Annotated in this window: 58 protein-coding genes, 2 pseudogenes and 2 riboswitches (2 of these 62 running past the window's edge); of the genes and pseudogenes, 51 read left to right on the forward strand and 9 right to left on the reverse strand. The window is 46.5% G+C overall.

What is annotated here, in order from left to right; all coding sequences use genetic code 11:
- The 11 genes from iolC to VP97_RS02740 form a co-directional block, all read left to right on the forward strand.
- A protein-coding gene (gene iolC / locus VP97_RS02690) for a 5-dehydro-2-deoxygluconokinase (protein WP_050180117.1) crosses the window boundary here: on the forward strand, nucleotides 1–947 show its 3' portion. It extends 37 nt beyond the left edge of the window; only the last 947 of its 984 coding nucleotides appear in the window; its start codon lies off the left edge, out of view; its stop codon occupies nucleotides 945–947.
- A gap of 28 nt (nucleotides 948–975) precedes the next feature.
- Nucleotides 976–2,886: a 3D-(3,5/4)-trihydroxycyclohexane-1,2-dione acylhydrolase (decyclizing) gene (gene iolD / locus VP97_RS02695; RefSeq protein ID WP_050180118.1), complete on the forward strand. Its 1,911-nt coding sequence runs from the start codon at nucleotides 976–978 to the stop codon at nucleotides 2,884–2,886.
- Between the two features lie 16 nt (nucleotides 2,887–2,902).
- Entirely contained in the window at nucleotides 2,903–3,796 is an 894-nt protein-coding gene (gene iolE, locus VP97_RS02700) for a myo-inosose-2 dehydratase (RefSeq protein ID WP_050180119.1), read from the forward strand.
- Between the two features lie 18 nt (nucleotides 3,797–3,814).
- Nucleotides 3,815–5,230, forward strand: a complete 1,416-nt coding sequence (locus tag VP97_RS02705; RefSeq protein ID WP_050180120.1) for a sugar porter family MFS transporter — start codon at nucleotides 3,815–3,817, stop codon at nucleotides 5,228–5,230.
- A gap of 46 nt (nucleotides 5,231–5,276) precedes the next feature.
- Complete coding sequence (gene iolG, locus VP97_RS02710) at nucleotides 5,277–6,311, forward strand: bifunctional inositol 2-dehydrogenase/D-chiro-inositol 1-dehydrogenase (RefSeq protein WP_050180121.1); 1,035 nt, start codon at nucleotides 5,277–5,279, stop codon at nucleotides 6,309–6,311.
- 59 nt (nucleotides 6,312–6,370) lie between these two features.
- Nucleotides 6,371–7,249 (forward strand): sugar phosphate isomerase/epimerase family protein, encoded by an 879-nt coding sequence (locus VP97_RS02715; protein WP_050180122.1) that lies wholly within the window; start codon nucleotides 6,371–6,373, stop codon nucleotides 7,247–7,249.
- 4 nt (nucleotides 7,250–7,253) lie between these two features.
- Nucleotides 7,254–8,099, forward strand: coding sequence for a 2-keto-myo-inositol isomerase (gene iolI / locus VP97_RS02720; protein WP_050180123.1), 846 nt, complete (start codon nucleotides 7,254–7,256; stop codon nucleotides 8,097–8,099).
- A 14-nt stretch (nucleotides 8,100–8,113) separates the two neighbouring features.
- Entirely contained in the window at nucleotides 8,114–8,968 is an 855-nt protein-coding gene (fba, locus tag VP97_RS02725) for a class II fructose-1,6-bisphosphate aldolase (protein WP_050180124.1), read from the forward strand.
- Nucleotides 8,969–9,058: 90 nt separating this feature from the next.
- Nucleotides 9,059–10,249: an MFS transporter gene (locus VP97_RS02730; RefSeq protein ID WP_050180125.1), complete on the forward strand. Its 1,191-nt coding sequence runs from the start codon at nucleotides 9,059–9,061 to the stop codon at nucleotides 10,247–10,249.
- A 43-nt stretch (nucleotides 10,250–10,292) separates the two neighbouring features.
- Nucleotides 10,293–11,324: a LacI family DNA-binding transcriptional regulator gene (locus tag VP97_RS02735; RefSeq protein WP_156153397.1), complete on the forward strand. Its 1,032-nt coding sequence runs from the start codon at nucleotides 10,293–10,295 to the stop codon at nucleotides 11,322–11,324.
- A 59-nt stretch (nucleotides 11,325–11,383) separates the two neighbouring features.
- Complete coding sequence (locus VP97_RS02740) at nucleotides 11,384–12,316, forward strand: aldo/keto reductase (RefSeq protein ID WP_050180127.1); 933 nt, start codon at nucleotides 11,384–11,386, stop codon at nucleotides 12,314–12,316.
- A 90-nt stretch (nucleotides 12,317–12,406) separates the two neighbouring features.
- Here VP97_RS02740 and VP97_RS02745 read toward each other — a convergent pair whose 3' ends face one another.
- The gene (locus VP97_RS02745; RefSeq protein ID WP_050180128.1) at nucleotides 12,407–13,210 is read right to left on the reverse strand and encodes a serine/threonine protein kinase; all 804 of its coding nucleotides are present in this window, start codon (nucleotides 13,208–13,210) and stop codon (nucleotides 12,407–12,409) included.
- Nucleotides 13,211–13,215: 5 nt separating this feature from the next.
- Nucleotides 13,216–13,383: a hypothetical protein gene (locus VP97_RS24175; RefSeq protein ID WP_172656727.1), complete on the reverse strand. Its 168-nt coding sequence runs from the start codon at nucleotides 13,381–13,383 to the stop codon at nucleotides 13,216–13,218.
- A 307-nt stretch (nucleotides 13,384–13,690) separates the two neighbouring features.
- Between VP97_RS24175 and VP97_RS02750 the strand changes: the two genes are divergently transcribed.
- The 3 genes from VP97_RS02750 to VP97_RS02755 all read left to right on the forward strand — a co-directional run bounded on the left by VP97_RS02750 (nucleotide 13,691) and on the right by VP97_RS02755 (nucleotide 17,018).
- Nucleotides 13,691–14,896: a Bcr/CflA family multidrug efflux MFS transporter gene (locus VP97_RS02750; protein WP_425388428.1), complete on the forward strand. Its 1,206-nt coding sequence runs from the start codon at nucleotides 13,691–13,693 to the stop codon at nucleotides 14,894–14,896.
- A gap of 192 nt (nucleotides 14,897–15,088) precedes the next feature.
- Nucleotides 15,089–15,179: riboswitch (cyclic di-GMP riboswitch) on the forward strand.
- A gap of 21 nt (nucleotides 15,180–15,200) precedes the next feature.
- On the forward strand, nucleotides 15,201–15,338 hold the full coding sequence (locus VP97_RS23125) for an anti-repressor SinI family protein (RefSeq protein ID WP_082220194.1): 138 nt from the start codon (nucleotides 15,201–15,203) through the stop codon (nucleotides 15,336–15,338).
- Nucleotides 15,339–15,530: 192 nt separating this feature from the next.
- Nucleotides 15,531–17,018, forward strand: a complete 1,488-nt coding sequence (locus tag VP97_RS02755; protein WP_050180129.1) for a flotillin family protein — start codon at nucleotides 15,531–15,533, stop codon at nucleotides 17,016–17,018.
- A gap of 313 nt (nucleotides 17,019–17,331) precedes the next feature.
- Here VP97_RS02755 and VP97_RS02760 read toward each other — a convergent pair whose 3' ends face one another.
- A complete protein-coding gene (locus VP97_RS02760) occupies nucleotides 17,332–17,826 on the reverse strand; it encodes a YceI family protein (protein ID WP_050180130.1) in 495 nt (164 codons plus the stop codon).
- Between the two features lie 106 nt (nucleotides 17,827–17,932).
- Between VP97_RS02760 and VP97_RS02765 the strand changes: the two genes are divergently transcribed.
- The 4 genes from VP97_RS02765 (at nucleotide 17,933) to VP97_RS02780 (ending at nucleotide 22,801) form a co-directional block, all read left to right on the forward strand.
- The gene (locus VP97_RS02765) at nucleotides 17,933–18,178 is read left to right on the forward strand and encodes a hypothetical protein (protein WP_050180131.1); all 246 of its coding nucleotides are present in this window, start codon (nucleotides 17,933–17,935) and stop codon (nucleotides 18,176–18,178) included.
- Nucleotides 18,179–18,387: 209 nt separating this feature from the next.
- Complete coding sequence (locus tag VP97_RS02770) at nucleotides 18,388–20,226, forward strand: assimilatory sulfite reductase (NADPH) flavoprotein subunit (RefSeq protein ID WP_050180132.1); 1,839 nt, start codon at nucleotides 18,388–18,390, stop codon at nucleotides 20,224–20,226.
- Nucleotides 20,227–20,255: 29 nt separating this feature from the next.
- Entirely contained in the window at nucleotides 20,256–21,989 is a 1,734-nt protein-coding gene (gene cysI / locus VP97_RS02775; RefSeq protein WP_050180133.1) for an assimilatory sulfite reductase (NADPH) hemoprotein subunit, read from the forward strand.
- A gap of 110 nt (nucleotides 21,990–22,099) precedes the next feature.
- Complete coding sequence (locus VP97_RS02780) at nucleotides 22,100–22,801, forward strand: hypothetical protein (RefSeq protein ID WP_050180134.1); 702 nt, start codon at nucleotides 22,100–22,102, stop codon at nucleotides 22,799–22,801.
- 92 nt (nucleotides 22,802–22,893) lie between these two features.
- Here VP97_RS02780 and VP97_RS02785 read toward each other — a convergent pair whose 3' ends face one another.
- Entirely contained in the window at nucleotides 22,894–23,085 is a 192-nt protein-coding gene (locus VP97_RS02785; protein ID WP_050180135.1) for an alpha/beta-type small acid-soluble spore protein, read from the reverse strand.
- A 183-nt stretch (nucleotides 23,086–23,268) separates the two neighbouring features.
- On the opposite strand from VP97_RS02785, the gene VP97_RS02795 reads away from it, so the two are divergent.
- Nucleotides 23,269–23,649, forward strand: a complete 381-nt coding sequence (locus VP97_RS02795; protein WP_050180137.1) for a hypothetical protein — start codon at nucleotides 23,269–23,271, stop codon at nucleotides 23,647–23,649.
- A gap of 61 nt (nucleotides 23,650–23,710) precedes the next feature.
- Nucleotides 23,711–24,382: a peptide-methionine (S)-S-oxide reductase MsrA gene (gene msrA, locus VP97_RS02800; RefSeq protein ID WP_050180138.1), complete on the forward strand. Its 672-nt coding sequence runs from the start codon at nucleotides 23,711–23,713 to the stop codon at nucleotides 24,380–24,382.
- 400 nt (nucleotides 24,383–24,782) lie between these two features.
- Here msrA and VP97_RS02805 read toward each other — a convergent pair whose 3' ends face one another.
- Nucleotides 24,783–25,043: an HPr family phosphocarrier protein gene (locus VP97_RS02805; protein ID WP_050180139.1), complete on the reverse strand. Its 261-nt coding sequence runs from the start codon at nucleotides 25,041–25,043 to the stop codon at nucleotides 24,783–24,785.
- 167 nt (nucleotides 25,044–25,210) lie between these two features.
- Between VP97_RS02805 and VP97_RS02810 the strand changes: the two genes are divergently transcribed.
- The 7 genes and pseudogenes from VP97_RS02810 (at nucleotide 25,211) to VP97_RS02840 (ending at nucleotide 31,305) form a co-directional block, all read left to right on the forward strand.
- Nucleotides 25,211–27,172 (forward strand): alkaline phosphatase family protein, encoded by a 1,962-nt coding sequence (locus VP97_RS02810; protein ID WP_050180140.1) that lies wholly within the window; start codon nucleotides 25,211–25,213, stop codon nucleotides 27,170–27,172.
- Between the two features lie 183 nt (nucleotides 27,173–27,355).
- Nucleotides 27,356–27,889, forward strand: a pseudogene (locus VP97_RS24870) (protoglobin family protein); the annotation flags it as partial.
- Nucleotides 27,890–28,126: 237 nt separating this feature from the next.
- Nucleotides 28,127–28,660, forward strand: coding sequence for a methyl-accepting chemotaxis protein (locus VP97_RS24875; protein WP_425388435.1), 534 nt, complete (start codon nucleotides 28,127–28,129; stop codon nucleotides 28,658–28,660).
- A gap of 270 nt (nucleotides 28,661–28,930) precedes the next feature.
- On the forward strand, nucleotides 28,931–29,152 hold the full coding sequence (locus VP97_RS24840) for a GNAT family N-acetyltransferase (RefSeq protein ID WP_342667309.1): 222 nt from the start codon (nucleotides 28,931–28,933) through the stop codon (nucleotides 29,150–29,152).
- Between the two features lie 26 nt (nucleotides 29,153–29,178).
- Nucleotides 29,179–29,643, forward strand: a complete 465-nt coding sequence (locus VP97_RS02825; protein ID WP_050180142.1) for a DinB family protein — start codon at nucleotides 29,179–29,181, stop codon at nucleotides 29,641–29,643.
- Between the two features lie 305 nt (nucleotides 29,644–29,948).
- On the forward strand, nucleotides 29,949–30,476 hold the full coding sequence (locus VP97_RS02835) for a GNAT family N-acetyltransferase (RefSeq protein WP_050180144.1): 528 nt from the start codon (nucleotides 29,949–29,951) through the stop codon (nucleotides 30,474–30,476).
- Between the two features lies 1 nt (nucleotide 30,477).
- Entirely contained in the window at nucleotides 30,478–31,305 is an 828-nt protein-coding gene (locus VP97_RS02840) for a metallophosphoesterase (RefSeq protein ID WP_050180145.1), read from the forward strand.
- Between the two features lie 26 nt (nucleotides 31,306–31,331).
- Here the strand turns inward: VP97_RS02840 and VP97_RS02845 are convergent, their stop codons facing one another.
- Nucleotides 31,332–31,655, reverse strand: a complete 324-nt coding sequence (locus tag VP97_RS02845) for an iron-sulfur cluster biosynthesis family protein (RefSeq protein ID WP_050180146.1) — start codon at nucleotides 31,653–31,655, stop codon at nucleotides 31,332–31,334.
- Between the two features lie 132 nt (nucleotides 31,656–31,787).
- Between VP97_RS02845 and VP97_RS02850 the strand changes: the two genes are divergently transcribed.
- Nucleotides 31,788–32,630 carry an STAS domain-containing protein gene (locus VP97_RS02850; protein WP_172656728.1) on the forward strand — a complete coding sequence of 281 codons (843 nt, stop codon included), beginning with the start codon at nucleotides 31,788–31,790 and terminating at the stop codon, nucleotides 32,628–32,630.
- 14 nt (nucleotides 32,631–32,644) lie between these two features.
- On the opposite strand, the gene VP97_RS23655 is transcribed toward VP97_RS02850, so the two are convergent.
- Nucleotides 32,645–32,785: a hypothetical protein gene (locus tag VP97_RS23655; protein WP_156153391.1), complete on the reverse strand. Its 141-nt coding sequence runs from the start codon at nucleotides 32,783–32,785 to the stop codon at nucleotides 32,645–32,647.
- Nucleotides 32,786–33,315: 530 nt separating this feature from the next.
- On the opposite strand from VP97_RS23655, the pseudogene VP97_RS24880 reads away from it, so the two are divergent.
- Nucleotides 33,316–33,573, forward strand: a pseudogene (locus VP97_RS24880) (DUF4181 domain-containing protein); the annotation flags it as partial.
- Nucleotides 33,574–33,583: 10 nt separating this feature from the next.
- Nucleotides 33,584–34,258, forward strand: coding sequence for a hypothetical protein (locus tag VP97_RS02865; RefSeq protein ID WP_050180150.1), 675 nt, complete (start codon nucleotides 33,584–33,586; stop codon nucleotides 34,256–34,258).
- A gap of 46 nt (nucleotides 34,259–34,304) precedes the next feature.
- Here the strand turns inward: VP97_RS02865 and VP97_RS23660 are convergent, their stop codons facing one another.
- Entirely contained in the window at nucleotides 34,305–34,469 is a 165-nt protein-coding gene (locus VP97_RS23660; RefSeq protein WP_156153392.1) for a hypothetical protein, read from the reverse strand.
- Between the two features lie 379 nt (nucleotides 34,470–34,848).
- Between VP97_RS23660 and VP97_RS02875 the strand changes: the two genes are divergently transcribed.
- The 12 genes from VP97_RS02875 (at nucleotide 34,849) to VP97_RS02925 (ending at nucleotide 46,880) form a co-directional block, all read left to right on the forward strand.
- A complete protein-coding gene (locus VP97_RS02875) occupies nucleotides 34,849–37,392 on the forward strand; it encodes a rhamnogalacturonan lyase (RefSeq protein ID WP_050180152.1) in 2,544 nt (847 codons plus the stop codon).
- 73 nt (nucleotides 37,393–37,465) lie between these two features.
- A complete protein-coding gene (locus tag VP97_RS02880) occupies nucleotides 37,466–37,960 on the forward strand; it encodes a PH domain-containing protein (RefSeq protein WP_050180153.1) in 495 nt (164 codons plus the stop codon).
- Entirely contained in the window at nucleotides 37,953–39,179 is a 1,227-nt protein-coding gene (locus VP97_RS02885; protein WP_050180154.1) for a PH domain-containing protein, read from the forward strand. Before VP97_RS02880 ends, VP97_RS02885 begins: the two co-directional genes overlap by 8 nt.
- A 3-nt stretch (nucleotides 39,180–39,182) precedes the next feature.
- Complete coding sequence (locus VP97_RS23130) at nucleotides 39,183–39,344, forward strand: PH domain-containing protein (protein ID WP_281175069.1); 162 nt, start codon at nucleotides 39,183–39,185, stop codon at nucleotides 39,342–39,344.
- Between the two features lie 88 nt (nucleotides 39,345–39,432).
- A complete protein-coding gene (locus VP97_RS02890) occupies nucleotides 39,433–40,149 on the forward strand; it encodes a FadR/GntR family transcriptional regulator (protein WP_050180155.1) in 717 nt (238 codons plus the stop codon).
- 147 nt (nucleotides 40,150–40,296) lie between these two features.
- Entirely contained in the window at nucleotides 40,297–41,013 is a 717-nt protein-coding gene (locus VP97_RS02895) for a (Fe-S)-binding protein (protein ID WP_050180156.1), read from the forward strand.
- A 13-nt stretch (nucleotides 41,014–41,026) separates the two neighbouring features.
- Nucleotides 41,027–42,457 (forward strand): LutB/LldF family L-lactate oxidation iron-sulfur protein, encoded by a 1,431-nt coding sequence (locus VP97_RS02900; RefSeq protein WP_050180157.1) that lies wholly within the window; start codon nucleotides 41,027–41,029, stop codon nucleotides 42,455–42,457.
- Nucleotides 42,454–43,164 (forward strand): LutC/YkgG family protein, encoded by a 711-nt coding sequence (locus tag VP97_RS02905; protein ID WP_050180158.1) that lies wholly within the window; start codon nucleotides 42,454–42,456, stop codon nucleotides 43,162–43,164. Before VP97_RS02900 ends, VP97_RS02905 begins: the two co-directional genes overlap by 4 nt.
- A gap of 188 nt (nucleotides 43,165–43,352) precedes the next feature.
- Nucleotides 43,353–44,270, forward strand: coding sequence for an aldose 1-epimerase (locus VP97_RS02910; RefSeq protein WP_050180159.1), 918 nt, complete (start codon nucleotides 43,353–43,355; stop codon nucleotides 44,268–44,270).
- Between the two features lie 70 nt (nucleotides 44,271–44,340).
- Nucleotides 44,341–44,556 (forward strand): hypothetical protein, encoded by a 216-nt coding sequence (locus tag VP97_RS23665; RefSeq protein ID WP_156153394.1) that lies wholly within the window; start codon nucleotides 44,341–44,343, stop codon nucleotides 44,554–44,556.
- Between the two features lie 11 nt (nucleotides 44,557–44,567).
- Complete coding sequence (locus VP97_RS02920) at nucleotides 44,568–45,779, forward strand: MFS transporter (RefSeq protein ID WP_050180161.1); 1,212 nt, start codon at nucleotides 44,568–44,570, stop codon at nucleotides 45,777–45,779.
- Between the two features lie 33 nt (nucleotides 45,780–45,812).
- Nucleotides 45,813–46,880 (forward strand): M20 family metallopeptidase, encoded by a 1,068-nt coding sequence (locus VP97_RS02925; protein WP_050180162.1) that lies wholly within the window; start codon nucleotides 45,813–45,815, stop codon nucleotides 46,878–46,880.
- Between the two features lie 420 nt (nucleotides 46,881–47,300).
- Here VP97_RS02925 and cls read toward each other — a convergent pair whose 3' ends face one another.
- Nucleotides 47,301–48,902, reverse strand: coding sequence for a cardiolipin synthase (gene cls, locus VP97_RS02930; RefSeq protein ID WP_245629814.1), 1,602 nt, complete (start codon nucleotides 48,900–48,902; stop codon nucleotides 47,301–47,303).
- Nucleotides 48,903–49,012: 110 nt separating this feature from the next.
- On the opposite strand from cls, the gene VP97_RS02935 reads away from it, so the two are divergent.
- The 9 genes from VP97_RS02935 to VP97_RS02975 all read left to right on the forward strand — a co-directional run.
- On the forward strand, nucleotides 49,013–51,316 hold the full coding sequence (locus VP97_RS02935) for a 3-hydroxyacyl-CoA dehydrogenase/enoyl-CoA hydratase family protein (protein WP_050180163.1): 2,304 nt from the start codon (nucleotides 49,013–49,015) through the stop codon (nucleotides 51,314–51,316).
- 12 nt (nucleotides 51,317–51,328) lie between these two features.
- The gene (locus tag VP97_RS02940; RefSeq protein WP_050180164.1) at nucleotides 51,329–52,507 is read left to right on the forward strand and encodes an acetyl-CoA C-acetyltransferase; all 1,179 of its coding nucleotides are present in this window, start codon (nucleotides 51,329–51,331) and stop codon (nucleotides 52,505–52,507) included.
- Between the two features lie 15 nt (nucleotides 52,508–52,522).
- A complete protein-coding gene (locus VP97_RS02945) occupies nucleotides 52,523–54,289 on the forward strand; it encodes an acyl-CoA dehydrogenase family protein (protein ID WP_050180165.1) in 1,767 nt (588 codons plus the stop codon).
- 137 nt (nucleotides 54,290–54,426) lie between these two features.
- A complete protein-coding gene (locus tag VP97_RS02950) occupies nucleotides 54,427–54,777 on the forward strand; it encodes an arsenate reductase family protein (protein ID WP_050180166.1) in 351 nt (116 codons plus the stop codon).
- Between the two features lie 70 nt (nucleotides 54,778–54,847).
- On the forward strand, nucleotides 54,848–55,231 hold the full coding sequence (gcvH, locus tag VP97_RS02955) for a glycine cleavage system protein GcvH (RefSeq protein WP_050180167.1): 384 nt from the start codon (nucleotides 54,848–54,850) through the stop codon (nucleotides 55,229–55,231).
- Between the two features lie 180 nt (nucleotides 55,232–55,411).
- Complete coding sequence (locus VP97_RS02960; protein ID WP_425388432.1) at nucleotides 55,412–55,771, forward strand: toprim domain-containing protein; 360 nt, start codon at nucleotides 55,412–55,414, stop codon at nucleotides 55,769–55,771.
- Nucleotides 55,772–56,068 (forward strand): thioredoxin family protein, encoded by a 297-nt coding sequence (locus VP97_RS02965; protein ID WP_050180169.1) that lies wholly within the window; start codon nucleotides 55,772–55,774, stop codon nucleotides 56,066–56,068.
- Between the two features lie 87 nt (nucleotides 56,069–56,155).
- Nucleotides 56,156–56,261, forward strand: a riboswitch (SAM riboswitch).
- 32 nt (nucleotides 56,262–56,293) lie between these two features.
- On the forward strand, nucleotides 56,294–57,358 hold the full coding sequence (locus VP97_RS02970; RefSeq protein WP_425388436.1) for a methionine ABC transporter ATP-binding protein: 1,065 nt from the start codon (nucleotides 56,294–56,296) through the stop codon (nucleotides 57,356–57,358).
- Nucleotides 57,351–57,671 carry the beginning of a methionine ABC transporter permease gene (locus tag VP97_RS02975; protein WP_050180170.1) on the forward strand. The gene runs 348 nt beyond the window's last position, so the window shows 321 of its 669 coding nt (coding positions 1–321); its start codon is at nucleotides 57,351–57,353; its stop codon lies off the right edge, out of view. Before VP97_RS02970 ends, VP97_RS02975 begins: the two co-directional genes overlap by 8 nt.

A 57,671-nucleotide genomic window follows, 5' to 3' on the forward strand; every position in this document is an offset into this window, starting at 1 on the left:
TGATCGCTATTGGGCGTGCCTGCATCGACTTGAATGCAAACGAATACAACATGCCGATGGAAGAGACAATGACGTTTACGAAGTACGTTGGCGGCTCGCCGGCAAACGTAGCGATAGGAAGCGCAAAGCTTGGCTTAAAAGTCGGTTTTATCGGCAAATTAGCCGATGACCAGCATGGAAGATTCATTGAGAAGTACATGCGTGAAGTTGGTGTGGATACATCAAACATGGTCACAGACAAAGAAGGCCATAAAACAGGCCTAGCCTTCACGGAAATTTTAAGCCCGGACGAGTGCAGCATTTTAATGTACCGTGATGATGTGGCAGACTTGTACCTGGAGCCGTCCGAAGTAAGCGAAGACTATATTCAAAAAGCAAAAATCCTGCTTGTATCCGGTACAGCCCTGGCAAAAAGTCCGTCACGCGAGGCGGTTTTGAAATCCGTCAGCCTAGCAAAAAAGCATGGCGTGAAAATTGTCTTTGAACTGGACTACCGTGCGTACACATGGCAGTCACCGGAGGAAACAGCTGTTTACTATTCACTCGTTGCTGAACAGTCCGATATCGTCATCGGTACACGTGATGAATTTGACGTGATGGAAAACATCCAGGGCGGCGACAACAACGAAACAATCCAAAATTTATTCAAGCATTCTGCTGATCTTGTGGTCATTAAGCATGGCGTAGAAGGGTCGTATGCGTACGCAAAATCGGGAGAAGTGTTTCGCGCACAGGCATACAAAACGAATGTACTAAAAACATTCGGTGCCGGTGATTCCTACGCATCTGCTTTCCTTTACGCACTCGTGAGCGGAAAGGATATTGAAACCGCTTTGAAATACGGCAGTGCTTCTGCATCAATTGTGGTCAGCAAGCACAGCTCGTCGGATGCGATGCCGGTTGTATTGGAAATTGAGCAGCTGATTGAAGACGGCGTATATGCTTAAAAAATGATTTGTAAGAGGTGAGCAACGGATGGGAACGATTCGATTAACAACCGCGCAAGCGTTAATTAAATTTTTAAATCAGCAGTATATCCATGTGGACGGCGAAGAATATCCGTTCGTGGAAGGAATATTCAATATCTTCGGCCACGGAAACGTCGTTGGAATCGGCCAGGCACTCGAGCAAGATGCCGGGCACCTGAAAGTCTACCAGGGAAAGAATGAGCAGGGCATGGCTCAAGCTGCAATCGCCTATAGCCGTGAAATGCTTCGCCGTAAAATTTATGCAGTGACAACGTCTGCCGGTCCTGGTTCTGCGAACTTGATCGCAGCGGCAGGTACTGCATTTGCGAACAATATTCCGGTTCTGCTGCTTCCGGCGGATACGTTTGCCACACGCCAGCCGGACCCGGTGCTGCAGCAGCTGGAGCATGAACACAGCACAGCGGTGACCACAAACGAAGCGTTTATGGCGGTTTCCCGCTACTGGGACCGCGTCACACGTCCGGAGCAGTTAATGTCGGCATTGATCCGTGCCTTTGAAGTGATGACCGACCCGGCCAAAGCCGGTCCGGCAACGATCTGCATCGCCCAGGATGTCGAAGGAGAAGCGTTCGATTACGATGAGCGTTTCTTTGACAAGCGCGTCCATTATTTGGACCGCAAGCCGGCGGTAGACCGCGAGCTGCAGGGTGCAGCAGAGCGCATCAAAGCAAGCAAAAAGCCCGTCATTATTGTCGGAGGCGGGGCCCGTTATTCAGGCGCACGCGACATTTTAAAACAAATCTCTGAAAAACATAATATCCCGCTTGTAGAAACACAGGCCGGGAAATCAACAGTGGAAGTGTCGTTTCCAAATAACCTGGGCGGCGTAGGTATTCTGGGTACGTCGGCTGCGAACAAAGTGGCGCGTGATACAGACTTAGTGATCGGTGTCGGCACACGCTACACAGATTTTACGACTTCATCTAAAACGCAGTTTGATTTTGACAAAACGTCATTCTTGAATATTAATGTCAGCCGCCTTCAGGCTTACAAGATGGATGGATTCCAGGTTGTCGCGGATGCAAAAATCGCACTTGAACAGCTGGCACCTCTATTGGGAGACTATGAAACCGCATTTGGCGGCCTGCTTTCAGCCTGGAAAGAAGAATGGCTGACAGAACGTGACCGTCTGGCGAATGTAGCATTTGAAAGAGAAAACTTTACACCAGAAATCAAGGATCACTTTTCTCAAGAAACGATGAATGAATATGCCGATGTGCTAGGCACTGAATTTACCCAAACGGCTGCTTTGGTTGCGGCCAATGAAGCCGTTGCACCGAACAGCATCGTCATCGGTTCAGCCGGATCCCTTCCAGGTGACCTGCAGCGCTTATGGCATTCAGATGTACCGAACACGTACCACCTGGAATACGGCTATTCCTGCATGGGCTATGAAGTGGCTGGTGCACTGGGTGCGAAACTTGCCCATCCGGACCGTGAAGTATATGCGGCTGTTGGAGACGGAAGTTTCTTGATGCTTCACACAGAGCTTGTGACAGCGCTTCAGTACGATAAAAAAATTAATATTCTTCTGTTTGATAACTCTGGCTACGGCTGCATTAACAACCTGCAGATGGATAATGGAAGCGGTTCATACTTCTGTGAGTTCCGTACACATGACAATCAGATTATGAACATCGATTATGCGAAGGTGGCAGAAGCCTACGGAGCAAAATCGTACAAAGCCAACACAGTAGAAGAACTGAAAGCAGCGCTTGAAGATGCGAAAAAGCAGTCCGTTTCTACATTGATTGATATGAAGGTGCTTCCGAAAACGATGTCGGACGGCTATGATGGCTGGTGGAACGTTGGCGTCGCTGAAGTATCCGAGTCTGAAAGTGTTCAAAAAGCTTATGCCGCAAGAGCGGAAAAATTAGAAACGGCGAAGATGTATTAAGAGGAGGCCGCACATCATGCAGGATATTTTATGGGGCATTGCCCCAATTGGCTGGCGCAACGATGACATTCCAGAAATCGGCGCTGAAAATACATTATCTCATTTATTAAGCGACATCGTTGTAGCGGGATTTCAAGGGACAGAAGTTGGTGGCTTCTTCCCTGAACCTGCCATTTTAAAAAAGGAACTGGCGCTGCGCAACTTAAAAATTGCGGGCCAATGGTTTTCAAGCTTTATCATTCGTGATGGGATTGAAAAAGCGTCACAGGAATTTCATACGCACTGTGCGTATTTACAAGAAGTAGAAGCAGCAGTCGCGGTTGTTTCAGAGCAAACCTACAGCATTCAAGGACTTGCTCAAAATGTATTTGCCGAAAAGCCTCACTTTACTGATGAGGAATGGACGACTCTTTGCGAAGGATTAAATGAACTGGGAAAAATTGCAGACAGTTATGGCTTGAAGCTTGTGTTTCACCACCACATGGGAACCGGCGTTCAGACGCTGGAGGAAATTGATCGTTTAATGGATGGAACAGACCCAAACCATGTTCACCTTTTATACGATACCGGTCATATTTTTGTTTCAGATGGCGACTTCATGACACTGATCCAAAAGCATATCAATCGCATTAAACATGTTCATTTCAAAGACGTCAGACAGTCCGTAATGGATGAATGCAGACCAGGAGGAAAATCGTTTAAGGAATCGTTTTTAGCCGGCATGTTTACAGTGCCTGGAGATGGCTGCATTGATTTCAGACAGCCGTTTGACGTACTGGAGCAGCATGGATACAAAGGGTGGATCGTCATTGAAGCAGAACAGGACCCTGCGATTGCCCACCCGCTTGAGTATGCATTGATCGCCCGAAAGTATTTGGACGAGGCATTGCTTGCACGCGTGGAAAAATGAAAAGAGGTGCACAACTGAATGAATACAAATGCAGCCCCATCATCATTTTTACGTAAGATTATTATTATCTCAACGCTAGGCGGACTTCTCTTTGGTTATGATACAGGTGTGATCAACGGAGCTCTTCCTTTTATGACAGAAGAATTGGATTTAACGCCTGCATCGCAAGGTTTTGTCGCAAGTTCGCTTCTCTTCGGCGCCGCGCTTGGTGCCCTGTTTGGCGGACGGCTGTCAGACATAAACGGACGCAGGAAAAACATTTTAATGCTGGCTGTCATTTTCTTCGTAGCCACTCTTGGATGTACACTTGCACCAAACGTTACCGTTATGGTTGTTTCCCGTTTCGTGCTTGGACTGGCAGTAGGCGGAGCATCCGTTACCGTTCCTTCTTACCTGGCGGAAATGTCACCGGCATCACGCCGCGGTCGTATCGTAACGCAAAATGAATTGATGATCGTTAGTGGTCAGCTTTTAGCTTTTGTTTTAAATGCTATTCTTGGTACAACACTGGGTCACGTTGAAGGAATCTGGCGTGTCATGCTGCTGATTGCTGCTCTTCCAGCTATTTTCTTATTCATCGGTATGCTGAAAGTGCCGGAAAGCCCGCGCTGGCTTGTGTCTAAGAAAAGAGACAGTGAGGCACTTGCTGTTTTAAGCCGCATTCGTTCAGAGCAAGAAGCACAAACTGAACTAGCTGAAATTAAAGCCACATTTACTGAAGAAGAACATACAAAGCAAGCTGGTTTCAAAGATCTTTCCACACCGTGGATTCGACGCATTATGTTTATTGGTGTCGGTATTGCGGTTGTGCAACAGATTACGGGTGTAAACTCGATCATGTACTATGGAACAGAGATTTTAAAAGATGCCGGCTTTACAACAGAAGCGGCACTTGTGGGTAACATTGCAAATGGAGCCATTTCCGTACTCGCTACATTCGTTGGTATTTGGCTGTTAGGTAAAATCGGCCGCCGCCCGATGCTGATGGCAGGACTTGCCGGTACGACGGTATGCCTTTTGTTGATTGCCGTTTTCTCAAGTGTGCTAGAAGGCTCACCAAACTTGCCATACGTTGTTCTTACTTTAACCGTTACATTCCTTGCATTCCAGCAAGGTGCCATTTCACCAGTTACCTGGCTGATGCTTTCCGAAATTTTCCCGCTGCAGCTGCGCGGCTTTGGAATGGGCTTAACCGTTCTATTCTTATGGCTTGTCAACTTCTTAGTCGGCTTGTCATTCCCGATCATGCTTTCAGCAGTCGGACTATCTGGAACATTTTATATTTTTGTGGCACTTGGCGTCCTGGCGATTGGATTTGTAGCAAAATTCCTTCCAGAAACGAAAGGGCTTACGCTTGAACAGTTAGAACAAAAATTCCGCAATCACGGTAAAAAACCAGCGGTAGCAGGCTATACAGAAAACAAGCGCGCTTAATGATGTAAGCGTTACAAAAGTGGCAATATAAGGGAGGAAATAAATCATGACATTGAAATTTGGCGTAATTGGAACAGGGGCCATTGGCCGCGAGCATATTAAACGTATCACGGACAAGCTGGCAGGCGGAAAAATCGTTGCGGTAACAGATGTAAATCTTGAATCTGCAAAATCAGCTGTTGAGCAATATGGACTTGAAGCCGTTGTTCATGAAGATGATAAAGCGCTTTGCCAGGATCCAAACGTAGATGCCGTTTTGGTTACAAGCTGGGGCCCGGCGCATGAACAAAATGTATTAAACGCGATTGAAGCAGGCAAATATGTATTCTGTGAAAAGCCGCTTGCCACAACAGCGGAAGGCGCGATGAGAATTGTACAGGCCGAAATGGCACACGGGAAAAAACTAGTTCAAGTGGGCTTTATGCGCCGCTATGATCCGGGATATGTTCAATTAAAAGAAGCAATTGATGCAAACGAAATCGGAGAGCCGTTGATGGTTCGCTGTGTACACCGCAACCCGGAAGTGCCAGAAACATACGGAACAGAAATGGCAGTTGTCGACACATTGGTACATGAAATTGACGTACTGCACTGGTTGATCAATGACGATTACAAATCTGTACAAGTGCTCTACCCGAAAAAAACGGCACGTGCGCATGCAGGCTTAAAAGATCCACAAATCATTATTTTAGAAACAAAATCAGGCATCATTATTAACGCGGAAGTGTTTGTAAACTGCCATTATGGCTACGATATTCAGTGTGAAGTAATCGGTGAGGATGGTGTAGCTTACCTGCCGGAGCCGGCAAGCATCGTGACGCGCAAGAGCGCGAAGCTTTCTACAAGCATTATGACTGATTGGAAAGACCGCTTTATCGATGCCTACGATGTAGAGCTGCAGGACTTTATGGATTCAATCAAAGCAACAGGTGAACCGAATGGCCCGACGGCCTGGGATGGCTACATTGCTGCCGTAACAACTGATGCATGTGTAAAAGCGCAGCAGTCCGGCCAGAAAGAAGACGTAGCGCTTGAAGAAAAGCCGGCGTTCTACCAGAAGCAGGCAGCAGCTGTAAACTAATGAAGGCGCCGGCTCGGCCGGCTCCTCAACTATTACATATAAAACAGGAGGAATATCTGATGAAACTAGCACTTGACCCAACCATGTATGCAGATCTTTCTTTAAAAGAAATGGTAGATAAAACAGCGGAGCTTGGCTATGACTATATCGAGCTGTCGCCGCGTGAAGATTTTATTCCTTTTTACAAATATCCGAAAGTGGACAGCGCGAAAATTAAAACGTTAAAGCGTGCCTGCCAGGATGCAGGGGTTCAAATTTCTTCGGTGCTTCCAGTACACTACTGGGCAGGTCCCGATGAAGACAGACGCAAAGCGGCGGTGCGTAACTGGAAACGGGCGATTGAAGTAGCTGTTGAACTCGATGTAGATTTAATGAACAGTGAATTCAATGGATCGAAGTACAATCCGGTTATTTGTGAAGAAATGTTTATTCGCTCAATGGACGAGCTGCTCCCAATCTTCGAAAAAGAAGGCGTAAAGCTGAATTTACAGGCGCACCCATACGACTTTATTGAAACAAATGCAGGCGCGATGGATATGATTCGTGCACTTGACAAAGACTGGATCAACCTTGTTTATTCGACACCGCATACCTTTTATTATGATGAAGGAAAAGGCGATATTGAAACAATGTTTGATGAAGCTGGTGACCGCTTAACGCACATCCTGTTTGCGGATACATTTAATCATGTGGCTTCTGACGGACTTCGCTATATTTTAAACCCGCCGGCGGTAGAAGCAACCGTTCACCAGCATTTGAATATCGGTGAAGGGGAAGTCGACTTTGATACGATTTTCCGCAAGCTCAAAGAAATGAACTTTGATGGCATTGCGACAAATGCCGTATTCGCCTGGAAAGACAGAGCGGACTGGTCAAGTAAATTGATGCTTCAAAAAATGAAAGATGGTCTTGGACTAACAGCGAAAGTGGAGGGCTGAACTTATGAAACTTTGTTTTAACCAGGCGACTACGCTTGAAAACTCAAACTTAGAAAAAGATTTGCAGCTTTGCGAAAAGCACGGCTACGACTTTATTGAAATTCGGACGATGGACAAATTGCCGGAATACCTGGAAACAAAATCGATTGATGAACTGGCCCATTTTTTCCAAAACAATCATATTAAGCCGCTGGCCTTCAATGCACTTGTGTTTTTCAACAACCGTTCTGCAGAAGTGTACGAATCTATCAAGGCTGAATTTATTGACATGCTCGAAAAAGGAAAAAAACTCGGTGTTCAATATATTGTAGCGGTTCCACTGGTGACAGAACAAAAGTTTTTAAAAGAAGATATTAAGAAAAGCAGTGTTGAAGTACTAACTGAATTATCTGACCTGGCTGCGCCGTACGGCATTAAAATTGCGGTTGAATTCGTCGGCCATCCGCAGTGCACCGTGAACACGTTTGGCCAGGCATATGACATTGTGCAGGCTGTGAATCGTGAAAACGTCGGTCTTGTGTTTGACTGCTTCCACTTCCATGCGATGGGTTCGAAGCTTGAAGACCTTCAAAAAGCGGATGGATCGAAAATTTTTATCCTTCATATTGATGACACAGAAGATTTTCCAATCGGCTTCTTAACCGATGAAGACCGCGTTTGGCCGGGACAGGGTGCGATTGACCTTGATACGCTGCTTTCAACGCTAAAAGAAATCGGTTATGACGGTGTAGTTTCAGTAGAATTGTTCCGTCCGGAATACTACAAGCTGGAAGCGGAAGAAGCGATTCAAACAGCAAAAGAAACAACAGTCAGCGTTGTCAGCAAGTATTTCAGCATGCAGACGGTATAAAAGGAGTGCTCCAAGTGGCATTAGTATCAATGAAAGACATGCTGCAGCAGGCAAAGCAGGGCAGTTATGCGGTTGGCCAGTACAACATTAACGGACTGGAATTTGCCCGGGCGTTTTTGCAGGCAGCGGAAGAAGAGCGAGCGCCAATCATTTTGGCCTCATCTGATCGGCTTGTTGATTACCTTGGCGGCTTCCGTACAATTGCTGCGATGGTGAAGGCGCTGATCGAGGAATTAAACATTACCGTGCCAGTGGCGCTTCATCTAGATCACGGCATGAGCGTCGAGCGCTGCAAGGAGGCGATTGATGCAGGCTATACGTCTGTGATGATCGACGGCTCTCACAGCCCAATTGATAAAAACATTGCCATGACAAAAGAAGTCGTCGCGTATGCAAAGAAAAAAGGCGTAACAGTTGAAGCGGAAGTAGGTACAGTCGGCGGCCAGGAGGATGGCATGATCGGCGGTATTCAATATGCGGATTTGGATGAGTGTGTGCGGATCGTCGAAGAAGCCGGCATTGATGCACTGGCCGCGGCCCTTGGCTCCGTTCACGGTCCATATCAGGGAGAGCCGCAGCTTGGTTTTGATGAGATGAAAGACATCTCAGAAAAAACAGATGTGCCGCTTGTCCTGCACGGCGGATCCGGCATTCCACTGCATCAGCTTCAGCGTGCTATAGAGCTTGGTCATGCAAAAATTAATGTAAACACAGAAAGCATCCAGGCATGGACGAAATCCGTCCGTGAAACATTGGATCAAAATCCGGATGTATACGAGCCTCGCCTCATTTTACTGCCGGCCATTGAAGCAGTGAAAGAAGCGGTCAAAGGGAAGATGAGAGAATTTGGCACGAGCGGCAAAGCCTAATGCGCTTGTCTGGTATCAAGAGAGAGGAGCTGGTCCATTTCATAGGACAGCTCCTTTTTCTCAAAGAGCCGAAGAGCAGGATGTGAGCATGTGAAAAAACGCAATCAACGATTATTTTTACTGATTTCTTTTCTTTTTTGGTTTTCGCACTTTATTTATATTCCTATGCTTTCCCCTTACATTGAGCAGATTGGCGGCACGTATACATTTATTGGTATAGTACTTGCCAGCTACGGGCTCATGCAGTTTTTATTCCGTCTGCCGATCGGTATCGGGTCCGATCTTTGGAATAAGCGAAAAGGATTTGTTGTAGCCGGTATGGCTGTCAGTATGTTCAGCTGTCTTGCTTTTGCGCTGACGGAAAGTCCTGGATGGGTGCTCCTATCCCGTTCTTTGGCTGGCATTGCTGCTGCCACCTGGGTAGCGTTTACGATTCTTTTTTCAAGCTACGCAGCGGAGAGGGATTTGCACCGGGCCATGGGTCACTTATCCTTTGCAGTTGTATTTGCTCAGCTGCTCGGGATGGCGCTCAGTGCATGGATTGTGGAAGAATGGGGCTGGCATGCACCTTACTGGCTTGGAGCCGTTTTCGGAGCCGCAGGCCTGCTGCTTTCGCTGTTTGTAGCAGAAGGAAACACAGAAACAAAACGGGAGCCGGTTCAGCTGAAGGAGCTTGGAACGGTGCTCAAGGAACCGATGCTGTTGAAAGTATCGCTGCTGTCCATACTGGCGCATAGCATTATGTTTACAACGATGTTCGGCTTTACAACCGATTATGCACTGTCAGCAGGCATGCGGGCGGGTGACATTACGCTTCTTGTTTTTGCTTTTATGGTGCCGCATGCCGTTTCTACCCTGTTAAGCGGAAGTTGGTTTGTTCCTAAGCTGGGCAAATGGGGCACGCTTCAAATCGCTTTTTCGGCTGCAGCGATTTTTACCATTCTTATGCCGTTTGCGGATACGAAATCAGCCCTGATCGCCCTGCAGCTGGTCAATGGGTTTGCCATGGGCCTTTTATTCCCGCTTTTTCTGGGTATGGCAGTCGAAGAAATATCTCATGCCAAACGGTCCACAGCAATGGGGGCTTATCAAGCGCTGTATGCGATCGGCATGTTCGTTGGCCCTTTTTTAGCCGGCATTTTAAATACGTATTTTGGATTAGAAGCAAGTTTTTATTTTTCCGGTGCTGTTGGTGTAGTAGGTGCTTTGTTTAGTTTTAAATGGCAGGGGAAAATGAAAACGGAATCAATAGTTAAGCATAATAATGAGAGTTCGTTATAATAGAGATAATAAAAACGAAATAGGAAAAAGGCAGGTGAACAACATAATGAAAATGAGTGATGTGGCAAAACGGGCGAATGTATCTCCGGCTACCGTATCCCGGGTGCTTCGCCAGCCAGATTTGGTCAGCAAAGAAACAAAAGAAAAAGTTATGCGGGTGATTAACGAACTAAACTATAAACCGCATATGATCGCCAGCCAGTTCCGCACACGTGAAACAAAAACGATTTTAGTGGTAGTGCCGGATATTACCCGTCCGTTCTTTTCTGAAGTGCTGCGCGGTATTGAGCATACGGCACTTCAAAACGGCTATCAGGTTATTTTAGGTGATACAGAAAACCAGGTTGAACGGGAAAAAGAATATATTGAGCTTTTGTATAGAAAGCAGGCAGACGGTGCTGTGCTGCTAACTGCCCGGATGGACCGGGACAGCCTGGAAGAATTATCATCTCAGTTTCCGATCGTTCTTGCCTGTGAATACATGGACGGACTCGACATTCCGACTGTGTCGATTGATAACGTTAGCAGTGCCCGCAAAATAACTGAGCACCTCATCAACATCGGCCACCGGAAAATTGCCCATATTTGTGGTCCGATGGACATTATTTTAAGCCGGGACCGGCAGCGCGGATATAAGCAGGCCATGATGAGCCATGATCTGCCAATCGATCCTTCCTGGGTTCAAGAAGGAGATGATGGACTGGATTCCGGCTACAATCAAATGGTGAAACTGCTCGCACTTGAAGACCGTCCGACGGCTGTATTTGTGTTTAACGATGAAATGGCTCTCGGTTCCATCAAGGCAGTGAAGGATCATGGGCTTCAGGTGCCGGAAGATATCGCCATTGTGGGATTTGATAACCTTCGGATGGCGTCTCTTTTCAGTCCTTATATGACAACAATCGATCAGCCGAAATATGAAATTGGTCAAAAAGCAACGGATTTGCTTCTCACACTTTTAAAAGGCGGCTCTATCGGCCGGAAAAAATTTGTTATGAAAGACGAACTGATTATCCGGGAATCCTGCGGCTTTTATCAGAAAGAGCAATTGTTTAGCGCCACCAAAGGGGTTTAGCCCCTTTTTATCCTGGTAATAGGAAAAGGGTGGAAAAAACAAAAGGAGATGCGTACATAATGACGAAACTAGTACAGATCGGTAAAACAGATTTGCAGGTAAACCCGATTGGCTTTGGTGCCAATGCGGTAGGAGGCCATAACTTATATCCAAATTTAGATGAAGAAGCAGGACGCGTTATGGTACGAACAGCGCTTGATCAGGGTGTTAACTTCCTGGATACGGCTTTTATTTACGGACCGAAGCGCTCAGAAGAATTGATTGGTGAAGTATTGAAAGAGCGGGGCAATCGGTCAGAAGCGGTCATTGCCACGAAAGCAGCACACGTTTTAACAGGTGACGGTGAAAAGTTTGATAACTCTCCGTCTTTCTTAAAAAAATCAGTAGATGAAGCACTCGGACGCCTACAAACCGACTACATTGATTTGTTTTACATTCATTTTCCCGATGAACAAACGCCGAAAGACGAGGCAGTCGGTGCCTTAAAAGAACTGAAAGATGCCGGTAAAATCCGCCATATTGGTGTATCTAACTTTTCACTTGATCAACTGAAAGAAGCCAATAAAGATGGTCATGTAGAAGTGTTCCAGGGGGAATATAACCTTATTTCACGTGATGCAGAGGAGGAATTGTTCCCGTATCTGATCGAGAACAACATTTCTTTTGTGCCGTACTTCCCTCTTGCATCGGGCTTGTTAACAGGTAAATACGACAAGGATGCGACGTTCGATGATTTGCGCAAAGACCTGCCTTACTTCCAAAAAGGCGCATTTGAAGCAAACCTTGAAAAAGTGGATCAAATTCGTCCGATTGCAGAAGCGAAGGGAGTCGAGCTTGCTCACCTGGTGCTGGCCTGGTACTTAACACGCGATGCCATCGATGTAATTATTCCAGGTGCGAAAAGATCCGAGCAGGTGCTGAATAACTTGAAAACACTTGACGTTCAGCTGTCACAGGACGAAATCAGCACAATCGACCGCGTATTTGGATAAAAAAGAAAGCAGCCCTTCATGAAGAAGGCTGCTTTTTGCGTGCCTATCGGGCGGACAGCAGACTGTTTTGGAAAGGAAGCTGCTTTTATATTATAGACAGCCCGCTTCCGGCGCATCGATCACCAGCTGAACATCCGTTAGTAATTCATCTGTTGTTTGATAAGGACGGTCAATTTGAAGCAATCGCCGAATCACCCGTCTGGCCGGGAGGGAAAGAGTCAGTTCCTCTTCCCAGCTTTTTTCCCGTTTAGAGGATGGCTCAAAGGTGGAGTACAGCAAAAACAGTACAAAATGACCGAGTGCAAAAAAGTCGCTTTTAACCGAAAGCTCCCGAAACAGCGGGTGCTCTGTTTTTCTCCGGCGGGAGGAAGACTTGCTGCCCAGCCGACGCGCTAAGCCGAAGTCGATCACATACACAGAAGACCCATCCCATAAAATATTGGGGATTCGCAAATCTCGGTGTACAATTCCAAGCCGATGAAAATATTGGACAACATGAATTACATTCAGCAAAATGCGAAATGAATCCTTTTCGTTGTACACGTGGTGCTGATGAAAAATTAATTCTTCAAAATTAGGTGCATCCACAAAGTCCATTACAAAAAATGGAATACCCTTTTGCTGAAAAGCAGCAATGAATTGTGGAATAGATGGGTGGTGAAACTGCTTTAAAAAGCGGGCTTCCTGCCAAAAAAAGCGGATTTCATCCGGCTTATGCCGCTTGCGGTTACGCAGCTGTTTTACGACTACATCACGGCCGGTAGAAAGGTCCTTCGCTTTATAAGTAAGGCCATAGCTGCCCCGGCCAAGCAAGCTGATCAGTTGAAAGCGGCCTCCAGCCAGGACACCCGGCTTCAGCGGCCGCTCAATGAATCTAGAAAATATTTTTTTCATCCTTTTTAGCTGCTGTAAGAGCTGAAAGAAGAGCCGCGTTTTTTCTTATAATGATGATGTCCATATTTTGATGATTGATGGGAAGGCTTGCGGTAACGGCGATCACTGCTCGAATAGCGGCTTTTGTGAGAAGACTTTTGGTTCAAAACCTGTTGAAGAATTTTCTTTAACATAAGATCCCTGCTTTCCTGTTTTTCTTTTCTACGAATTAAACGAAAAAAGGTTTCGTTTCTTCTTTCCTGTTTTCGTCTATCAATAAACGTGGCGGCCCATTTTATTCTTTCATCATATAAATATGCTCAAACCTGGAAAAAAGACGAAGAAATTCTCGGATTCTAGCAGAAAATCATAAAAAAAGAAAGAAAAAGATAAGCAGGAATGCTGTGCGATCCCAGCCAAATCCGCTATACTGTTCATATTGTGAAACAAAATGGGCTCTTGATGAAGAGCGCTTTTTTGTTTGAAAAAGGGGTGAATTCATTGGAAAAAGCACGAACGATTAAGCGGACGCAGATGGCCATTCTTCTCGGAGCGCTTGGGGCGATGGGGCCGTTTACAATTGATATGTACCTGCCGTCGTTTCCTACGATTGCAGATGAATATGGTACAACAGCGTCGCTTGTGCAAATCAGCTTAACTGCCTGTTTAATTGGGCTTGCTCTGGGACAGCTTGTCATTGGCCCGATGAGTGACGTACGCGGACGGAAAAAACCACTGGCATTCTTTTTATTTTTATACTTTGTGGCGTCTCTTTTTTGCGCATTTGCACCGTCTATTTATTGGTTTATTGCCGGGCGTGTGCTGCAGGGATTTTCAGCGGCGGCGGGGCTTGTCGTTTCCCGAGCTGTTGTACGGGACATGTACAGCGGGCGTGAGCTGACAAAGTTTTTTGCGCTGTTAATGCTCGTCAATAACCTGGGACCGATTTTAGCACCGATTGTCGGCGGCGGCGTACTGGCATTCACAGACTGGTCCGGTGTTTTTATTGTGTTAAGCGCCATCGGTATTATCTTAATGCTTGTTGTGACATGGAAATTAGATGAAACACTTCCGGTTGAACGGCGTCAGCCAAGCAGTATTGGACAGATGTTGAAAAGCTTCGGATCACTGATCAAAAACCGGGAGTTTATGGGTTACGCGCTTGCACAGGGCTTTATGGTCGGCGGTATTTTTGCGTATGTTTCCGGTACACCTTTCGTGTATCAAAATATTTATGGGGCATCGCCGCAGCTGTTCAGCCTGCTGTTCGGCATGAATGGGATTGGCATTATGATCGGCACACAGGTCGTTGGCCGGTTTTCTGATACCATTTCCGAAGCAGCATTTCTCCGCTTCGGCTTATGGATGTCCGCTGTGGCAAGTACATTGCTTGTTATCATGGTACTGCTGCATGGACCGCTTTACTCGATTGTCATTCCCATTTTCTTTTTTGTTTCTTCGATTGGGATCATTGGTACGTCTGCATTTTCTCTGGCAATGGAAACACAGGGGCACATTGCCGGCAGTGCCTCCGCTCTTCTTGGCCTGCTTCCTTTTGCGCTCGGTTCGCTGACAGCACCGCTTGTCGGCATCGCCGGCGAAAACACAGCTGTGCCGATGGGGCTGACTATTTTTGGCGCCAGTATGCTGGCAATGATCGCGTATTTCGGGCTTGCGCGGAGTGCGAAAAAAAGCTTGAAATCTTAAGAAACAGGCTGTCGACAAAGTCGACAGCCATTTTTGTTTTAAAAGCAAAAGTAGGGAACCTCGATCTGTTTTTCTCCTGATATTTACCAGGTTTCATCATAAAAAAAGTTTTATTCCCGCCAGCTTTCGACAGTTAATTTTTGTTTGTTTTGTTACAATATGAAAACAATCTTAAAAAAGTAACAAACGAAATAGAACAAAAGGTAAACTAATCGAAAGGTTAGGACACAAAGCTACAGATCTAAGATCTTTCTTATAAGATTATGATGGCTGAGCCGCTTCGCAAAATGGGGGATACTTCATAATGGAACAAGAGAAAATGGAAACAGAAACAGTCGATGCCGAATGGGTAGAGCTGATGCAAATTGCTAAAGATCTGGGCTTATCGATCGAAGAAATAAAAGCATATTTAACGGCGCATCAAACATTTCATCCTGCTTAGTACTAAAATGTTGAAAGAAAATCATTATTTTGCAAGGTAATTAGCTTGTATAAGGAAAAATATTAAGCCAGCACCATTGAAATCCGTTTTGTCTTTTTGCTTATTTCAGATTATTTGAAAAGATGAAACAATTTCCTTTCTTTTCCGTATAAAAAGTAGAATCATATTTTATGGAAAAGGAGCGGAGCTGGAATGGGGAATGCAGTTATTATTTTAATTCTTGTTCTTGTATTAGCGGCCATTGGAGCGGCGCTTTGGTACTTTTTTATGAAGGTGCGCTATCGTACAGCAAAGTCAAACGAAGCGCTGGTTATTACCGGGCCGAAGCTTGGAGATATTGAAAAGGAGTCGAATATCTTTACCGATGACGAGGGACGCTCGATGAAAATTATCCGCGGCGGCGGCTACCGCCTGCGTATGTTCCAGACATCGACACCGGTTAACTTGACATCGTTTCAGCTGAAATTGACGACACCGCGTGTTTATACAAACGGCGGGGTGCCCATTATTGCCGATGCAGTGGCGATGGTAAAAGTGGCAGATACGTTAAAAGGCATTGCCAACTATGCCGAGCAGTTTTTAGGAAAAGAACAATCGGAAATCGAAGTGGAAATTACAGAAGTGCTCGGGAGCAACCTGCGGGCGATTTTATCAAAAATGACCGTGGAAGAAATTAATGGTGACCGGGAAGGCTTTAACAAGCAGGTAACAGAAATTGCGCAAAAGCAGCTGGACGAAATGGGCTTTAAAATTACCTCACTCGGTCTGACAGACCTGCGAGATTCTGATGCGAAAAATGGTTACTTGGACAACCTTGGTCGCCCAAGAATCGCCGAGGTACGCAAGCAGGCAGAAATTGCCGAAGCAAACAGCGAGCGCGAAACGCGCATTCATAAAGCCAAAACAGATCAAGAGGCGCGTGAGGAGGAATACAAACGTGAAATCGCGACAGCCGAGTCGAAAAAAGCAAAGGATTTAAAGGATGCAGCGATAAAAGAAGAAACCGAACGCGCCCGGGCAAAATCAGAGCAGTCATACGAGCTCGAACGGGCAAAGCTTGCAAAAGAAGTGAAGGAAGCCGAGCTTATTTTAGTCAGCCGGGAAAAAGAAGAACAGCTTCGGATCCAGCAGCTTGAACGAGAGCGGCTGGTGACGCTGGAGGCGGAAGAAACCAAAATCCGCCGGGCCAAGGCGGATGCGGACTTTTATGAAACAACGAAGCGTGCGGAAGCTGAAGCAAGAAAATCGGAAATTGACGGTGCAGCAAAAGCGCGAATTATCCGCGAAGCCGGTCTTGCTGAAGCAGAAGTGGTTCTGAAAAAAGGGGAAGCCGAAGCAAAAGCGCGTCAATTGCTCGCTGAAGCGATTGAAGAACACGGAGACGTTATTATTACCGAAAAAATCATTGAGATGCTGCCGCTGCTTGCTGAAAAGGTTGCGCAGCCGTTAAACAATGTCGATTCCATCAAAGTCATTCAAACGGGCAGTGGATCCGGCATTCCAACTGTCAGTAAAGGTGTGACAGACACGATGCTTGGCATTCAAGAGCCGTTAAAAGAATTAACCGGCATTGATGTGGCCGGTCTTTTAAAAGATTTTACTTCAAAAGGAAAACAAACAGAAACGGTTCAGCCGCCAAAGGACCGGTCAGCATCTCAATTAAAAGACAGCACTTCCTAACGAAAACAGCTCCCAGGCGATACACCCGGGAGCTGTTTTCGTTTTGAATTTAAAAAGGCGCTGAACGCTTCATGTCTTCAAAACATCTACGTTTTTGAAAGAAATCGCATACCACCTGCCGTTTCGCTGCTGTTTAATGTGGAAAGGAGAGGCCATATGTAAAATCGATGTGACGCCCGTTTTGTGAATTATCAGCCATAAACATTGTCAGGCCCATCTGCAGCGATTAGCGACAGGCCATGACCGATCTGAGCGCGGCTTTTTCAGCTGCTGGATAGGATTCACCTGGCTGCCAGCGGGATCAGAGGCTTGTTTATGCGGCTTTTACGAGCTGAAGATCCAGTACGATATTTACGTCATCCTCAATCTGTGTGCCTCCTGTTTCAAGCGTCAATCCATAATCACTACGTTTAATCACGGCTTTTGCTTGAAAGTGGGCTGTTTCACTGTCCTTTTGCTCATGAAATGTTACAAAAAACGATTCAGTACGCATAACGCCGTGCAAGGAAAGATCACCGACCAGCTCATATTGTCCGTTTTCCTGCTCCAAAATATTGTTGGCTATAAAACGCACCTCTGAAAACTTTTCTACATCGAAAAATCGCTCAGACAACAAATGGGCATCCAGGTCTTGATTACCTGTTTGAATGCTTCTTAAGTCTACAGTAAAAGAGATATTGGCGGTCACTAAGTTGTCTGCTTTCGCTTCAATATTTGCTTCATAGGCTGGAAACGTCCCTTTCACATGATTCACAGTGGCATACACACGGCTTTGTGCTTCGTTCACGCTCCACGCTGGTTTCTCCATGATAAAAATTCCCCTTTCATTTTGTCTTTTATCATTATTTCCCTGCATTGAACTGAATAAAACAAACAGCCCGGCAGGACATACTAACCAAAAAGGAGGTGAGCAAGTGGACAAGAAAACGGATTACCAGGAATTGTCGAATGTACAGGACCAGCTCACTTTAATTCCGGAAGAGTTTCCGGACGGAGCTTATGGACAGCCGATTGATAACGAAAAAGCAGTAGAAGGAAAAAGTACGCCGTGGAAAGAAAACCAGCACGTGGCGAGTGGTTTTACTTATGAATTCAAGCAGCTGCATGAAAACCGGTCCAGACAATATCCGGGTGCGCATCCTACACACGATGAAAAATAATGTTGATTTGCGGCGTCTTTCCATTAAAGGAAAGACGCTTTTTTTAATAAGAGAAGATCGAAACTTTTCTTTTTGAGCTTTATTATAAGTAATCACTAATGATTGATATAATTAAAACCGACTTGACTTGTAGGAATAATACGACTACGATAAATGTATTATTACAGCGTTAAAAAGAATTTTCCTATAAATTTGTGAGGTGGATCGTGTTGCAACTTCAAGTAACGAACAGTCCGTTTAATGAGGAGCAGGCAGAGCTCCTGAATCGCCTTCTGCCAACACTTACAGAAGGGCAAAAGGTATGGCTGGGTGGATTTTTGGCGGCTTCTTCTCCTGCAGCTGCTTCAGCGGCACCTGCTCCAGCAGCGGTTGAAGCAGCAGCACCCGTTCCGGCAGCAGCAGCTCCAGCTGTGTCGAAAGATGTAACGATTTTATACGGCTCTCAAACGGGTAATGCACAGCGTTTAGCCCAGAAAGCCGGACAAACGCTCCAATCAAACGGATTTAACGTCACGGTTTCAGCAATGAGTGACTTTAAGCCAAATAATCTGAAAAAAGTACAAAACTTGCTGATTGTAGCCAGTACGCATGGAGAAGGCGATCCGCCGGATAATGCCATTACGTTCCATGAATTTCTCCATGGCAAACGTGCACCGAAGCTGGATGATCTTCAATTTTCTGTTTTGTCACTTGGCGACAGCTCGTATGAATTTTTCTGTCAGACCGGAAAAGAGTTTGATCAGCGTTTAGAAGAACTTGGCGGTAAGCGTATCGCACCACGCGTGGATTGTGACCTTGATTTCGATGAGCCTGCGGCAGAATGGATTGACAGTGTTGTAAAAAGCTTGTCTGAGACTTTGGCGCCAGCAGCTCAAGCGGCAGCGACAGCAGCACCAGCAGTAACAGACGCACAGATGACAGAATCTGAATACTCAAGAACAAATCCGTTTCGTGCGGAAATCCTTGAAAGCATTAACTTGAATGGACGCGGCTCAAACAAAGAAACACGCCATATTGAGCTTTCGCTTGAAGGATCAGGGCTTACGTACAAACCGGGTGATGCACTTGGTATTTATCCAGAAAACGATCCGAAGCTGGTTGATGAACTGATTGCAGCATTTGGCTGGAATCCGGATGAAACAGTAACGATTAATAAGCAGGGCGATGTTCTTTCACTGCGCAATGCACTGTTAACGCACTATGAAATAACCGTACTAACAAAGCCGTTGCTGGAAAAAATCGCCCAATTAACGGGTGTAGATGAGCTGCACGAGCTAATCGGCAGCAGCGATAAAGTGAAAGAGTATGTAAATGGCCGCGATTTGCTTGATGTGGTACAGCAGTTTGGACCATTTGGCGTTTCGCCTCAGGACTTTGTGAATGTGCTCCGCAAAATGCCGGCGCGGCTTTACTCGATTGCCAGCAGCTTAGAAGCAAACCCAGATGAAGTGCACCTAACGATCGGTGCGGTCCGCTACAATGCGAATGGACGTGACCGAAGCGGTGTTTGTTCAATCCTTTGCGCTGAACGCTTAGAAGCGGGCGACACATTGCCAGTTTACATTCAGCATAACGATAACTTTAAGCTACCTGCAAACCCGGAAACACCGGTAATTATGATCGGGCCGGGAACAGGTGTCGCTCCGTTCCGCGCGTTTATGCAGGAGCGTGAAGAGCTTGGAACAGAAGGTCCGGCATGGATGTTCTTTGGAGACCAGCACTTCGTAACCGACTTCCTGTATCAGACAGAATGGCAAAAGTGGCTGGAGAGCGGCGTACTAACAAAAATGGATGTAGCGTTCTCGCGTGATACAGACGAAAAAGTATACGTACAGCACCGTATGCAGGAAAGCAGCAAGGAATTGTTCCAATGGCTTCAACAGGGCGCAGCCGTTTATGTATGCGGCGACGAGAAAAATATGGCACATGATGTCCATCAGACTTTGATCAGCATTGTTGAAAAAGAAGGCAGCATGAGCCGTGAGCAGGCAGAGAAATATGTAGCCGATATGCAGCAGCAAAAACGCTACCAGCGTGACGTATATTAAGCTTTTTGATTGAAAGGGGACAAAGCACAATGAGCAAAACGGTAAATGACCTTCACGTTCTGCGGGCACCAGAAGGACCTCCAAGTGATGTAGAAGGCATTAAAGAGAGAAGTAATTTCCTGCGCGGCACCCTTGCAGAAGTGATGGAGGACCGCATTTCAGCCGGTATTCCAGAAGATGATAACCGGTTGATGAAACACCACGGCAGCTACCTGCAGGATGACCGTGACCTGCGCACAGAACGCCAAAAACAAAAATTAGAGCCGGCGTATCAGTTTATGCTGCGCGTCCGCCTTCCGGGCGGTGTTGCAACACCGAGCCAGTGGCTGATGATGGACAGCCTGGCACATAAATATGGAAACGGCACACTAAAACTAACAACACGTGAAACATTTCAGATTCACGGTATTTTAAAATGGAACATGAAGCAGACGATTCAAAGCATCCATTCAACGATGATGGATACGGTTGCGGCATGCGGAGACGTAAACCGGAACGTAATGGCGACATCAAATCCATACCAGTCAGAAGTTCATACAGAAGTACATGCACTCGCGCAAAAGCTGAGTGATGACCTGCTGCCAAAATCACGTGCTTATCACGAAATTTGGCTGGGAGAAGAAAAAGTAGCCGGCACGCCGGAAACAGAAGAAGTGGAGCCAATGTATGGCCCGCTTTACCTGCCGCGTAAGTTTAAAATTGGCATTGCCGTACCGCCGTCTAACGATATTGACGTATTTTCACAGGACCTTGGTTTTATTGCGATCATTGAAAACAACCAGCTTGCAGGCTTTAACGTGACAATCGGCGGCGGTATGGGAATGTCCCATGGCGACACGCAGACATATCCGCAGCTTGGAAAAGTGATTGGGTTTGTCACACCGGATAAAGTTGTTGACCTGGCGGAAAAAGTCATTACGATTCAGCGTGATTACGGAAACCGTTCCGTTCGTAAATATGCTCGCTTTAAATACACCGTTGACCGTCTTGGTCTTGAAAATGTAAAAGCTGAGCTAGAGCGCCGTCTTGGCTGGACGCTTGACGAAGCGCGCGATTTTCATTTTGACCATAATGGCGACCGCTATGGCTGGCAAAAAGGCATTAAAGGAAAATGGCATTTCACAATGTTTGTGGAAGGCGGACGGATTGTGGATTACCCTGAATATCAATTGATGACGGGTATTCGTGAAATTGCAAAAGTACACAAAGGTGATTTCCGCCTTACTTCCAATCAAAACTTGATCATTGGCAATGTGTCTGCGCAAAGCAAGAAAAAAATTGATGCATTGATTAACCAATACGGTTTAACAGAAGGCGCGCATCACTCCGCAATCCGCCGCAGCGCGCTTGCCTGTGTGGCTCTTCCGACATGCGGCCTTGCGATGGCAGAAGCGGAGCGCTACCTGCCGAGCTTAATGGATAAAATTGATGAAATCATTGATGAAAACGGACTGCGCAACAAAGAAATCACAATCCGTATGACGGGCTGTCCGAATGGCTGTGCCCGCCACGCGTTAGGTGAAATCGGCTTTATCGGAAAAGCAGTCGGCAAGTACAATATGTACCTGGGTGCTGCGCATGACGGCAGCCGCTTAAGCAAAATGTACCGTGAAAACATTGGTGAGGAAGAAATCCTAAAAGAACTGCGCGTCGTTCTTTCCCGCTACGCAAATGAGCGCCAGGAAGGCGAGCACTTCGGTGACTTTGTTGTCCGCGCTGGTATCGTGGAAGCGACAACAGATGGAACAAACTTTCATAACTAATAAAGAGAAAAGAGACAGGAATTTCTTCTGTCTCTTTTTTGCGTCGTCTAAAATCCATGCTTTGGACATACGAATGGTAAAAGATCGTTATGCCAGGAAGGAGCGGCGGGATGGAGCAGAACATAGTCGTTCAAGTTCATCATGGAGACGTAACAGGAGACCGCGTGCCGGATATTGTTTACTTAACAGCCGTTCAAAAGGATGACAGTTCATTTTTGCGGCAGATCACGCTGGTTGTGCAGGACAGACGAACAGGCGGATCATTCCGGCTTTTACTGCCGGAAAATACGGGCTATAATCCAACGGTTTTTCTTGGGGATTTTACAGGCAATGAAGTAAAAGATATTTTAGTGGTGACGGATACAGGCGGCAGCGGCGGCACGGTTTACGCTTATGTTTATTCCTATGCCAATGGCCGATTTTACTTGATTTTTGATACAGATCTATTTAATAAACAAACCCAGTACAGTGTGCGGTATCAAGATTATTACAAAGTAGCAGTGACGAGCATGCAGCCCGGTCAACAATATGTGTTAGATTTAACGACAAAAGGAAAAGACTATTTAAGTGAAATCTACAATGCGGACGGTACATTAAAGCAGCCGATCGAGGGCTGGGTATCACCGCTGTCTGGCTTATATCCGGTGGATTTTGACCGCAACGGTGTGTATGAATTAACCGCCTGGCAAAACATTGCCGGACGCTATAATGCTGATCGTCTTGGATATGTGCAAAATGTGTTAACCTGGAGCGGGCGTGCCTTTCAAATACAGCAGCAGTATGTATCAATTTTAGGAGCAGAGAAAGAATAAGAATACGCGCACCCGAAAATAAAGCGTCAAAAACCGAAGTGGTTTCCCGTTTCAATTTTATAAGGTGCGCGTGTGTAGATAAAGAAAGAGGATTAGCCTTGAAGTTCCTGCTGAGCAAGACGGACTAAACGTTTTGTGATTTCGCCGCCTGTTGAGCCGTTTGCCCGCGAAGCAGTATCTGCTCCAAGCGTGATACCAAATTCGCTGGCGATTTCGTATTTAAATTGTTCTAAAACTTGTTCTGCCCCAGGGACAAGAAGCTGCTGCCGGTTATTGTTTGCCATGTTGTTTTCACCACCTTTTTTATTTGCTCATACTATTTGTTTTACGGGAGAGAAACATACAGAAAAAGCAGTAGCAAATGATATCGCTTTTGGAAGGATTGCACTCAGGTGGTACAGGGTTTTACGAAATGAAGATAAGGGTAAAGTGAAAGAGGAGACTATACAGCCAAAGGAGTGATTCACATGCACCACGGATACCCAAAGGCAGGCGATCCCATTGAAGCGTTTGTAAACGTATGCGGCCAGCCATCGCCTGAATCAACGAACGAAATGATTTTATTTGACGTCCCTGGTATCAATGCCAGGCTGACGTGCTGGATCGATGAGGAACAAAACGTACATAAGCTGTCGAGTTCGATACCAATGGGCACGCAGGCAGCGGTAGAGCTGGCAAAGCGGTTCCTGCCGATGGATGCTGAGCCGGCAGAAACAAGTCTTGATACAGAATCAGCCAAATTAAATGCACTGATTCAAACATATAATGTGAAGCATAAAGGAACACAAAAACAGGCGGTTATTACCGCTGAAGAAACAGGTGCTTTTACAGTAGCTATTGTCGACTAACTACTCCGGGCGAAAAGCCCGGAGTCATTTCGTTTTATCAAAATATATAACGGAGGAAGATATGAGCACAATCCGCGAAATAGAAGCGAAATGGCAGGCCCATATGTCAAACTGCCAGACTGCTACATTCGGCATGGGCTGCTTTTGGAGTCCGGATGCGCGCTTTGGTGCGCTGCCTGGCGTGATTCGAACAAAAACCGGCTTTGCAGGCGGAACGACAGAGCATCCCACCTACCGGCAAATGGGGGATCATACGGAGACGATACAAATTGAATTTGATCCGGATGTCCTTTCTTTTGAAGAAATCCTTAGCGTCTTTTGGCGCAGTCATACTTCAACAAATCGAACCCATTATGGGGAACGTCAGTATATGTCGCTTCTTTTTTATCATAATGAAGAGCAGAGAGAAACGATTGAGCGGGTGAAGCAGGAGCTTGAAAGCGAACGGAATGAACCAATTGAAACAGAAATCCAGCCGTTCTCCTCTTTTACTCCTGCAGAAGAGCGGCATCAAAAGTACCATGTAAAAAGATTTAAGCGAGCAGCAGACGAATTGTCATCCTCGTTTGATACGCCGGATTCTTTTACGAATTCAACTTTAATTGCCCGGCTGAATGGATTTGTCAAAGAATATACGACCCTATCCAGAATAGAAGAAGAAATCCATTTATGGGACCTTTCCGATTCGTATAAGGAAGAGTTAACCGCCTTTATACGCAGAATTCGCTGGTAGAAGCAGCCGATTGGATGTTTTTCAGTGAACAGTATCTCTTTTACCCTTGCACTTTACATCTTGCTTCATAAAAATAACATGCCCTGCTCCAGTAGGAGGCAGGGCGTGTCAGTGTGTAGACAAAGTCTTTCTATTTCAAAAAAAAGAGCCGATAAGTGGTGTTGAAGACCAATCAGCCAGGGACTGGATAGACATTTTCTCTTTTTTTAAAAGAAAAAATACGACTTATAGCTCTATACACTCTTGGTGCAAGCTACTTGGAGGCGGGAGGGCATCACAGACTCCTATGGGCTCAGTGCCTGCCCCCCGTGGAAAGCGGAGCTGCCCGGACGCCGCTCATTTATCCCATTCATGTGACAGTTATCAATCATGTGTCTACAGTTTGACACGCTCTAGTCCATTAAGAGGCAGGGCGTGTTTCTGCTTGTTCAAGTGCTGCACCGATCGCCTTTATAGCTTCATATTCATCGATGCCCTTGGCAGTCAGCGTCATTTCCCCATTGGGCGACCCTAATGCCAGAACACCCATGATTGATTTTACATTCACATGACGATTTTGATAATGAAGATAAATATCTGACACGTACTGGCTGGCTAAATGAACAAGAGGGACAGCGGTTTGCGGAGTAAAGCTTCTTATATGGACCGTTTTTACGAACATGCTTTTCAAACCTTTCCTCGTAGAATAAAAGTATTTTCAGTATACCCGCTTCACTCAAAAATAGAACCTTTTTATGCTGATATGAATTTGCCAAAAACAAACAGGTCTAGTTTCTTTTATAAAGGGTAAAGAACACGGTACTTTATATGAAGAAAAGAGGCAGGGAAATGAAGAAGTTATTGCTGCTGGCCGCCGGGCTGTCGATTTGTCTGAATCCTTTTTCAGCTGAGGCAGAAACAGGGATCCATTCAAAAGACCAGGACGTGATTGTCATTTCATTTGATGGCATGCGTCAGGATCTAACAGAACAATACATACAAGCAGGTGACATGCCGCATGTAAAGGCATTGATCGATAAAGGGGTATGGGCAAAGGAGCCGGAAACCATCGTCCCTTCCTTGACTGCACCATCGCATGCGGCGCTTTCTACCGGCGCCACACCGAAGAAAACAGGCATTGTCAGCAACCAATTCCATGATCCGGAAAAAAAGTTCAACAATAAGGATGATGCCTTTCATACAAAGATCAACGTTTCACCGATTTGGAGCGAAGCAAGCCGCCAGGGAAAAACAACCGCGACGATTGTTTTCCCGGGAGCAAATCCAAAAACAAAAAACCAGACAGCAGATTATTCTGTTTTCTATGGAGATACGTGGGCCAAGAGCAGCTTAGATAAGCTATCGTTCCAGGAAGCATCCGGCTGGAAAAACACACCGAAAAGTTTTAGTGCGCTCAAGGAAGCCGATCTGCCGCTTAAGCTGAAAGGAGCCAAAAATCGAACTCTATTCGTACTGGCGGTAGATACAACAAATGATCAGCAGGTCAACTATGATCAATTTATCGTATCTCAGAACAAACAGGTGAATCAGGAGGACGGGCGCGCCAGGCGGGATGAATGGGGCACAGTGCCACTGACGATGGACAAAGGGGAGCACGCCGGCTTTACGTTTAAAGTAAAAGGGACAGAGGCTGATTTACAACAGCCGCTTCCGTTTTTTAAAACGGCGGTTACATCCGGTCTCTTTCACGGGCCAGCTGGCTTTGAAGAAACAATTACGGAACAATTTGGCTTTTTTCCAGTTGAGTCCGAAGACGATGCTTTGGAGAAAAAATGGATCACCCGGAAAGAATATGAGGAAATCAGTTCCCGGTTTGTCAACTGGGTAACCGATGTATCGCTTCACATAAAAAAGACGTATCAGCCAGATGCCCTGTTCTTTTATGGTCCCCAGATTGATCATGAAGAGCATAAATACACACTGACTGACCCGCGCCAGCCTGGATATACGGAGGCAAAAGCGGCCCGCTATAAAACATACATCGATTGGGCGTACAAGCTGGCAGACGATACAGTCGGTAAAACAATGAACACCCTGGATGAAAACGACCACTTATTTGTCGTGTCGGATCATGGAATGGAAGCGGCGCATACGATGCTTGAGCCGAATGCGGTGCTTCACAAAGCCGGTCTGCTTGAAACACACAGGGACGGTACGATTGATTATTCGAAAACGAAGGCGTATGCGGTGCCAAGCGGTTCAGCCGCGCACGTTTATATTAATGCCAGCGCAACCCAAAAAAATGGCATTGTCGAGAAGGACGAATTCAATGATGTTCAGCAGAAGGCCATTGAGGCGTTTCAACGGGCAGAAATCAATCAGAAAAACCGAAATGACCTGCTGGAGATTGGATTGGAAGCTGTGTTTTCCAGCAAAGAAAAAGAAGAGCTGTCAAAGCTGCCGGAAGCGGATATAAAAAGCGTATGGCAAGCAGGATTAAAGGAAACCATTCATCCTTATGAAACGGTTCTTTCATCGGCGGAGATGGAAAAAAAACCGCTCGGCCATGCCCATGCCGGAGACATTCTTTTAATTGGCGCTCCCGGATATATGATGGCAAATGGCACAAGCCGCCCGAGTAAGCCGTCGCTTGAGCTGGGTACTCACGGAGGAGATTCTACTAAACAGGATTTACGTCCTGTATTTATGGCAACAGGCTCTTCCTTTAAAGAAGAAAGCACTGTGGGGAAAGTATCTACACTAGACCTTGCGCCAACCGTTTATAAGCTGCTTGGTATCGATGCACCTGCATTTGTAGAGGGCGAGACGCAAACAACCTTATGGAAATAAAAGAGACTGCTTGCTCGCAAGCAGTCTTTTCTGATTAAAATATATAGTATTCAAAAACTACTTTGATTCTAAAAGAATTGAGTCGAAAGTCTTTGTTGAGAGAACATTTATGGTTGCAATGACCTATAATCATCCTTCATAATGAAGAAAGAAATGTACCTTACAAGAATATGGAGGATCACCATGTTTCCTTTCCTGAAAGATAAACAAGCAAAAGAATTCAAAGCATCTGTGCAGTTTCCAGAGAAATCCGCCATTGCTGTTTCGCCGGATGACCATTTAGCTCCACGTCTTTACTATATGGGCTATACACAGGAGCAGGTCGAGATGCTCCAGCAGATGGCACCCGTTATGAACACAATCCTGGATGAGGTGCTTGAGAACGTACTTGATCATTTAGTGAAAAGTCCGGAGATGGCCAAAATTGCGCAGAATCATACAAGCCGGGAACGCTTAAAACGGGTGTTTGGTGATTACTTTGGCAGTTTGCTGACGGGCAGGCTGGACGAATCCTTTTTACAAATGCGGAAGCAAATGGGTCAGACCCACAGCCGGTTTTCAGTACCGGTTACATGGTTTATTGCTTCTTATTCCGCATTCAGCACATTAATTATTCCTAAGATTGTGGAGCATTACCAGCATGATCCAGAACGGCTGGCTCAAGCCATTCAAGCCATTACCCATGCGATGAATTTAGATGCCCAAATGGTAATCGATCATTATATGAATGTCCGAATCGATGAAGCAAAGCGGGCAAACGAAGCAAAAAGCACGCTCCAGCAGGAAATTGTGTCAGTGAGCCAGGAAGTAGCCGCTTCTGTTGAACAGACCGAAGCAGCGATTTCTGACACAAGCTCGCGGGCTGCCCAGGTTTTAAAAGAAACAGGCCAAACAGAAAAAAGCAGTAAAAACCTGGTTGGCTTAACACTGCAAAATGAACAGCAGATGGAAGAAATGGAAGGGCAGTTTAAGCAGTCAACGGAAAAAGTCAGTGCGTCTTTAATCGGGATCAGTGAATTAAAACAATCGTCTGAAGAAATTATCAGTATCACAAAAGGGATTGAAGACATTGCGGATCAAACCAATTTGCTTGCGCTGAATGCGTCGATTGAAGCGGCGCGTGCAGGCGAACATGGTAAAGGCTTCTCGGTCGTCGCCAGTGAAGTCCGTAAACTGGCCGAGCATTCAAAGGTGATGAGCAGCAGCATCAATGAATTAATTGCCCAAAACAATACGAACATCACCCGGCTCGTCAATGAAATGGAAGATGTAAACAAGTCCAATGAACAGTCTCAAGTAAAGCTGCAGCAGGTAAAGAGCGGCCTTGCAACAGTGAAAATGGAAATGGAAAATTATTTAACGATGTTTGGCCGCAACAAAGAAGACCTGGACCAGATTGTTCTGTCGATTCAGGAAATCAGCCAGACAACAGAAGGGCTGTCAAAGCTGACAACAAATTTATTAGAAAAAGCAGAACAGACCATGTAAGTGAAAAAGCAGCTGCCAAAAAAGCTGCTTTTTTGTTTTATTGGAAAAATAACAATAAAGGAATATAATAGAAAACAATAAAACGAGAAAGAGAGGAAGAGTGAACCACGATTACCTATCAATTGAACTCAGGCATTACGGCAGCTCAGCTGTCGAAAGTTTTTCTCTCCTCTGGCATCCGGCGTCCGGCAGATGATCTTGTACGTCTGCAGAAAATGCTCGACCATGCGGATTTGACTGTCGGAAAATGAACTCGTTGGCGTAGCTCGTGTGGTGACTGATTTCTCCTACTGCGCTTATATTTCAGATTTGGCCGTGAAAAAAGATTATCAAGGCCGGGGAATCGATCCCGTGCTTTGGGAGAAGGTGAAAAAGGAACTGAGTGACGAAGTGACGTTTGTGCTTTTGTCGGCTTCCGGCGCGATGGATTTTTATTCAAAGCAAGGATATGATCAGGCGGATAACGCCTTTCGAATCATGCGTAAAAAATAAAGTAACCAATCAAAGGAGAATCGGCTATGGCGCATTTTTTATTCGACCAGCTGGCATTTGTCCGTAAACTGACATTAAAAGAAGCAGAAGGCATTGACGAAGCAGCCTCTCTCCTTATACCAGCCGGATTTGGCAACAATATTAAATGGAATTTAGGACATATTTATTTGGTACAGGAGCGGTTTGGATTTTATTTTACCGGTGGTGAAATGGTGATGCCCGATGCATTTAACGACTGGTTTGGTCGCGGCTCAAAGCCAGCGGACTGGGAAGGGAAGCTGCCCAAAACAGACGAGCTGCGGGTGCTGTTAAAGGAGCAGACAGAACGGATCAAGCAGCAGACCGCACCGCTTCTGCCATACCCGCTTAAGGAGCCGTTTACAACTTCCACTGGTTTAACTCTTTCATCAGTGGAAGAAATGCTGACCTACAGCTTGCACCATGAAGGACTTCATTCGGAAACGATTAAGTCAATTAAACGGGTACTGTAAGTGAAACGGCAGGCTTCTCTTAGGAGCCTGCTTTTTGCCGATTATCCTCGGTCGATCAGGATCATGCTGAATAACAGAAAGGCGATAAAAAAGAAAGCAAGAACTGCGCCAATAAGGAAAAGTAAAACGCCCAAAAAGAATGGTACCAATACAATCGCTGCGAGCCTCCTTTTTCCTCCTTGTGGTGTAATGGATAGTGAAGTAAAAGCCAGCCTGGAAAAAATTTTTTCTTTGGTTACTGAAAAATTTCAATAGATTCTTTTGGACAGCATAACATGCATTTTTGACCAGATAGGAGGCAGTGTATGATTGAGCTTGCATATTTTACACGCGAGGATTTTGGCACGCTGATGGGATGGATTCCAAATGAGGCGTTTATGATTCAGTGGGCGGGTTCTACTTTTACCTTTCCCCTTCATGTGCACCAGCTTGAGCAGTACATAAAAGGAGCCAATCAACCCATATCCGATACATTCGTATACAAAGCCATCGATCAACAAACAGGACAGATAATGGGGCATCTGTCACTGCAAATCGATCGGCGCAACGATTCGGCGCGAATTGGAAAAGTGCTGATTGGAGAGGAATCGGCGCGCGGAAAGGGAATGGGGCTTCGCTTGATTGAAGCGGCAGCTGAACTTGCGTTTTGCACGTTTAAGCTGCATCGTGTCAGCCTTGGTGTTTTCGACTTTAACCATGCAGCTATTTCCTGCTACGAAAGAGCGGGTTTTCAAAGGGAGGGACTGCTCCGTGACGTGCGAAAGTGCGGAGAGGAATATTGGAGCCTTTTGGAAATGAGCCTGCTTGAAGAAGAGTGGAAGCGGAGGATGTAAAATGAAGCGTCGAAGTCGGAAGCGTCTTTTCCTTCTATTTCTTTTTTTTCTTGCGCTGCTCATTCCGTTTTTTTACTTGCAAAATAATTGGCTGACTGTTACAAAGCTAGAGGTGGAATCTGAGAGAATTCCGCCTGCGTTCAATGGGTACCGTATTGCGCAGTTATCGGACCTTCACAGTAAACTCTTTGGGGAGCGCCAGCATGCACTGGCTGAAAAAGTAAAGCAGGAAAAGCCGGATGTGATTGTTTATACAGGTGACTTAATTGATCTTCAGCGCGGCGGTGAAGCAGCAGGTTATGTGTTAATGAAGGAAATGGTGAAGATTGCGCCTGTTTTTTTTGTGACGGGTAATCATGAAGGGCCGGACTTTACCGAAACAGAAAAGCAGCTGCAAGCAATGGGGGTGCAGGTGCTTCGAAATGAACGTACAGTGCTCCGGCGTGGCGGAGAAACGGTCCAGCTGCTTGGTATTGATGACCCGCTGCTTACGCCAACCAGCGAAGCGATCGAACAAGCTGGAGAAAAAACAAAGTCCGGCCAATATAAAATTCTGCTGTCTCACCGCCCAGAGCTTTTTGCTTCTTATGCTGAAGCCAAAATGGATGTGATTTTTACCGGACACGCACACGGCGGCCAGGTTCGGCTGCCCTTTATTGGCGGCTTATTCGCCCCGGGCCAGGGATTATTTCCTGCTTATACAGCGGGTGCCCATACACTTGGTTCCTCTACGATGGTTGTAAACCGGGGGCTCGGCAACAGTACGGCGCCTCAGCGGCTCTTTAACCGCCCAGAAATCGTCGTATTGACACTAAAGAGCAGCAAATAAAAAGCGGTCTGCTGGTGCAGTCGCTTTTATTTGTTGCGAAACGCCATTCTGCCGTTCAGTATTTGGTTTGGGCTTTTCAGCTGGAAGGTGCCGGCTTCGGGCGAATAATCGATTTTAACGTCTTCATCGTAAAAAACCATTTTCGGTTTTTCCACTAGAATGGACATATCATTCGTTTCGAGCAATACGTCGTGATCCTTATCTGCTTCGTCCACATACCAGAGCGTTGGAACGCCGTTTAGTACACATCCGTTGCCTTCTGTGTCCCACTTCAGCTTTAACAGGCCGTTTTCCCGGTTTTTTAAAGCATGTATTTTTTCGGCCGCAGCCGGTGTAATAGTGATGTTCATTTTCATCCGCCTTTTTCTTTCAGTATAGCACACGGTAGATCGTTCGTCTTTTTTGGGATGTTAAATCGTTTCTTTGGGTGAAGAAAACGGTATAATAAAACAAGAAAGAACATGACAATGGAGGACAAAGGATTGGACAAAAAGGACCAGGCTCTTTATGAAGCAATCCGCTTGGAAGCCCCTGATATAAGCAAAAAGTGGTTTGAGGCGAGAGAAAAAACAGATGGATCCGTTTATGCAAAGAATGCAGGCTCCACCATTCAAAAAGAGTTAAAAGAACAGCACCTTTTTACGATTTATACTATTGCGAGCGGCTTTTTGCCAGACCAGGCAGTGTTTAAACAAAACCTGCAGGAATGGACAGAAATTGTGGTGAACAGCCGGCTCGAATGGGATACGCCTATTTATGAAGTGATCGCAGCTATTAACAAAACGAGAAACCTTATCTGGGATTTTATAACAGAATACAGCCTGGCTGATCCCGAAATCGACAAAAGGGATATTCTGCACTGGAGTACAATGTACCATTCCGTTTTGGATACAATGATCAGCGAGTTTTCCACCCGCTACTACTATTTAACGCGCAGCCGGCTGCAGGGGCAGGAGCAGCTGATCGAGGAAATTGATGCACCAATTATTCCTATATCAAAAAGAATTGCAGTACTGCCTTTGATCGGTGCGATGGATGAAAAAAGAGCGAAGTCTTTATTGGAATCAATCCCGGTTAAGTGTACTGAAAAACAAGTGAGTTATTTGGTTATGGACTTTTCCGGTATGAAAGTTATTGATACATTTGTCGCCAATCAATTGTTTAGCCTGACCCAGTCACTGCAGCTGCTCGGTATTCAATCAGTAGTGTCCGGCATGCGTCCGGAAACAGCCCAGACCGCGATTCAATTAGGCCTCGATTTTGGAATGATTCAAACATTTCACGGCCTGCCGCAGGCACTCAAGCATCTCGGAGTTGGAAAATAAGTGAAACGGCCAGCTCAAAAAGCTGGCCGTTTCAGTGTGTAAACAAAGTCTTTCTCTTTCAAAAAAGAGCCGATAAGTGAAGCCTGCCGAACTTCGCGTTCCACGGGCAGTGCGGGAGCTTCCTCGGCTTGCGCCTGCGGGATCTCCCGACTCACTGTACTTCCCGCAGGAGTCTGCGTCCGTCCGGCTTCACTAAGTGGTGTTGAAGATCAATCAGTCCGGGATTGGGTATACATTTCCTCTTTTTTAAAAGAAAAAACACGACCTTATTCGTTCTATACAATCTTGTCCCAAGCCAATTGGCGGCATCCGGTCAGCGCAGACTTCTATGGGATTAGCGGGCAGCAGAGACCGGTGAAGCCGCCAGGCGCAGTCGGGCTCAGCGCCTGCTCTATGAAAAGCGGAGCTGTCCGGACGCCGCTGATCTATCCTATTCATGTGACAGTTATCAACCATTTGTATATACTCTTAAACGGTCAGCTCAAAAAGCTGACTGTTTTTTTGAAGTGTCATGAAACAATCGGACATAGCATTCGTATAGATAGACAGTGAAAAGAAAGGAAGGGAAAATGACATTCTTCATTGTGATTTTTATCCTGTGTGCTGTCGCTTTTGAGGCTGAGAAAGCAGTCCGCTTCCCGTTCCGGGTACTAGAAAGGAGGGGTAGCGGTATCAATATGTAAATGAAAGACAGCGCTGGGCAGCATGGGGAATCATAACGGTCGTCTTGCTTGGCGGAATCATGGTGCTGTTCGCTTTTCCTCAGATAAATACCGCTTTTTTGCTTCTTGCTTTTTATTTTCTTCTGTTTGGGACACGCGCATGGCTTGAATGGAAATATGAACGCCAGAGCCGCCAGTATATGATGTCGATTTGCACTATTGTATTTATAGCCCTGCTGCTTGGTCTCTTAAATGGCCCATTACCATTGATTTTCGAATAGGGGGAAGAAGATGGACGTGTTTCAGTTTATTCTAATGCTGCATATCGCAGGGGGGTTTACGTCACTCTTCACCTTTTGGATTCCGGTTGTGACGAAAAAAGGCGGAAAAGCTCATCGTCTTTCCGGCTGGATCTATACAGGCGGCATGATCGCCGTCTCGATTTCTGCTGTTTATTTGGCAGGAGCCCGCCTGATGGACTCCGCGAGTTCACCAGAAATCATTTCGTTTGCACTGTTTTTACTGTTTATCGCTGTATTAAGCTCTTCCACTGCGTATTACGGCATTCGCGTGCTCCGGTTTAAACAGCGCCAGGGGGCTCATAAACATCCGCTGGACATCGGGTTTCCAGTTTTGCTGCTGCTTTCGTCAATCGGCATGAGCATCTACGGATTTTTGCACAGCGTGCCGCTGCTTTCCTGGTTTCCGCTGCTTGGCTTGTTTTTAAGCACCAGCCAGCTCGGCTACTGGCTCAAGCCGCCGAAGCAAAAAATGCACTGGTGGTTCGAGCATTTTGGCGGCATGCTGGGCTGTTCGATTGCGACCATTACAGCGTTTACCGTTTTCGGGGCACCGCGTCTGCTAAATATCGAAAGCGTCACCCTGCTTCTTTGGTTTTTGCCGACGATTTTGCTGACACCTGTTATTATCGGCTTGTCCGTTTATTACCGAAGAAAGTTTTCATAACCGCAGCAAAGCCCGGACGATTGAAACGTCCGGGCTTTTATCGTGATTAGTTTGTTTCCTCTTCCGTTTCTTCCTCTTCCTCTGTTTCCATCTCTTCCGTGTCTGTGTTTGTTTCCTCTTCTTCAGCACCGCCACAGCCTGCTAAAGCACCTATTGCCAAAAATGCAGTTAAACTGCCCGCCGCCAATTTCTTTTTCAACATAGAATCCATACCGAACTCCTCCTTGAAAAATATAAGATAGAAAACAGTAACCTTTTTCAGAATAGCAGACAAATAGATAAGCTGGAAGTATATTTACATATTCTTTACATTTCTTTAAACAAAAAGGGGGCGGTCCGGATGGGCATTCGGACCGCCAAACAATGCACAATGAATCGGTGGGGTAAAGCTAAATTGATAATGATTATCATTACCGGTTACAAATACTATCTTACCCGCTCCTTCCAAATCTGTCAACTGATAATTGAAAATGATTTTCACATAAAGGAAGCTCTCGGTTTTTTTAACAATATTATCTGCTTTTTCCCTGTTATAGATAAAGAGCACCCTTTATACTAAAAAAGATTTTTGAAAACGCTTGCATAAAAGGATGGTGGAGATATTGACGAAGTTCAAATCTAAAATAATCGCACCGATTGCGGCTCTTCCGCTTCTTTTGTCCCCGTGGGCAGGAACGGCACATGCAGCTGCAGAGCAGCCAAAGCAAAACCCCGTGGCTGTTCAAATGGAACGACTGGACAGGGGGCTGCAGGCTATTCCAACGTCAAGCGGCGTTTTTCTCAGCTGGCGTCTGCTCGGAAATGAAGTGGATGGATACGCCCAGACGGGTATGACCGGAACAGACTTTCATGTATATAAAAACGGTCAAAAAATAGCCGCTGTTCAAAACAGCACGAATTTTGTTGATCCAAATGGAAAAGCAGCTGATTCTTATTTTGTCCGGGCGGTACAAAAAGGTAAAGAATTGGACCAGAGTGACGCCGTGAAGCCGTGGGGACAGGCTTATCATGATTTAAAGCTGCAAAAGCCGGCGGGCGGAGTTACACCAGTGGGAGAAGCCTATACGTATTCAGCGAACGATATGAGTGTCGGCGATGTGGATGGCGACGGCCGCTACGAATTTTTTGTCAAATGGGATCCATCCAATTCCAAAGATGTCTCACAGATCGGCTACAATGGTAACACATACATTGACTGCTATACGTTTGAAGGAAAGCTGTTGTACCGGATAGACCTTGGCGTTAATATTCGCTCCGGCGCTCATTACACGCAGTTTCTTGTCTATGATTTTGACGGAGACGGAAAAGCTGAAACCATGTTTAAAACAGCACCGGGCACAAAAATCATCCGCTATAACGATCAGGGAAACGTGATTTCTGAAAAATATATTACGATGCCCAAGGAAGACATTAAAGCGGGCTATGCCCATACAGATGACTACCGGATGAGCAAAGCGGATTACTACAATCACGTCGTTGACATGTTTATGAACTGGCATAAGCACGAGGAAGTTGTAAATGGCAGCTGGCCGAAAACATTGGAAGAAAGCTTTGGGATTGAGCCGCAGTATAAGTATCCTTTGTCTAAAGAAGATGCGGAAAAATTAGCGGACTACTTTATGGATGTGTACGCACCTGAGCGGAGTGGACGCAACAATTTACGAAATTTCGAAGGCTTTATTGTCAGCGGCCCTGAATATATTACTGTGTTTAACGGAGAGACCGGTGCCGAAATGGAGACCATCCCTTACGGAGTCAGCCGTCATGACGATGGATTGATGTGGGGAGATTATGCGATGAGCCGCATCGAGCCGGGCAACCGGGTCGACCGTTTTCTTGCAGGAGTCGCATACTTAAATGGCAAAACGCCATCTGCTGTTTTTGCGCGCGGTTATTACACACGGGCAGCACTAGTTTCCTATGATTGGGACGGAGAAAAGCTGCGCGAAGTATGGACGGCAGACAGCGGTTGGACGCCGATGAAAAATCCATTTAACGACGGTCCGCACGGCACAAGCGGGGAAGATCCCGAGCTTGGTGCGCTTGCCAACCAGGGCGCCCACTTCCTGAGTACAGCAGATGTAGATGGAGACGGAAAGCAGGAAATCGTGTATGGATCAGCAACGGTTGACCATGACGGCAGTCTTCTGTACAGCTCTACGGATACGATGCCAGAACAAAGTGCTGTGCCGGGAACAACAGCAAAGCTTGGGCACGGTGATGCGATTCATGTAACGGATATCGACCCGGACCGGGAAGGGCTGGAAATCTTTATGGTGCATGAAGGCGGCACGTATGCACCGTATGGCTACGCGATGCGGGATGCAAAAACAGGCAAAATAATCTATGGTGCTTATACCGGCAAAGATACGGGCCGGGGGATGATCGGAGATGTTGATCCTTCCAAAAGAGGACTCGAAACATGGGCGGTTGACCTGCGTACTGCTCAAGGCGGACAAATCGGCACGAAAGCTCCCGGCACCAATATGAATATTAAATGGGCGCCTGATATGACAACGCAAATCGTAAATGGATCAGGAGACGGTACACCGAGCATCGACGACTGGCTGAAAGGAAGAAAGCTCCTGGCAGAAAATACGCGTACAAACAATGGCACAAAAGGAAATCCATCTCTTGTAGCAGACGTGTTCGGTGACTGGCGGGAAGAGCTGCTGCTGCGGACTGCCGATAGCAGTGCGATTCGAATCTTCACCAGCACAGAGCAAACAGACCGGAAGATGTATACGCTTATGCACGATACGCAGTATAGAACGGGTATTGCCGGACAAAACACAGCTTATAATCAGCCGGCGTACACAAGCTTTTATTTTGCATCGGATACAGACTGGTCCTCTGTACCACAGCCCGCTTATCAAACGCCTGGAACAGCCCGTTCGCTTCAGGATTTAGTAAACCAATATCGGGAGGTCGGAGAGATTTCCCATTCAACTGGCAAAAAGCTGGACAACGCATTGAAGCAAGCGATACATCAGTTTGAAAAAGGCAAAATCAATCAAGCTGTTTCTTTCCTGGACAAGTTTGTTTCTTACACAGAGAAAGCAGAAAGCGACCGGGCACGCTTGAATGTACTTAATCGCGCTGAACAGCTGAAAAAAGAATGGCTGCAAAAATAACGATTTGGTCCATTTCTTGAAACGAAACACCCTTTTATTCGTATAAAAGAAAGAAGAATGGGGTGATCAATAAATGGAAACAAACATCAAAGCACCGGATAAAAGTATTTCACGAGAGGCAGTAAGGATGTGGCGGCTGAGCAGGGCGATCGTCCATGCGGCCGCCCTTCTCCTGATTGCTGCCCTGCTGGTAATGGATGCAGCCTGGGGCTGGTGGAGCTGGGTTGGCTGGGTGCTGTATGGAGCGGCCGGTTTGGCAGTGCTATCAGCTATTTTTGCGGTTGGCATTGAGCCGTTTATCCTGCAGCGAATATGGCGATATGACGTAAGCGAAGAATACGTTCAGTTAAAGCACGGAGCGCTGACGCGGGTTCATGTACTTGTGCCTATGGCAAAAGTGGAATATGTCACGACGAATCAAGGACCCATTATGCGCAAATATGGCTTGTATAACTTGGTGATTGGAACAATGGCTTCTTCGCATAACATTCCAGCTCTTCCGGAAAGGGAAGCTTTTTCGCTGCGGGAACAAATTGCCGAGCTTGCACAGGTGAAAGACGGTGAGTAAGCTGCAAAGGCGTCTTCATCCCGCCGGCATGCTGCTGTCCATTGTTCGGACGGTTCGACATGCTTTTTTCCCCGCACTGTTTTTTTTCGTTTTTCATCCCGCCGAGGAAAGCAGCTGGATTTATTGGGGACGAATTGGATTTTTAGCTTTTATAGCAGTCAGCATCGTATGGACTGTACTGAAGTGGTGGATGTTCCGCTATGAATTTCGTGAACACGCGCTTTATGTATATGAGGGTTTGTTTGTAAAATCAGAACGTCATGTGCCATTTAGTCGAATTCAAAATGCGCAGCGAAATACATCCTTTCCTCACAGGCTGCTGGGCTTGACGGCGCTTTCGCTGGAAACCGGTGGAGAAGAAGCCTCTTTGAAGCTGGAGGCTGTAACGAAGCGGGAAGCTGATCGAGTTGAAGCGATGGTAAAGGGAGAAGAGGAGCCGGATGAACGAATACTGCACTTTCAAGCAACAAATCGTGAGTTGTTAAAAGCTTCTTTTACATCGTTCAGCTTTTTTCTTATTATTCCCCTGCTCGCCTCGTTGTATTTTACCGTCGATGATTTTCTCAGCCTTGGCGGATTTACAAAAAAAGCCGTCGATTATGTGGCTGGTTCACTTTGGCTGCTTGTGCCTATCTCTGCGGGACTCGTTATATTGGGTATAGCAGCAGGAATTATTATTACGTATTTACAATATGGCAATTCGGCTATTATGTCAGACGAGAAGCGAATTTATTTGAAAAAAGGACTGCTCAATGAAACGTTTTTCACGATTACAAGAGAAAAAGTACAGGCGGTCAAATGGAAGCAGTCTTTTGTGAAAAAATGGTTTGGGCTGGTGGAAGTAGAATTGATCAGCGCCGGTGATACAGGAGAAGAGGAGCTGGAAACCAACTCGCTGTATCCGTTTTTGCCGGAAAAAGACGCACAGAAAATGATAAAGGAACTTCTGCCGCAGTATGAGCTGAAAAACGAGATGCAGAAGCTGCCCGCGGCTTCGTTATGGATAAAGCTGCTGAGGCCGAGCTATATATGGATCATAGCGACGGCTGTTTTGCTCTGGCAGTTGCCTGCTTACTGGTATGCTTCACCGGTTCTGCTTTTTTGGATTCTGCTGCTTCGATGGCTTGCATTTAAACAGGCACGTTATACAATCAACGGGGACTTTATCCAGCTCAAAACCGGCTCCCTATTTACGGAGCTGCTGCTGACGACACGTTGAAAAGTGCAGGAGGTAGAAATGAAGGAAGGGATTCTGCAGCGAAAATGGAAGCTAGCGACGATTCGTATTGCCAACCGGGCAAACCCGGTTCATTACACGGAGCTTGCGGATGTGCCTATCGAAACCGGCCGCAAGTTTTATCGCTGGTATTCAAAACGATCATAACGGCCCGGCTTCTTCGCCCGTACAAGCAAGAAAAATATACAGCCAGCCGTCTCGTTGCGTATATAATAGACGAGAGGTGAGAGAAGTATTGAAATATAAACAAATTAAGCCCAAAAAAATATATGAAGAAGTAGCCGATACGCTGCTTGACTCCATCCGTTCTGGAGAATTGCAGCCGGGTGAAAAGCTTGATTCTGTTCAGCAGTTGGCTGAAAGCTTTCAAGTCGGCCGGTCCGCCATAAGAGAAGCACTCACATCTCTTCGGGCAATGGGGCTTATTGAAATGCGGCAGGGAGAAGGCACCTATGTAAAAGCGTTTGAACCAGGAGATATTGCGTTTCCCCTGCAAAGCGCCCTTTTGATGAACAAAGAGGACCTGCAGCAGCTTATGGAGGTACGCAAAATTTTGGAAACAGGGATTGCTGCTTCTGCAGCCCTGCGGCGCACGGAGACCGATCTTAACGCCATAAAAAGCGCTCTTTCAGAGATGGTGACACATGCGGGAGACCCGGAACGGGGAGAAAAAGCGGATCTTGCTTTTCATCTGGCTGTAGCCGGGGCGGCTGGCAATACACTGTTATCAAGCTTAATGAATCATGTGTCTGACATGACGGCAGAATCGATGCGGGAAACCCGGCGTATCTGCTTATATGAAGCGAGTGCTACGGTTGAACAGCTGAACCAGCAGCATGAAGCGATTTTAAGGGCCATTCAAGCCCGAAAAGCAGAAGAAGCAAGGAAAGCAATGGCTACCCATCTTGATTATGTAGAATCGGTTCTGCGCAAGCATCTAGGAATAGGATAAAACAGGCTGTTAAGAGAGAAAAAGCCGGCACAAAGTGGCTTTTTCTCTGTTAAAGAAAGTCTTGGAAAATGAAAGCGTTTGTAGTATTATAAAAAGAAATCTTATTAAACAGGTCATCTGATGACCATACTTCTGGGGTGAAGCAATGTGAAGGTTACACTTTTTATTACCTGTATCGTTGATATGTTTCAAGCCGACGTGGGAAAAGCAACGGTAGAAGTGCTGGAACGGCTTGGCTGTGAGATTGATTTCCCGATGGGTCAGGTGTGCTGTGGGCAGCCGGCTTACAATTCAGGCTATGTAAAAGAGTCAAAAGAGGCAATGAAAAAAATGATCGCTACATTTGAAAATGCAGAGGTCGTGGTGACGCCTTCTGGCTCATGCGCAACTATGTTCAAGGAATACCAGCATATTTTTCATGATGACCCAATCTGGCGCCCGCGTGCGGAACGGTTAGCCGCGAAAACATATGAGCTGACAGAGTTTATCGTCAATGTGATGAAAGTAGAAGATGTGGGTGCGAAGCTGAACGGAGTGGCGACGTACCACCCATCGTGTCACATGACAAGGCTGCTCGGTGTAAAGGATGCGCCGATGACGTTGCTTCAAAATGTAGAAGGGCTCCGCTTTGAGCCGCTGCCAAACGCACATAACTGCTGTGGTTTCGGCGGAACATTTTCGGTAAAGATGGGCAATATCTCCGAGCAGATGGTCGATGAAAAAGTTGATTCGACCGAACGAACAGGAGCCGACTTTTTAATTGGAGCCGATGGCGGCTGCTTGATGAATATCGGGGGACGTATAGAACGAAGAGGAAAAAAGGTCCGCGTAATGCATATCGCGGAAGTGCTAAACAGCCGGTGAGGGGGGAAACAACATGGCAATGAAAATCGGTGAAGGCAAATTTAAAGAGAACGTCAATAAAAATATAGAGGATACGTTTATGCGCGGTGCGGTAGCCAGCGCCCAGGAACGCCTCCGCACACGCCGTCTCGATGCCGCAGAAGAGCTTGGCAATTGGGAAGAATGGCGGTCGCACGGAGAGGAAATCCGTCAGCATGTACTAAATAACCTGGATTATTACTTACACGAGCTGGCGGAAAACCTTCAAAAGCGGGGCGGACATGTGTTTTTCGCCGAAACAGCGGATGAAGCAAACCGGTATATCAGTGAGGTTGTAAAAGCCAATGGCGGGAAAAAAATTCTGAAAGCCAAATCGATGGTCACAGAAGAAATTGGCTTGAACGGAGTGCTTGAAGAAGAAGGCTGCGAAGTGATCGAAACGGACCTGGGCGAATATATCCTGCAGCTTGATGAGCACGATCCGCCATCTCATCTCGTTGCACCAGCGCTTCACAAAAACAAGGAGCAAATCCGGGACGTTTTCACCCAGAAGCTTGATTACAAGATGACCTCCAAGCCAGAGGAGCTGGCCCTTTACGCGCGTGAAAAACTGCGTCAGGAATTTTTGAGCGCAGATATTGGCATTACCGGCTGCAACTTTGCCATTGCCGAGTCCGGCTCGGTGGGTCTTGTAACCAATGAAGGAAATGCCGGTCTTGTCTCGGACCTGCCCAAAACACAAGTCGTGGTAATGGGCATGGAGCGGATTGTGCCGACCTTTGAAGAGTTTGAAGTGCTTGTTGGCCTTTTGACACGCAGTGCGGTTGGACAAAAGTTGACGAGCTACATCACAACTCTGTCAGGCCCCCGCGAAGAAGGAGATGCGGATGGGCCGGAAGAATTTCACCTTGTCATCGTGGATAATGGACGTTCCAAGATTTTAGGCACAGAATTTCAGTCTGTTCTGCAATGTATCCGCTGTGCTGCCTGTATTAATGTTTGTCCGGTATACCGGCACATCGGCGGCCATTCATACAATTCCATTTATCCAGGGCCGATTGGAGCAGTGCTCACACCGCTTCTTGGCGGCTATGATGATTTTAAAGATCTTCCATATGCTTCGACTCTTTGTGCCGCCTGTACAGATGCGTGCCCGGTGAAAATTCCACTGCATGAACTGCTGCACAAGCACCGCCAGGTTATTGTGGAAAGGGAGGGGCGGGCGCCGGTATCCGAAAAGCTTGCCATGAAAGCATTTGGACTTGGGGCGGCATCGAATCCGATGTACGCCGCAGGCTCAAAGATGGCTGCTGCGATGATGAAGCCGTTTACAAAAAATGACCGCATTTCAAACGGACCAGGCCCTTTGAAAGCATGGACAGAAATTCGGGAGTTTCCGGCGCCGAATAGAGAGCGGTTCCGTGACTGGTTTAAGCAGCACGAAAAAGGAGGCGGCGAACAGTGATTCACTATCGGGATTCATTTTTAAATAATGTGGCGAGGCAGCTTGGTCGCAGTCCCAATACAAGTGTAAAGCCGGAGCGCAGCTGGCAGTTTCGCCCACAGGATAAAACGCTGACGGACAGGAACCAGGATGAACTTCTGACGGTGCTGCGCGATCAGTGCCGGCTCATTCATACCGAATTGATTGAAACAACAAGCAGTAAGCTGTCGGAAGTACTAGAGGCAACTGTTACCTTATACGGCGGTGGACCGATTTCAATCTGGCAGGACGAGCGCTTTACCGAATTTGGCCTTGATACGCTGGTGAACGAAACATGGCCAGCCCGTTATGTCGAGGTAAACGAGTGGAGAGCGGAACGCGGCCGTGAAAATATTGCGCAGGCAGAAAGGGCGAATATCGGTATTACCTTCAGTGATATCACCCTGGCGGAATCGGGCACAGTTGTCTTATTTGCGGGGGGTGGAAAAGGACGCTCGGTCAGCCTGCTGCCGCGTAATTACATTGCGCTTGTGCCTAAAAGCACGATTGTGCCCCGCATGACACAGGCAGCGCAGGAAATTTCCCGTCGTGTGCAGGCAGGTGAAACCATTTCATCATGCATCAATTTCATTACCGGTCCGAGTAATTCTGCTGACATTGAAATGAATCTTGTTGTTGGCGTACATGGTCCTGTAAAAGCAGCGTATATTGTGATCGAAGACCGATGATGCCTGCGCTGACAAAGCGGGTTTTGCCCTACTGGGTAAAGCCGGCTTTTATTTGTTATTTATCCCTCTGCCTATTGAAAAGGGTAGAATTCGGATATTTATTATACATACGTTTATAATGAAGGTGAAAGGGGCAAATCGTTAACAAAAAGCTCTGGCAGCGATGTCACGCGCAAAGGAGAATAACCATGATTAAACATGTACTATTTGATGGGAAAGAAGCGATTCAAGCGTCCAACGATTATCTTCAATTATTAATGATTCCGTCGTTTGGCAGCAATGTGATTTCATTAGTAGAAATGAAAACGGGGAAAGAGCTGCTTGTAAAGCCAGACTCCTTCACAGCATTAAGCGAAAATCCGATGCTGAATGGAATCCCCGTTTTGTTTCCACCGAATCGGATTGAAAATGCCGCCTTTACGTTTAATGGCACTGTTCATCAATTTCCGATCAATGAAATAGATAAGCATCATATCCATGGCTTTGTGTACAACCAGCCGTGGCAGGTCATAGGTGAAAAAGAAGAGGGCGGCGTTGTGACCATTGAAACGATGATCGAGCTTGACCAACCGGCCATTTATAACGGAGCTTCTATTACGTTAACGTATGAGCTTGAAGGCGCTGTTTTACGTCAAAAAGCGACTGTCAGGAACAATGGGGACCAAGCATTTCCATGGGGACTTGGCTATCATACGTCCTTTTTATTTGACGAAAAGCACGCTTCTTTTTCATTGACGAAAAAAAGCCAGTGGATTCTGACGGATGAAGCCATTCCGACGGGTGAACAAGTACCGGGTGAGCCGATGAAGGAAATAAGTCTGCAGGCGATGCCGCTTGATGATGCTTATGCTGCTTTTGATGAAGGGAATGAAGCAGTCATGCATAATCGGGAAACAGGCTGCACGATTACATATCGAACGGATTCATCCTTTAAGCATTGGGTTGTTTATAATGGAAATGGCAAAGAAGGATTTGTTTGCCCGGAGCCTTATACGTGTATTACCAATGCGTTCAATATGAACCTCTCACCGGAAACGACGGGATTAAAAATCCTGCAGCCCGGTGAAGAAGATACCATAACGGCAGAAATTGAAGTGAGGGTTTAACTTAATCCGCAGTAATGCTACTGCGGATTTTTTGGTATAATGAGGAAAAGTGCTGAAAGAAGAGGAAGCTATGAAAAAATCACTCATCGACACGCTTTTAACCGAAACGCCACCGGATGACTATCTGCAAAAAGAAGCGGAAGAACTCGAAAAACGAAAGCAGTTGGAGGAGCTGCCCGCGGAAAATTGGGCTTCGAAAGGGCTTTCTCCCGAATGGACGCTTCTTGCGATGATGGCCGGATTTGCAGGTATCATGGCAGGTGTCGGATACCTGCTGATCTTTTAAGGAGATGGAAGATGAAACAAAACCGATTCCTCATGCTGGCGACTGTGTTCGTCGGCTTTCTTATTTTTGGTTTTTCAGAAAATGTAAAAGGTCCGGCTATGCCGCGCATTCAAGCAGATTTTGGGCTGGATGCCTTTCAAGTCGGTACACTTTTGGCTTTTAACTCCATTGCGTATTTGCTTGCCTGTACATTTACGGCCCAGTTAACGAGAAAATGGGGTATTAAGGTAATGAGTGCTGCGTCATTTGGTTTTATGGCGTTATCAGGTGTGTTTATTTATTTATCAACTGCCTATCGGGCGCTTGCGGGCGCTTACTTTTTTATGTATGTCGGAAACGGTATGCTGGAAATTGTGCTCGCTATTTTAAGTGCGCGTTTGTTTGTGAAAAATACCGGCATGATGATGAATTTAGCTCATTTTTTCTATGGACTCAGTTCGATTGTTGCCCCTATGCTGGCTTCAGGCTTAATGAAGCTGACTGTGGGCGGCGTCATGCTGGACTGGCGCGGAATGTATCTTATTGTGATGCTGCTTTCGCTTATTCCAATGATTCCTGCTCTGGCAAGCCGGTTTCCAGAAGAAGAGGTGCATCCTGAACAGCGAATACCGGTTCAGACGCTTGCACGTGATCCGGTTCTATGGCTGATTGTGCTTATTCTGTCTTTCGGCGTTGTAGCAGAAATGTCTGTGGGCGGCTGGCTTGTAAATTTTTTAGAAAAAGCCTATAACTGGACGAACGCAGATGCCTCTCAAATGTTATCCATTTTCTTTTTGTTTTTTACTTTTTCACGTTTGTTTTTGGGACCGATCACTGATCGAATCGGTTTTACCCTCTCTCTCATTTTGTTCGGTGCACTCTCGGCGGGGCTGACCTTTATCGGTATTGCTGCTGGTGAGCCAGGAGCGCTTCTGCTGGCAGCGGCTGGTATCGGTATCGCGCCCGTTTATCCAACGGTTATGGCCATGATTGCCCGGCGCTATCGCCAAAACAGTGACACAGCCATTACATTTGTTGTGACCATCATGGGTATCTTCACCGTTTTAGGAAATATAGTGATTGGCGCCATTATTACAGCCGTAACGGATTATGCAGGAACGGGTCTGGGAATTGTGCGAGGCATGCAGGCCGGTTATCTGTTTATCGGCGCATGTGCCCTGCTGAGTGCTCTCTTCAGCTTTGTTTTGTATGTTTATTTACAGAAACAAAAGGAAGTTATATAGAAACGGATTTTTGCAGTAAAGGAGAGGGAGCGGTTGAAAGAGTCGATTGTCTCATTAACAAGAAAGCTGATTGAATTTCGTACTGTGGAAAAAGATCGGATTAACGCGGCAGCAGAATACTGTGCGGAGTGGCTTGCGGCCAACGGCGTCCAGGCGAGAGTGATTAACAATGAAGGCTTAAAAAGCGTTGTTTCCGTTATTGGCAAGGAAGGTCCGACCGTCATCTTAAATGGTCACCTTGACGTTGTGCCAGCGGGTCCTGACCAATTTATCCCGTATGTGGCAGATGGAAAGCTATATGGACGCGGCAGCTTTGATATGCTTGGCTCGGTCGCGGTCATGATGCATGTAATGGCGGAGCTTGTGCAGGAGGAAGAATTGCCATGTAAAGTGATGCTTGCACTTGTTCCAGATGAAGAAAAAGGAGGACAGAAAGGAACCGGATACTTAGTAGAGCATGGATTGCTTGGAGACGTGGTTATATGCGGGGAAACAACAAACCTTGATATTGCCGTGCAGGCAAAAGGAGTGCTGCAGGTGGAAATAAAGGTCGAAGGTGTCTCCGCCCATGGAAGCCGTCCATGGCTTGGCGATAACGCGATTTTAAATGCAGTTGAAACGTATAAGCGCATTGAAGAGCTTCCCGTTTTCAGTGTCAGTACACCATATTTTGAGCATCCGTCGCTCAATCTGGCCCGAATCAAAGCAGGACAAGCGATCAATCAAGTGCCGGACTGCTGTATCATGGATCTTGATATTCGGTATCTGCCCGGACAAGACCCGGCAGTGCTGCTTAAAGAAATAAAAGGGGTTGTGAACGGAACGATTCGGGTATTAAGTGAAGGAGAACCGGTACAAACGAATCCTGACCATCCTCTGATTGTCCGTCTTCAGCAGGCAGCAGCACACATATGCGGGCGCAATGTTGAAATGTTTGGCCAGCACGGGGCAGCGGATACACGGTTTTATGCAGCCCGTGGCATTCCCGCTGTGGAATTCGGTCCTTGCGGCGCAAATCACCACGGTAAAAATGAATACGTAGAGACCGATTCACTTGTTACATTCAAAGAAATTTTAACCGATTATATTTTTCGGTTTTAAAAAAAGCGGCTGCCCGAATAGGACAGCCGCTTCAGTGTGTAAACAAAGTCTTTCGCTTTTAAACAAGGAGCCGATAAGTGAAGCCTGCCGGACTTCGCGCACCCTAAGGCAGTGCGGGAGTTCCTTCGGCTTGCGCCTGCGGGGTCTCCCAACTCACTGTACTTCCTACAGGAGCCTTCGTCCGGCAGGCTTCACCAAGTGGTGTTGAAGGTCAATCAGCCAAGGACTGGATAGACATTTTTTCTTTCTTTAAAAAGAAAAAATACGACTTTTTTAGCTTTATATACCCCTGGTGCAAGCCACTTGGCGACGGAAGGGCCGCGCAGACTCTTATGGGACGAGCGGGCAGCCGAGGCCAAGCGCAGTCGGGCTCAGCGCCTGCCCCATGGAAAGCGGAGCTGCCCGGACGCCGCCGCTTGTTTATAAAATAGGGGACAGCAGACGGGCGAGGGATTCCCCGATACGCTTTAAAAAAGTACGGTGTTCAAAGCGTTCGCGTGTAACCGGCACGGAGTCGGCAAAATCACGGAGAAAGTCCACTTCAATTTTTTCAACTGCCGGGGTGCGGTTATATAAAAAAGTCATCAGTTCATGATTTAACCGGAAGCTGCGCACATCGAAATTTGCTGTTCCTACAATAGCATGCACATTGTCAATCAGGAGCACCTTTGCATGGGTAAACGAGTCATCGCGGTAAGCAAACACTTTAACACCGGCGCTAAGCAAGTCTTTAAAATAGGAATTCGTGCCATAGAAAGAAACTGCTCTGTCTCCTTTTCCTGGTACAATGACACGTACATCTTTTCCGCTTCGAGCAGCCACCCGAATCGCCGCCAGTGCTTCATCATCCGGCACGAAATATGGGGTAGTAAGCCAAATGGATTTTTCAGCAGACTGAATCATTTCCAGCATGGCATCCCGCACATCGCGCTCCTCATTATAAGGACCGCCATAAACAGTTTGAACCATCTCATCCGCTTCATGTACTTTAGAGGGAAAATAGGCTTTGAATCGAAACGACTCTTTGAGTTCATCAAGCAGGGAGGTTTTCGCTCCCGTCGCGTGGATCCAGTCGGTTATAAACGCTTCCTGCAGCTGATGAACAGCCGGTCCTTGTACCCGTATATGGGTATCCCGCCATTTTGTGAATTGAGGGGAGTGGTTGCAGTATTCTTCTCCAACATTTAGTCCACCTGTAAACCCAGTATGTCCATCTACCACCACCATTTTTCGATGGTTGCGAAGGTTGGCCGTCCGCGTGAGCCAGGGCGAGATAATCGAATCAAATGCATAAGCTTCTACTCCCGCATCCCGCATCGGTTTAACAAAGGATTTTGGAAGGCTTGAGCAGCCGAGGCCATCAAAAAGAAATCGAACATGAACACCTGCTTTTGACCGCTCAATGAGCGCATCACGGATTTGAACAGAAATCGCGTCATCCCGGAAAATATAATATTGAATATGAATATGGTGTTCCGCATGGCGGATCGCGTCTAAAATAGCGGGAAACTTTTCTTCGCCATTTGTTAATACGTCCACTTTATTTCCAGACAGCGCTTCAAAACCGGTCATATTCCGGATGTTTTTTGCTTCCGGAAGCTGGTTGGATACATCCCATTCTTTTCCTGAGTGACGCATAGTAGTAATAAACTTAACCGTTTCTGAGACAACCTGCTTTGGAAGCAGACGTCTTCTTGGATCACGCCCAAATACTGCATATAAAACGGCCCCCGCAAGCGGAAAGGCAAGCACAACTGCACTCCACGCCACCTTTGAATTGGTCCCGCGTGAATCAAATAAAAGTAAATTTATTACAACCAAAACGGAAACCCCAATGGCTAAATACGTAAAGGCGACCGATAGCTCATTGGAGTAAAATCGAATAGAAAAATAAACCAGGCTGATAAAGGTAATGAGTACAAATAACTGAACAATTTTTTCTCTCATGGCTGTCACATCCTTTTCCAGTGCTTGTCCACGGTGAATACCATCCCCAAAAAAGCACACAATCAACGTTTCCATTAGTTTACCCAAAAATTTCATTCATGCGACCATTGATATTTAAAAAAAGGTGGCGTATAGTTTAAGTATCATTGATGAATGAGTATTCATTCAATAAAGGGGGCACATTTGTGATTCAGCATATCCGTAGAGCGGCCGTGATTGGATCAGGTGTTATGGGCTCAGGCATTGCCGCGCATCTCGCAAATGCCGGCATTCCCGTTTTACTGCTTGATAGGGTTTTGGGAGGAGAGAAAAACCGCAATTGTCTTTCCGAGAGAGCCGTACAGGAGCTGTTTTGGCAAAAACCGGCCCCGCTTGCTGTAAAGGGTTACGCTGCCTTAATCACAGCAGGAAACCTTGACGATGACGCAGGCAAGCTTGCGGAAGCGGACTGGATTATTGAAGTAGTCGTGGAACAGCTTGATGTGAAAAAAAGTGTTTTAGCACTTGTCGATGCCCATCGTAAAGCCGGAAGCATCGTTTCTTCCAATACGTCAGGAATTTCTGTTCAAGTGATGACAGAGGAACGGAGCGATGATTTTAAAAAGCATTTTCTCGGTACACACTTTTTTAATCCACCCAGGTATTTAAAGCTGCTTGAATTGATCCCCACTCAGTACACAGACCGTTCTGTAACTGATTTTATGAAGTCATTCGGGGAAAATGTGCTCGGTAAAGGTGTGGTGCTCGCAAAAGACACACCAAACTTTATCGCTAACCGGATCGGCACGTACGGCTTACTGAAAACCATGCAGGTAATGGATCAGATGGGCCTGTCGTTCGGAGAAGTAGATTCTATTACAGGAGCATTGATTGGCAGGCCGAAAAGTGCGACCTTCCGCACCCTTGATGTGGTCGGCATTGATACGTTTATTCATGTGGCAAAAAATGTGTACGATCAGACGAGCGGAGAAGAGCAATTGGTATTTGAAACACCGGAGTTGCTTTCAAAAATGAAGGAAAACGGCTTGCTTGGTGCAAAAGCAGGACAGGGATTTTTCAAAAAAACTGGTAAAACTGTTTTGGAGCTGAATGCAAAAACGATGGAATACGGTGTACGGCAAAGAATGAAAGCGAATTCAATAGAACGATCGAAGCAGCAGAAAGGCTCAGACAGGTGGCGCACTCTTGTGTATGCCAACGATGATGCCGGGACATTTTTATGGCAAATCATCGCACCGCTGCTTCTTTACTCGGCAGAGCTGACCAGAACAATTGCAGATGACATTGTCTCGATTGACCGGGCTATGAAATGGGGGTTTGGCTGGAAGGAAGGCCCCTTTGAAATATGGGATCAAATCGGTCTGGCTCAGTCGCTGGAAAAAATGGAAGTGCAGGGACTGAAGGTGCCGGACTGGGTCAAAGAAGTAAAGGATTCGTTTTACGTAGAAAACCGTTATTATGATCCTGTGACAAAGGTCTATAAGCCTGTAAGCGAGGATAAAAAAGTCATTTACCTGCCCAGAGGAACGGATGTAATAAAAGAAAACAGCGGGGCAAGGCTGCATGATATCGGCGATGGAGCGGCACTTCTCCAGTTCACCTCTCCAAATAATGCGATTGGCCTTGATATTATTCAAATGATAAATGCATCTATAGAGGAGGTGGAACGAAACTATCAAGCACTTGTGATCGGCAACCGGGGTAAAAACTTTTGTGTCGGTGCTAATCTCGGCCTTATGTTAATGGCTGCACAGGATGATGACCTCTGGGAAATTGAAGCGACTGTCAAACAGTTCCAGCAGGCGATGATGAACATAAAATACAGTGCAAAGCCTGTTGTAGCGGCACCATTTGGTATGACGCTCGGCGGAGGAGCGGAAGTGTGCCTGCCGGCCGCACACATTCAAGCCGCGCATGAAACCTACATGGGGCTGGTGGAGGCTGGTGTGGGTCTGATTCCAGGTGGAGGCGGCAATAAAGAGCTGTACATTCGCTGTTTGAACCAAATGCCCGAGAAGGATCTTCAGGCAGCGGCCAATAAAGTGTTTGAAACCATTGCCATGGCCAGGGTATCCACTTCGGCGGCAGAAGCTCGCGAACGCGGTTTTCTTTACCAGTCCGACGGTATCAGCATGAACGGAGATTACCTTCTTTATGAAGCGAAAAAAGCGGCTCTTTATTTGGCGGAAACCGGCTATCGCGCGCCTGTTCAAAAAAAAATACCTGTCACGGGAGAAACCGGTTATGCGACGATGCTGATGGGCGCTCAGTCGATGCATACGGCCGGCTTTATTTCCGATCATGACCTGGAGATTGCCAGGAAATTGGCCTGGGTAATTGCAGGCGGCGGCGTGCCGTTCGGAACAGAAGTGGAGGAAGAGTATTTGCTGGAGCTTGAGCGTGCGGCTTTTCTACAGCTGGCTGCCATGCCAAAAACCCAGCATCGTATGCAGCATATGCTTCTAAAAGGCAAGCCACTTCGCAATTAAGGAGGAAGTGCAATGAAAGAAGCTGTTATTGTAGCAGGAGCGCGTACACCGATCGGCCGTGCTAAAAAAGGAACACTCCGGCATACGCGGCCGGACGATCTCGGTGCGCTCGTTGTACGGGAAACGCTGAAGCGGGCAGGAGAATACAGTGGAGAAATTGATGATGTTATTATTGGCTGTGCGATGCCTGAAGCCGAACAGGGATTAAATGTTGCCCGCAACATCAGCGCTCTTGCTGGCCTGTCGTATGAAGTGCCGGCCGTCACCATTAACCGGTACTGCTCGTCTGGCCTTCAATCCATAGCTTACGCAGCCGAACGGATTATGCTCGGTCATGCCCGTGCCATCGTTGCCGGCGGAGTGGAGTCGATGAGCCTTGTACCGATGATGGGTCATGTAGCCCGGCTTAACATTAAAATTGCTGAAGAAATGCCGCAGTATTATATGTCAATGGGCCATACCGCAGAAGAAGTCGCCAGGAAGTATGGCATTTCCCGTGAAGACCAGGATTCATTTGCCGTTCAAAGCCATCAAAAAGCAAGCCGTGCCATAGAATCAGGAAAATTTAATGATGAAATTGTACCGGTAGATGTGACATTTCGGCATGTAGGAGACGATTTGCGCGTGCAGGAGAAGCAGGTTACTTTTTCGATGGATGAGGGCGTACGCCCCGATACGTCTATGGAAGCACTTGCGAAACTCCGGCCCGCTTTTTCGGCTTCTGGCTCCGTCACAGCAGGTAATGCTTCACAGACCTCAGATGGAGCCGCAGCCATCCTGGTCATGGAAAGGGAGCAGGCGGAAGCTCTTGGCTTAACACCGCTTGCCAGATTTCGCTCTTTCGCGGTTGCAGGTGTGCCGCCGGAAATAATGGGTATCGGTCCGGTCGCTGCTGTGCCAAAAGCGCTGAAAATGGCCGGCCTTGAGCTTGCGGATATTGATTTGTTTGAGTTGAATGAGGCATTTGCTTCCCAATCTATTGGTGTGATCCGGGAGCTGGGTCTTGATGAGGAAAAAGTGAATGTAAACGGCGGGGCGATCGCGCTTGGCCATCCGCTTGGCTGCACCGGCACAAAGCTAACACTCACACTCATACATGAACTGGCGCGGCAGGGAGGACAATTCGGCGTTGTCACGATGTGTATAGGAGGCGGAATGGGGGCCGCCGGGGTAGTTGAACGGATTACGTAAAAGGGGGATAAAATCATGTCAGTAAAAGGTGGTTCCTTTTTGATCGAAGACGTTTCATGCAGGGCAGTATTTACCCCGGAAGAATTTTCAGACGAGCAGAAAATGATTGCTAAAACAACAGAAGAGTTCGTCATGAACAGCGTGATGCCTCAACTGCCATACCTTGAAAAACACGAATTTGACCGGTCCGTAAAACTACTGCAGGAAGCAGGTGAGCTGGGATTGCTTGCTGCTGATGTTCCAGAAGAGTATGGCGGTTTGAGCCTGGATAAAGTGAGTTCAGCTCTTATTGCTGAAAAGCTGGCAGCTGCAGGCGGATTTTCTATTTCCCACGGGGCTCACGTTGGCATTGGCACACTGCCAATCGTTTTATTTGGCAGCGAAGAGCAAAAAAAAGCGTATCTCCCGGACCTTGCTGCTGGCACCCGGTTTGCCGCCTACGCGCTGACAGAGCCCGGCTCCGGCTCGGACGCCCTCGGTGCCAAAACGACCGCCCGGTTGAACGAAGCGGGAACTCATTACGTATTGAATGGTGAAAAGCAATGGATTACCAACTCCGCTTTTGCAGATGTGTTTGTTGTTTATGCCAAAATTGATGGGGAGCAGTTTTCAGCTTTTATCGTTGAAAAGGGTTATCCAGGCGTCTCAACCGGTGCGGAAGAAGAAAAAATGGGTATTAAAAGCTCTTCTACAAGGACGCTTATTTTATCGGATGCGCAGGTGCCGGCAGAAAACCTCCTTGGTGAAGCGGGACGTGGTCACATCATTGCTTTTAATATTTTAAACATTGGCCGCTATAAGCTCGGTGTGGGAGCTGTGGGCAGTGCCAAGCGGGCGCTCGATATTTCCTTGAAATACGCATCGGAACGAAAACAATTTAAAACACCTATTGCCCAGTTTCCCTTAATCAAAGAAAAGTTTGGAACGATGGCCGCCAGACTGTATGCGGCAGAAAGTTCGGTTTATCGGACGGTCGGTCTTTTTGAAGAGCGAATGAACAGTTTGACTGCTGAAGAACAAAAAAATGGAAGGGCAGTGGCTTCCGCTATCGCGGAATATGCCATCGAGTGCTCGCTTGGCAAGGTGTTTGGCTCTGAAGTACTGGATTACACGGTGGATGAAGGTGTACAGATTCACGGCGGCTACGGGTTTATGGAAGAATATGAAATTGCCCGCATGTATCGGGATTCCCGTATTAATCGCATTTTTGAAGGCACCAACGAAATCAACAGGCTGCTGGTGCCAGGTACATTGGTGAAAAAAGCCATAAAAGGGGAACTGCCGCTGTTTGAGAGAGCCAAACAGCTTCAGGACGAAATCATGATGCTTATGCCGCAGGAGCCAGGAGATGGGGTGCTTTCCCAAGAAAAAATGCTGGTACAAAGCGCTAAAAAGATAACGCTGCTCGCTGCTGGACTCGCCTCTCAAACATACGGAAAAGCGCTCGAATCCGAACAGGAGGTGCTTGCCAACATCGCTGACCTCATCAGTCTTGTTTATGCTATGGAATCAGCTGTGCTGCGAACAGAAAAAGCGATTCAAGCATCGGGAGAGGAAAAACACCATCAGAAAGTGCTTTACACGGAGATTTTCTGCCAGGAAGCATTTAACGATATTGAGTCTCATGCAAAAGAAACACTTGTTGCGATCCAATCGGGTGACTCTCTGCGCATGATGCTGTCCGTGCTGAAAAAACTTGGTCGCCATACACCGATCAATGTGATTGCAAAAAAACGTGAAGCCGCCGACCGGCTGAATCAGTCCCTTAAGTATATAGTTTAATAAGCCGCCGCCTCTTTTATGAGAGGCGGTTTTTTGATAAAATAGCCCTGTTCTGCCATCGTCTGCCGGTAGTCCGTTTTGGAAAAAAAGGATTTTAGACGATCGTGACGAAATGGATTGTGATGAGGTGATAAGAAGTGAAATTTTATTGGTATCCAAAATGCGGAACGTGCCGCAATGCAAAAAAATGGCTGGACGCGCATAGCATTTCGTATGAGGCTATTCATATTGTAGAGTCACCGCCTTCGAAAGCGGAGCTAAAAGATGCGTACCAAAAAAGCGGTCTGCCGCTTAAAAAGTTTTTTAATACAAGTGGCCAAAAATACCGAGAGCTTGGTTTAAAGGATAAAGTTGCAACGGCATCTGAAGAAGAACTGCTTGATTTGCTTGCTTCAGACGGTATGCTGATTAAACGACCGCTCGCAATTGACGGTGAAAAAGTAACAGTAGGCTTTAAAGAAGAAGATTACGCACAAAAATGGCAGTGATTTCTTGCTTTCCGGGCTAATAATCAGTAAAGTGTAAAGTATAATTAGTTTAATCTGGAGGTACATACACATGAGCTTACCTAAAGAGCTTCGTTATTCTGAAGAACACGAATGGGTAAAACAAGAAGATGGGAAAGTGCGCATCGGTATTACTGATTTTGCTCAATCAGAGCTTGGTGATATCGTCTTTGTTGAGCTTCCGTCTGTTGGCGATACAGTAACAGCCGACGAGCCGTTCGGCAGCGTGGAATCCGTTAAAACAGTCTCTGAATTGTATGCACCTGTCAGCGGCACGGTAGTTGAAATTAACGAGGAACTCGATGAAAACCCTGAGTTTGTTAATGAGTCTCCGTATGAAAAAGCTTGGATGATTGTAGTGGAGCCGTCTGATGCTTCGCAAATTGACGCTTTAATGACAGCAGAGCAATATGGAGAAATGACAAAAGAAGACTAAACGTGGGGACCGGCTTGTGCCGGTCTTTTTGCTTTTGACAAATCGGGAAAATACGGATAAGCAAAAAGAATAGGAAGTGGCTGTTAGTCGTTCGGCCAAACAGGCAGCATTATTCTTTTTTGCATTTTGGGCGAAAACACGCCACAATAGAAAGTATAACGTGCAGCGGGGTGATTGGTGATGATGGCAGAAAAAACGATTATCGTCGAAGGGTCATCTGATCGTAAGCGGGTGGCTGAAATTGTCAAAGAGCCGGTGGAAATCATTTGCACAAATGGAACAATCGGCATCTCACGTCTTGATGAATTGGTGGATGAATTATTTGAAAGAGACGTTTATATTTTAGTTGATGCCGATGCATCAGGCGAAAAATTGCGCCAGCAGTTCAAGAGGGAACTTCCTCATGCCCGGCACCTCTATATTGACCGAGGCTACAAGGAAGTGGCTGCCGCGCCGCACCGGTATTTAGCTTCTCTTCTAATGGGTGCTGATATTGACGTGCGCGGTGAATATTTACAGCAGGAAGGAACACATCAGTAAATGAAAACAACCGAATCGATTCTGGCATTTACAGCCAAGCCGAAATCGGCGCTTTATGCATACACATCTATGTGCGGTACATGCCAGGTAGCGGGGAAAATGCTTGACGTTGTCGAAGCGATGAACACAGGTGTCCCGCTCGAACGTATTAACATTAATTTCCATGAACAAATAGCTCGTGATTTTCAAATTGAAAGCGTACCTTGCCTGCTTTTATTTGAACAGGGTGTATTAAAAAAGAAAATTTATGCTTTTCAGTCAGTTCCATATATATATGAAGAAATGCGGTCACTTTAACAGGCTGTCGAACAGTGTCGGAATTACAAATTGTTTTGTTGACATAGTATTCAGACGGTGGTAAAATCCATTCATAAATTAAAACGACTCTTATCAAGAGCGGCTGAGGGAATGTGCCCTATGAAGCCCGGCAACCGTCTTTACAGGAAAAGGTGCCAAATCACACGAAGCAGTATGTTTCGGAAGATGAGAGAAAGGAAACGTGAAAAACGCCTTTCTGTCATTATGACAGTCAGGCTTTTTTTGTGGAAAGGAAGTGATCCCGTGATTTTTATTGAGCAGGCAAAAAAAATATTTCAAACGAAGAATGGCCCGGTTAAAGCGGTCGATAATATAAATTTATCCATCCAGGAAGGCGAAATCTTTGGCATGATCGGCTACAGTGGCGCAGGTAAAAGTACATTGATCCGCATGCTGAACGGGCTTGAAACACCGACGGAAGGATCCGTAACCGTAGCGGGGCGGAAGATTTCAACAATCAAAGGATCTGAACTTCGGAAAGCACGTCAGGAAATCGGCATGATCTTCCAGCATTTTAACTTGCTGTGGTCGCGTACAGTACGCGAAAATATTGCATTTCCCCTTGAAATTGCCGGTGTGGGAAAAGCAGAGCGCATGAAGCGTGTAGATGAGTTGATTGAGCTCGTCGGCCTTCAAGGCCGCGGTGACTCATATCCATCACAGCTCTCCGGCGGTCAAAAACAGCGGGTCGGCATTGCCCGGGCACTTGCGAATGATCCAAAAGTGCTGCTTTGCGACGAAGCAACATCCGCTCTTGATCCGCAGACGACTGATTCAATTTTAGAGCTTCTTGTCGATATCAACCAGCGCCTCGGTTTAACGATCGTACTGATCACGCACGAAATGCACGTGATCCGAAAAATTTGTCACCGTGTAGCGGTAATGGAAAATGGAAATATTGTTGAACTAGGTCCTGTGCTCGATGTGTTCCGCCGTCCGGAGCAGCCGATTACAAAACGGTTCGTTCAGCAGGTGACTGAGCCGGAAGAATCAAAAGAAACCGTGCAGCACCTTCTTGCTGAGCATCCGGATGGTAAAATCGTTAAGCTTACATTCGTTGGTGTTTCGGCAGAGCAGCCGGTTGTAACGGAGCTTATTCGTTCCTTTAGCGTTGGGGTAAACATTTTGCAGGGGAAAATTTCGCAAACACAAAACGGTGCATATGGCACATTATTTGTTCAAATAACAGGCGAGTCGGCCGAGGTTGCCAAAGCGGTCGCCTTCTTAGATGCCCAGCAGGTTGATTCGGAGGTGATTGAGTATGATTGAACAATGGTTTCCGAATGTTGACTGGGAAAAAATGTGGGAAGCAACTTATGAAACGCTTTATATGACCGGTATTTCTGTTGTGATTACCTTTGTTTTAGGAATACTACTTGGACTGCTGCTGTTTCTAACATCAAAAGGACAGCTCTGGCAGAACAAAGCAGTGTATGGCATTACCGCTGTCATTGTCAATGTATTCCGTTCGATTCCCTTTATTATTTTGATTGTACTATTGATTCCATTTACAAAAGCATTGTTGGGAACCATCATTGGTGAAAATGCGGCACTGCCAGCTTTAATTATTGGAGCAGCACCG

It is taken from the genome of Domibacillus robiginosus, from assembly GCF_000966195.1.
GTDB lineage: Bacteria > Bacillota > Bacilli > Bacillales > Domibacillaceae > Domibacillus > Domibacillus robiginosus.

Coding starts and splice junctions, on each gene's coding strand:
- cysI (WP_050180133.1), top strand. CDS start 20,256: ATGAGCAAAACGGTAAATGACCTTCACGTTCTGCGGGCACCAGAAGGA.
- VP97_RS02715 (WP_050180122.1), top strand. CDS start 6,371: ATGAAACTAGCACTTGACCCAACCATGTATGCAGATCTTTCTTTAAAA.
- VP97_RS02825 (WP_050180142.1), top strand. CDS start 29,179: ATGGCGCATTTTTTATTCGACCAGCTGGCATTTGTCCGTAAACTGACA.
- VP97_RS02845 (WP_050180146.1), bottom strand. CDS start 31,655: ATGAACATCACTATTACACCGGCTGCGGCCGAAAAAATACATGCTTTA.
- VP97_RS02705 (WP_050180120.1), top strand. CDS start 3,815: ATGAATACAAATGCAGCCCCATCATCATTTTTACGTAAGATTATTATT.
- iolE (WP_050180119.1), top strand. CDS start 2,903: ATGCAGGATATTTTATGGGGCATTGCCCCAATTGGCTGGCGCAACGAT.
- VP97_RS02835 (WP_050180144.1), top strand. CDS start 29,949: ATGATTGAGCTTGCATATTTTACACGCGAGGATTTTGGCACGCTGATG.
- VP97_RS02865 (WP_050180150.1), top strand. CDS start 33,584: ATGGACGTGTTTCAGTTTATTCTAATGCTGCATATCGCAGGGGGGTTT.
- VP97_RS23660 (WP_156153392.1), bottom strand. CDS start 34,469: ATGGATTCTATGTTGAAAAAGAAATTGGCGGCGGGCAGTTTAACTGCA.
- VP97_RS23665 (WP_156153394.1), top strand. CDS start 44,341: ATGAAAAAATCACTCATCGACACGCTTTTAACCGAAACGCCACCGGAT.
- VP97_RS02785 (WP_050180135.1), bottom strand. CDS start 23,085: ATGGCAAACAATAACCGGCAGCAGCTTCTTGTCCCTGGGGCAGAACAA.
- VP97_RS02920 (WP_050180161.1), top strand. CDS start 44,568: ATGAAACAAAACCGATTCCTCATGCTGGCGACTGTGTTCGTCGGCTTT.
- VP97_RS02780 (WP_050180134.1), top strand. CDS start 22,100: ATGGAGCAGAACATAGTCGTTCAAGTTCATCATGGAGACGTAACAGGA.
- VP97_RS02945 (WP_050180165.1), top strand. CDS start 52,523: ATGTCAGTAAAAGGTGGTTCCTTTTTGATCGAAGACGTTTCATGCAGG.
- iolG (WP_050180121.1), top strand. CDS start 5,277: ATGACATTGAAATTTGGCGTAATTGGAACAGGGGCCATTGGCCGCGAG.
- VP97_RS02840 (WP_050180145.1), top strand. CDS start 30,478: ATGAAGCGTCGAAGTCGGAAGCGTCTTTTCCTTCTATTTCTTTTTTTT.
- VP97_RS02960 (WP_425388432.1), top strand. CDS start 55,412: ATGATGGCAGAAAAAACGATTATCGTCGAAGGGTCATCTGATCGTAAG.
- VP97_RS02900 (WP_050180157.1), top strand. CDS start 41,027: ATGGCAATGAAAATCGGTGAAGGCAAATTTAAAGAGAACGTCAATAAA.
- cls (WP_245629814.1), bottom strand. CDS start 48,902: ATGGAAACGTTGATTGTGTGCTTTTTTGGGGATGGTATTCACCGTGGA.
- VP97_RS02795 (WP_050180137.1), top strand. CDS start 23,269: ATGCACCACGGATACCCAAAGGCAGGCGATCCCATTGAAGCGTTTGTA.
- VP97_RS02755 (WP_050180129.1), top strand. CDS start 15,531: ATGGGGAATGCAGTTATTATTTTAATTCTTGTTCTTGTATTAGCGGCC.
- VP97_RS02760 (WP_050180130.1), bottom strand. CDS start 17,826: ATGGAGAAACCAGCGTGGAGCGTGAACGAAGCACAAAGCCGTGTGTAT.
- VP97_RS02875 (WP_050180152.1), top strand. CDS start 34,849: ATGGTGGAGATATTGACGAAGTTCAAATCTAAAATAATCGCACCGATT.
- VP97_RS02965 (WP_050180169.1), top strand. CDS start 55,772: ATGAAAACAACCGAATCGATTCTGGCATTTACAGCCAAGCCGAAATCG.
- VP97_RS23125 (WP_082220194.1), top strand. CDS start 15,201: ATGGAACAAGAGAAAATGGAAACAGAAACAGTCGATGCCGAATGGGTA.
- VP97_RS02745 (WP_050180128.1), bottom strand. CDS start 13,210: ATGAAAAAAATATTTTCTAGATTCATTGAGCGGCCGCTGAAGCCGGGT.
- msrA (WP_050180138.1), top strand. CDS start 23,711: ATGAGCACAATCCGCGAAATAGAAGCGAAATGGCAGGCCCATATGTCA.
- VP97_RS02740 (WP_050180127.1), top strand. CDS start 11,384: ATGACGAAACTAGTACAGATCGGTAAAACAGATTTGCAGGTAAACCCG.
- VP97_RS02940 (WP_050180164.1), top strand. CDS start 51,329: ATGAAAGAAGCTGTTATTGTAGCAGGAGCGCGTACACCGATCGGCCGT.
- gcvH (WP_050180167.1), top strand. CDS start 54,848: ATGAGCTTACCTAAAGAGCTTCGTTATTCTGAAGAACACGAATGGGTA.
- VP97_RS02880 (WP_050180153.1), top strand. CDS start 37,466: ATGGAAACAAACATCAAAGCACCGGATAAAAGTATTTCACGAGAGGCA.
- iolI (WP_050180123.1), top strand. CDS start 7,254: ATGAAACTTTGTTTTAACCAGGCGACTACGCTTGAAAACTCAAACTTA.
- iolD (WP_050180118.1), top strand. CDS start 976: ATGGGAACGATTCGATTAACAACCGCGCAAGCGTTAATTAAATTTTTA.
- VP97_RS02810 (WP_050180140.1), top strand. CDS start 25,211: ATGAAGAAGTTATTGCTGCTGGCCGCCGGGCTGTCGATTTGTCTGAAT.
- VP97_RS24875 (WP_425388435.1), top strand. CDS start 28,127: ATGGAAGGGCAGTTTAAGCAGTCAACGGAAAAAGTCAGTGCGTCTTTA.
- VP97_RS24175 (WP_172656727.1), bottom strand. CDS start 13,383: ATGTTAAAGAAAATTCTTCAACAGGTTTTGAACCAAAAGTCTTCTCAC.
- VP97_RS02970 (WP_425388436.1), top strand. CDS start 56,294: ATGACAGTCAGGCTTTTTTTGTGGAAAGGAAGTGATCCCGTGATTTTT.
- VP97_RS02805 (WP_050180139.1), bottom strand. CDS start 25,043: ATGTTCGTAAAAACGGTCCATATAAGAAGCTTTACTCCGCAAACCGCT.
- VP97_RS02910 (WP_050180159.1), top strand. CDS start 43,353: ATGATTAAACATGTACTATTTGATGGGAAAGAAGCGATTCAAGCGTCC.